At 55.5% G+C, this 54830-nt stretch carries 68 protein-coding genes and 2 pseudogenes (1 of these 70 only partly in view); 46 read left to right on the forward strand and 24 right to left on the reverse strand.

From position 1 onward, the window contains the following. The 9 genes in view from AC3CHX_RS16335 to AC3CHX_RS16375 are tightly spaced (at most 15 nt apart) and all read left to right on the forward strand, a layout consistent with a single transcriptional unit that may run on beyond the window. On the forward strand, positions 1-476 hold the 3' portion of the coding sequence (locus AC3CHX_RS16335) for a head completion/stabilization protein (RefSeq protein WP_488629092.1). 16 nt of this gene lie to the left of the window's left edge; 476 of the gene's 492 nt are visible here — the last part of the coding sequence; its start codon lies beyond the left edge, outside the window; its stop codon occupies positions 474-476. Next, a complete protein-coding gene (locus tag AC3CHX_RS16340) occupies positions 476-685 on the forward strand; it encodes a tail protein X (protein ID WP_488629093.1) in 210 nt (69 codons plus the stop codon). Before AC3CHX_RS16335 ends, AC3CHX_RS16340 begins: the two co-directional genes overlap by 1 nt. Positions 686-700: 15 nt before the next feature. Continuing rightward, the gene (locus AC3CHX_RS16345) at positions 701-1057 is read left to right on the forward strand and encodes a putative holin (protein WP_488629094.1); all 357 of its coding nucleotides are present in this window, start codon (positions 701-703) and stop codon (positions 1055-1057) included. Further along, positions 1050-1331 carry a phage holin family protein gene (locus AC3CHX_RS16350; protein WP_488629095.1) on the forward strand — a complete coding sequence of 94 codons (282 nt, stop codon included), beginning with the start codon at positions 1050-1052 and terminating at the stop codon, positions 1329-1331. Before AC3CHX_RS16345 ends, AC3CHX_RS16350 begins: the two co-directional genes overlap by 8 nt. Then, positions 1328-1783, forward strand: a complete 456-nt coding sequence (locus tag AC3CHX_RS16355; protein WP_488629096.1) for a D-Ala-D-Ala carboxypeptidase family metallohydrolase — start codon at positions 1328-1330, stop codon at positions 1781-1783. The genes AC3CHX_RS16350 and AC3CHX_RS16355 overlap by 4 nt, the downstream gene beginning before the upstream one ends. Then, positions 1774-2190, forward strand: a complete 417-nt coding sequence (gene lysB / locus AC3CHX_RS16360) for an Rz-like lysis system protein LysB (protein ID WP_488629097.1) — start codon at positions 1774-1776, stop codon at positions 2188-2190. Before AC3CHX_RS16355 ends, lysB begins: the two co-directional genes overlap by 10 nt. Then, the gene (lysC, locus tag AC3CHX_RS16365) at positions 2084-2311 is read left to right on the forward strand and encodes an Rz1-like lysis system protein LysC (RefSeq protein ID WP_488629098.1); all 228 of its coding nucleotides are present in this window, start codon (positions 2084-2086) and stop codon (positions 2309-2311) included. The genes lysB and lysC overlap by 107 nt, the downstream gene beginning before the upstream one ends. After that, on the forward strand, positions 2289-2777 hold the full coding sequence (locus tag AC3CHX_RS16370; RefSeq protein WP_488629099.1) for a phage tail protein: 489 nt from the start codon (positions 2289-2291) through the stop codon (positions 2775-2777). Before lysC ends, AC3CHX_RS16370 begins: the two co-directional genes overlap by 23 nt. Beyond that, complete coding sequence (locus AC3CHX_RS16375) at positions 2774-3241, forward strand: phage virion morphogenesis protein (protein ID WP_488629100.1); 468 nt, start codon at positions 2774-2776, stop codon at positions 3239-3241. The genes AC3CHX_RS16370 and AC3CHX_RS16375 overlap by 4 nt, the downstream gene beginning before the upstream one ends. Before the next feature lie 22 nt (positions 3242-3263). Here AC3CHX_RS16375 and AC3CHX_RS16380 read toward each other — a convergent pair whose 3' ends face one another. From AC3CHX_RS16380 to AC3CHX_RS16390, 3 genes are all read right to left on the reverse strand, one after another. Then, positions 3264-3797, reverse strand: coding sequence for a hypothetical protein (locus tag AC3CHX_RS16380; RefSeq protein WP_488629101.1), 534 nt, complete (start codon positions 3795-3797; stop codon positions 3264-3266). Positions 3798-4072: 275 nt separating this feature from the next. Continuing rightward, complete coding sequence (locus tag AC3CHX_RS16385) at positions 4073-4867, reverse strand: DNA adenine methylase (RefSeq protein ID WP_488629102.1); 795 nt, start codon at positions 4865-4867, stop codon at positions 4073-4075. Then, complete coding sequence (locus tag AC3CHX_RS16390) at positions 4815-5039, reverse strand: Com family DNA-binding transcriptional regulator (protein WP_488629103.1); 225 nt, start codon at positions 5037-5039, stop codon at positions 4815-4817. The genes AC3CHX_RS16385 and AC3CHX_RS16390 overlap by 53 nt, the downstream gene beginning before the upstream one ends. Positions 5040-5288: 249 nt before the next feature. Between AC3CHX_RS16390 and AC3CHX_RS16395 the strand changes: the two genes are divergently transcribed. Genes AC3CHX_RS16395 through AC3CHX_RS16460 form a run of 14 tightly spaced genes read left to right on the forward strand, consistent with a single transcriptional unit; the run spans position 5289 to position 16098 of the window. Further along, positions 5289-5936, forward strand: coding sequence for a phage baseplate assembly protein V (locus AC3CHX_RS16395; protein WP_488629104.1), 648 nt, complete (start codon positions 5289-5291; stop codon positions 5934-5936). Continuing rightward, entirely contained in the window at positions 5933-6259 is a 327-nt protein-coding gene (locus tag AC3CHX_RS16400; protein WP_488629105.1) for a GPW/gp25 family protein, read from the forward strand. Before AC3CHX_RS16395 ends, AC3CHX_RS16400 begins: the two co-directional genes overlap by 4 nt. Next, positions 6256-7167, forward strand: a complete 912-nt coding sequence (locus tag AC3CHX_RS16405; protein ID WP_488629106.1) for a baseplate J/gp47 family protein — start codon at positions 6256-6258, stop codon at positions 7165-7167. Before AC3CHX_RS16400 ends, AC3CHX_RS16405 begins: the two co-directional genes overlap by 4 nt. Beyond that, the gene (locus AC3CHX_RS16410; RefSeq protein ID WP_488629107.1) at positions 7160-7780 is read left to right on the forward strand and encodes a phage tail protein I; all 621 of its coding nucleotides are present in this window, start codon (positions 7160-7162) and stop codon (positions 7778-7780) included. Before AC3CHX_RS16405 ends, AC3CHX_RS16410 begins: the two co-directional genes overlap by 8 nt. Next, entirely contained in the window at positions 7777-8955 is a 1179-nt protein-coding gene (locus AC3CHX_RS16415; RefSeq protein WP_488629108.1) for a phage tail protein, read from the forward strand. Before AC3CHX_RS16410 ends, AC3CHX_RS16415 begins: the two co-directional genes overlap by 4 nt. Before the next feature lie 11 nt (positions 8956-8966). Then, positions 8967-9209, forward strand: coding sequence for a hypothetical protein (locus AC3CHX_RS16420; RefSeq protein WP_488629109.1), 243 nt, complete (start codon positions 8967-8969; stop codon positions 9207-9209). Further along, positions 9199-9507 (forward strand): hypothetical protein, encoded by a 309-nt coding sequence (locus AC3CHX_RS16425; protein ID WP_488629110.1) that lies wholly within the window; start codon positions 9199-9201, stop codon positions 9505-9507. The genes AC3CHX_RS16420 and AC3CHX_RS16425 overlap by 11 nt, the downstream gene beginning before the upstream one ends. A 46-nt stretch (positions 9508-9553) precedes the next feature. After that, a complete protein-coding gene (locus AC3CHX_RS16430; protein WP_488629111.1) occupies positions 9554-10726 on the forward strand; it encodes a phage tail sheath protein in 1173 nt (390 codons plus the stop codon). Between the two features lie 27 nt (positions 10727-10753). Continuing rightward, positions 10754-11263 carry a phage major tail tube protein gene (locus AC3CHX_RS16435; RefSeq protein ID WP_488629112.1) on the forward strand — a complete coding sequence of 170 codons (510 nt, stop codon included), beginning with the start codon at positions 10754-10756 and terminating at the stop codon, positions 11261-11263. Between the two features lie 24 nt (positions 11264-11287). Then, positions 11288-11617 carry a phage tail assembly protein gene (locus AC3CHX_RS16440; RefSeq protein ID WP_488629113.1) on the forward strand — a complete coding sequence of 110 codons (330 nt, stop codon included), beginning with the start codon at positions 11288-11290 and terminating at the stop codon, positions 11615-11617. Positions 11618-11625: 8 nt separating this feature from the next. Beyond that, a complete protein-coding gene (locus AC3CHX_RS16445) occupies positions 11626-11742 on the forward strand; it encodes a GpE family phage tail protein (protein ID WP_488629114.1) in 117 nt (38 codons plus the stop codon). A 2-nt stretch (positions 11743-11744) separates the two neighbouring features. After that, positions 11745-14357 (forward strand): phage tail tape measure protein, encoded by a 2613-nt coding sequence (locus AC3CHX_RS16450; RefSeq protein WP_488629115.1) that lies wholly within the window; start codon positions 11745-11747, stop codon positions 14355-14357. Between the two features lie 11 nt (positions 14358-14368). Beyond that, positions 14369-14863, forward strand: coding sequence for a phage tail protein (locus AC3CHX_RS16455; RefSeq protein ID WP_488629116.1), 495 nt, complete (start codon positions 14369-14371; stop codon positions 14861-14863). After that, entirely contained in the window at positions 14863-16098 is a 1236-nt protein-coding gene (locus AC3CHX_RS16460; RefSeq protein WP_488629117.1) for a phage late control D family protein, read from the forward strand. The genes AC3CHX_RS16455 and AC3CHX_RS16460 overlap by 1 nt, the downstream gene beginning before the upstream one ends. Before the next feature lie 143 nt (positions 16099-16241). Here the strand turns inward: AC3CHX_RS16460 and AC3CHX_RS16465 are convergent, their stop codons facing one another. From AC3CHX_RS16465 to AC3CHX_RS16480, 4 genes are all read right to left on the reverse strand, one after another. Next, the gene (locus AC3CHX_RS16465; RefSeq protein ID WP_488629118.1) at positions 16242-18248 is read right to left on the reverse strand and encodes an NACHT domain-containing protein; all 2007 of its coding nucleotides are present in this window, start codon (positions 18246-18248) and stop codon (positions 16242-16244) included. 87 nt (positions 18249-18335) lie between these two features. After that, positions 18336-19463 carry a RelA/SpoT domain-containing protein gene (locus AC3CHX_RS16470; protein ID WP_488629119.1) on the reverse strand — a complete coding sequence of 376 codons (1128 nt, stop codon included), beginning with the start codon at positions 19461-19463 and terminating at the stop codon, positions 18336-18338. 373 nt (positions 19464-19836) lie between these two features. After that, positions 19837-20310 (reverse strand): helix-turn-helix domain-containing protein, encoded by a 474-nt coding sequence (locus tag AC3CHX_RS16475; RefSeq protein ID WP_488629120.1) that lies wholly within the window; start codon positions 20308-20310, stop codon positions 19837-19839. A gap of 233 nt (positions 20311-20543) precedes the next feature. Next, positions 20544-20720: a hypothetical protein gene (locus AC3CHX_RS16480; protein WP_488629121.1), complete on the reverse strand. Its 177-nt coding sequence runs from the start codon at positions 20718-20720 to the stop codon at positions 20544-20546. Between the two features lie 2 nt (positions 20721-20722). Between AC3CHX_RS16480 and AC3CHX_RS16485 the strand changes: the two genes are divergently transcribed. The 14 genes from AC3CHX_RS16485 to AC3CHX_RS16550 all read left to right on the forward strand — a co-directional run bounded on the left by AC3CHX_RS16485 (position 20723) and on the right by AC3CHX_RS16550 (position 30624). Next, positions 20723-21004 carry a DNA-binding protein gene (locus AC3CHX_RS16485; RefSeq protein WP_488644843.1) on the forward strand — a complete coding sequence of 94 codons (282 nt, stop codon included), beginning with the start codon at positions 20723-20725 and terminating at the stop codon, positions 21002-21004. Between the two features lie 70 nt (positions 21005-21074). Then, positions 21075-21335, forward strand: coding sequence for an Ogr/Delta-like zinc finger protein (locus AC3CHX_RS16490; protein WP_488629122.1), 261 nt, complete (start codon positions 21075-21077; stop codon positions 21333-21335). Positions 21336-21468: 133 nt separating this feature from the next. Then, positions 21469-21663 carry a hypothetical protein gene (locus AC3CHX_RS16495; RefSeq protein WP_488629123.1) on the forward strand — a complete coding sequence of 65 codons (195 nt, stop codon included), beginning with the start codon at positions 21469-21471 and terminating at the stop codon, positions 21661-21663. Positions 21664-21667: 4 nt separating this feature from the next. Then, positions 21668-21859: a hypothetical protein gene (locus AC3CHX_RS16500; RefSeq protein ID WP_488629124.1), complete on the forward strand. Its 192-nt coding sequence runs from the start codon at positions 21668-21670 to the stop codon at positions 21857-21859. Next, positions 21859-22026 carry a hypothetical protein gene (locus AC3CHX_RS16505; RefSeq protein WP_488629125.1) on the forward strand — a complete coding sequence of 56 codons (168 nt, stop codon included), beginning with the start codon at positions 21859-21861 and terminating at the stop codon, positions 22024-22026. Before AC3CHX_RS16500 ends, AC3CHX_RS16505 begins: the two co-directional genes overlap by 1 nt. Beyond that, positions 22023-22211, forward strand: coding sequence for a hypothetical protein (locus AC3CHX_RS16510; protein WP_488629126.1), 189 nt, complete (start codon positions 22023-22025; stop codon positions 22209-22211). The genes AC3CHX_RS16505 and AC3CHX_RS16510 overlap by 4 nt, the downstream gene beginning before the upstream one ends. Positions 22212-22235: 24 nt before the next feature. Beyond that, complete coding sequence (locus tag AC3CHX_RS16515; RefSeq protein WP_488629127.1) at positions 22236-22787, forward strand: BRO-N domain-containing protein; 552 nt, start codon at positions 22236-22238, stop codon at positions 22785-22787. Positions 22788-22862: 75 nt separating this feature from the next. After that, positions 22863-25535, forward strand: a complete 2673-nt coding sequence (locus AC3CHX_RS16520) for a toprim domain-containing protein (protein WP_488629128.1) — start codon at positions 22863-22865, stop codon at positions 25533-25535. After that, positions 25499-25864: a hypothetical protein gene (locus AC3CHX_RS16525; RefSeq protein WP_488629129.1), complete on the forward strand. Its 366-nt coding sequence runs from the start codon at positions 25499-25501 to the stop codon at positions 25862-25864. The genes AC3CHX_RS16520 and AC3CHX_RS16525 overlap by 37 nt, the downstream gene beginning before the upstream one ends. A 12-nt stretch (positions 25865-25876) precedes the next feature. Further along, on the forward strand, positions 25877-26965 hold the full coding sequence (locus AC3CHX_RS16530) for a site-specific integrase (protein ID WP_488629130.1): 1089 nt from the start codon (positions 25877-25879) through the stop codon (positions 26963-26965). A gap of 323 nt (positions 26966-27288) precedes the next feature. Beyond that, positions 27289-28314, forward strand: coding sequence for a tyrosine-type recombinase/integrase (locus AC3CHX_RS16535; RefSeq protein ID WP_488629131.1), 1026 nt, complete (start codon positions 27289-27291; stop codon positions 28312-28314). A 152-nt stretch (positions 28315-28466) separates the two neighbouring features. Then, the gene (locus AC3CHX_RS16540; RefSeq protein WP_488629132.1) at positions 28467-28607 is read left to right on the forward strand and encodes a hypothetical protein; all 141 of its coding nucleotides are present in this window, start codon (positions 28467-28469) and stop codon (positions 28605-28607) included. 203 nt (positions 28608-28810) lie between these two features. After that, positions 28811-29242, forward strand: a complete 432-nt coding sequence (locus AC3CHX_RS16545) for a DUF29 domain-containing protein (protein WP_488629133.1) — start codon at positions 28811-28813, stop codon at positions 29240-29242. Positions 29243-29373: 131 nt separating this feature from the next. Then, a complete protein-coding gene (locus AC3CHX_RS16550) occupies positions 29374-30624 on the forward strand; it encodes an IS256 family transposase (protein WP_488629134.1) in 1251 nt (416 codons plus the stop codon). Between the two features lie 274 nt (positions 30625-30898). On the opposite strand, the gene AC3CHX_RS16555 is transcribed toward AC3CHX_RS16550, so the two are convergent. Then, positions 30899-31459: a hypothetical protein gene (locus tag AC3CHX_RS16555; protein ID WP_488629135.1), complete on the reverse strand. Its 561-nt coding sequence runs from the start codon at positions 31457-31459 to the stop codon at positions 30899-30901. 340 nt (positions 31460-31799) lie between these two features. Between AC3CHX_RS16555 and AC3CHX_RS16560 the strand changes: the two genes are divergently transcribed. Next, positions 31800-32126, forward strand: a complete 327-nt coding sequence (locus tag AC3CHX_RS16560) for a helix-turn-helix domain-containing protein (protein ID WP_488629136.1) — start codon at positions 31800-31802, stop codon at positions 32124-32126. Positions 32127-32590: 464 nt separating this feature from the next. Then, entirely contained in the window at positions 32591-33787 is a 1197-nt protein-coding gene (locus AC3CHX_RS16565; RefSeq protein WP_488629137.1) for a lysozyme inhibitor LprI family protein, read from the forward strand. 60 nt (positions 33788-33847) lie between these two features. On the opposite strand, the pseudogene AC3CHX_RS16570 reads toward AC3CHX_RS16565, so the two are convergent. From AC3CHX_RS16570 to AC3CHX_RS16590, 5 genes and pseudogenes are all read right to left on the reverse strand, one after another. Further along, positions 33848-34684 (reverse strand): annotated as a pseudogene (locus AC3CHX_RS16570) (IS256 family transposase); the annotation flags it as partial. Between the two features lie 44 nt (positions 34685-34728). Next, on the reverse strand, positions 34729-36264 hold the full coding sequence (gene tnpC / locus AC3CHX_RS16575) for an IS66 family transposase (protein ID WP_488629138.1): 1536 nt from the start codon (positions 36262-36264) through the stop codon (positions 34729-34731). A 68-nt stretch (positions 36265-36332) separates the two neighbouring features. Further along, the gene (gene tnpB, locus AC3CHX_RS16580) at positions 36333-36668 is read right to left on the reverse strand and encodes an IS66 family insertion sequence element accessory protein TnpB (RefSeq protein WP_488629139.1); all 336 of its coding nucleotides are present in this window, start codon (positions 36666-36668) and stop codon (positions 36333-36335) included. Beyond that, positions 36665-37075, reverse strand: a complete 411-nt coding sequence (gene tnpA, locus AC3CHX_RS16585; RefSeq protein ID WP_488629140.1) for an IS66-like element accessory protein TnpA — start codon at positions 37073-37075, stop codon at positions 36665-36667. Before tnpA ends, tnpB begins: the two co-directional genes overlap by 4 nt. 54 nt (positions 37076-37129) lie before the next feature. Then, a pseudogene (locus AC3CHX_RS16590) lies at positions 37130-37549 on the reverse strand (transposase); the annotation flags it as partial. A 147-nt stretch (positions 37550-37696) separates the two neighbouring features. On the opposite strand from AC3CHX_RS16590, the gene AC3CHX_RS16595 reads away from it, so the two are divergent. Both AC3CHX_RS16595 and AC3CHX_RS16600 read left to right on the forward strand, forming a co-directional pair. Beyond that, complete coding sequence (locus tag AC3CHX_RS16595; protein ID WP_488644844.1) at positions 37697-37873, forward strand: DUF3761 domain-containing protein; 177 nt, start codon at positions 37697-37699, stop codon at positions 37871-37873. A gap of 214 nt (positions 37874-38087) precedes the next feature. Beyond that, on the forward strand, positions 38088-38453 hold the full coding sequence (locus AC3CHX_RS16600; RefSeq protein WP_488629141.1) for a hypothetical protein: 366 nt from the start codon (positions 38088-38090) through the stop codon (positions 38451-38453). 144 nt (positions 38454-38597) lie between these two features. On the opposite strand, the gene AC3CHX_RS16605 is transcribed toward AC3CHX_RS16600, so the two are convergent. Then, positions 38598-38948, reverse strand: a complete 351-nt coding sequence (locus AC3CHX_RS16605; protein ID WP_488629142.1) for a hypothetical protein — start codon at positions 38946-38948, stop codon at positions 38598-38600. Positions 38949-39520: 572 nt separating this feature from the next. On the opposite strand from AC3CHX_RS16605, the gene AC3CHX_RS16610 reads away from it, so the two are divergent. From AC3CHX_RS16610 to AC3CHX_RS16625, 4 genes are all read left to right on the forward strand, one after another. Next, positions 39521-40507 (forward strand): sensor histidine kinase, encoded by a 987-nt coding sequence (locus tag AC3CHX_RS16610; RefSeq protein WP_488629143.1) that lies wholly within the window; start codon positions 39521-39523, stop codon positions 40505-40507. Beyond that, positions 40500-41141: a response regulator gene (locus tag AC3CHX_RS16615; RefSeq protein WP_488629144.1), complete on the forward strand. Its 642-nt coding sequence runs from the start codon at positions 40500-40502 to the stop codon at positions 41139-41141. The genes AC3CHX_RS16610 and AC3CHX_RS16615 overlap by 8 nt, the downstream gene beginning before the upstream one ends. A gap of 154 nt (positions 41142-41295) precedes the next feature. Then, on the forward strand, positions 41296-41580 hold the full coding sequence (locus AC3CHX_RS16620; protein ID WP_488629145.1) for a hypothetical protein: 285 nt from the start codon (positions 41296-41298) through the stop codon (positions 41578-41580). Between the two features lie 531 nt (positions 41581-42111). Further along, complete coding sequence (locus AC3CHX_RS16625) at positions 42112-42327, forward strand: hypothetical protein (RefSeq protein WP_488629146.1); 216 nt, start codon at positions 42112-42114, stop codon at positions 42325-42327. Between the two features lie 459 nt (positions 42328-42786). Here the strand turns inward: AC3CHX_RS16625 and AC3CHX_RS16630 are convergent, their stop codons facing one another. Both AC3CHX_RS16630 and AC3CHX_RS16635 read right to left on the reverse strand, forming a co-directional pair. Then, positions 42787-44100, reverse strand: a complete 1314-nt coding sequence (locus AC3CHX_RS16630; RefSeq protein ID WP_488629147.1) for a hypothetical protein — start codon at positions 44098-44100, stop codon at positions 42787-42789. 433 nt (positions 44101-44533) lie between these two features. Continuing rightward, positions 44534-44686: a hypothetical protein gene (locus AC3CHX_RS16635; protein WP_488629148.1), complete on the reverse strand. Its 153-nt coding sequence runs from the start codon at positions 44684-44686 to the stop codon at positions 44534-44536. A 590-nt stretch (positions 44687-45276) separates the two neighbouring features. Here AC3CHX_RS16635 and AC3CHX_RS16640 point away from each other — a divergent pair. Then, positions 45277-46527, forward strand: coding sequence for an IS256 family transposase (locus tag AC3CHX_RS16640; RefSeq protein ID WP_488629149.1), 1251 nt, complete (start codon positions 45277-45279; stop codon positions 46525-46527). On the opposite strand, the gene AC3CHX_RS16645 is transcribed toward AC3CHX_RS16640, so the two are convergent. From AC3CHX_RS16645 to AC3CHX_RS16680, 8 genes are all read right to left on the reverse strand, one after another. After that, positions 46490-46957: a hypothetical protein gene (locus AC3CHX_RS16645; RefSeq protein WP_488629150.1), complete on the reverse strand. Its 468-nt coding sequence runs from the start codon at positions 46955-46957 to the stop codon at positions 46490-46492. The two genes, AC3CHX_RS16640 and AC3CHX_RS16645, sit on opposite strands and share 38 nt — an antisense overlap. Positions 46958-47006: 49 nt before the next feature. Further along, the gene (locus AC3CHX_RS16650; protein WP_488629151.1) at positions 47007-48410 is read right to left on the reverse strand and encodes a hypothetical protein; all 1404 of its coding nucleotides are present in this window, start codon (positions 48408-48410) and stop codon (positions 47007-47009) included. A gap of 739 nt (positions 48411-49149) precedes the next feature. Further along, positions 49150-50484, reverse strand: a complete 1335-nt coding sequence (locus AC3CHX_RS16655) for an MBL fold metallo-hydrolase (RefSeq protein ID WP_488629152.1) — start codon at positions 50482-50484, stop codon at positions 49150-49152. Beyond that, on the reverse strand, positions 50391-51347 hold the full coding sequence (locus AC3CHX_RS16660) for a hypothetical protein (RefSeq protein WP_488629153.1): 957 nt from the start codon (positions 51345-51347) through the stop codon (positions 50391-50393). Before AC3CHX_RS16660 ends, AC3CHX_RS16655 begins: the two co-directional genes overlap by 94 nt. A 218-nt stretch (positions 51348-51565) precedes the next feature. Further along, on the reverse strand, positions 51566-52435 hold the full coding sequence (locus AC3CHX_RS16665; RefSeq protein WP_488629154.1) for an ImmA/IrrE family metallo-endopeptidase: 870 nt from the start codon (positions 52433-52435) through the stop codon (positions 51566-51568). Positions 52436-52666: 231 nt separating this feature from the next. Then, positions 52667-52939: a hypothetical protein gene (locus AC3CHX_RS16670; protein ID WP_488629155.1), complete on the reverse strand. Its 273-nt coding sequence runs from the start codon at positions 52937-52939 to the stop codon at positions 52667-52669. A gap of 118 nt (positions 52940-53057) precedes the next feature. Then, entirely contained in the window at positions 53058-53255 is a 198-nt protein-coding gene (locus AC3CHX_RS16675; protein WP_488629156.1) for a hypothetical protein, read from the reverse strand. A 289-nt stretch (positions 53256-53544) separates the two neighbouring features. Further along, the gene (locus tag AC3CHX_RS16680) at positions 53545-54159 is read right to left on the reverse strand and encodes a hypothetical protein (RefSeq protein WP_488629157.1); all 615 of its coding nucleotides are present in this window, start codon (positions 54157-54159) and stop codon (positions 53545-53547) included. Positions 54160-54830: the final 671 nt, after the last annotated feature.

Here is a 54830-nt window from a genome sequence, read left to right on the forward strand (position 1 = left end):
TAGAACCCGCGACACCCCATAGCACGCCACCCTCCCACGCAACGCTTGTTGAAAACGACGGCTGGTACACCGACATCCATTTGCCGCAGATGCGCGATGCGATGCGCCTGGACGGCACGGTCACCGATCCGCGCCTGCGGCAAGCGGTGGTCGCCGCCATCCTGCACGTCAATCAAGAACTGGCCGCCTGGAAGCAAGAAAAAATCGCTGCCGGCTATCTGACGCTGGCCGCCGTCCCTGCAGACCATATCGACCGCGAAAGCGTGCTGATCGCCCATTATCGACGTGCCGTCTATAGCACCGCCAAGGCCGACCTGATCGAGCGTTACCGCGATTACGACAGCACCGCGTCATCACTCGGCGACAAGAAAGCGATGGAATGGCTCGACAACGCCCCTAGCGATCAACGCCGGAATGCGCATTGGGCCATCGCCAACATCATCGGCCGCCCGCACCTGACCGTCGAGCTGATCTGATGCTGGTACGCGCCCGACAACACGACACGCTGGATTTGCTCTGCTGGCGGCATCTGGGCGCGACCGCCAATGTGGTCGAAGCGGCACTCGAACTCAACCCCGGCTTGGCCGATTGCGGACCGATCCTGCCACACGGCCGGCTGGTCAGCTTGCCCGAACCCACAGCAACTCCCACTAAAACCGCCCAGATCGTCCAGCTCTGGGACTAACCGCGAGAACCTACCATGGCAGAACCCAGCACCACCACGTTAGTCGTCACCGCCGTTGCCGGCATCGGCTTGTCGTCCATCTTCCCCGGGATCGACGGCAATGCCCTGATCGGGTCCTTTGCCGGTGCCACTTTAGTGGCGATTTCCAGCAAGAAACTGCCACTCCTGCAGCGGCTGGCGTATATGGTCATTTCGCTGGCGGTCGGCTACCTGGCGGCACCCGAAGTCATCAACAACACCCCGCTCAAACAATCCGGCGTCGCCGCGTTCTTCGCTTCTGCTGCCGTCATCGCCTTGACGCTGCACGGCATCGATCTGATCAAGACCATCGCGCTGCCCGACTGGATGCGCAAAGGGGGCCGTAATGAGTAACGCAATCGATCACTGCATTACCGCCATCGCGCTGCTCTGTTATGCCGTCACCTGCGTGCAGCTGCTGTGCTATCGACGCGGGGTTGCCAATTACCGCTTCGACGTGTCGTGCATGGCCTGGCTGCTGATTGCGCTTACCGGCAGATGCGTACTGGAGATCCTGCTCGGTCACGGGCACATCTCACTCGGGCAGGCCGGAATCGCTTTTACCTTGTGCGTGCTGGTGTATCGCGCCCAGGGCAACGTCGCCAACATTGTCCGGGGGAACCTATGACTGCACTGACCGACCATTTCACCTTGGAAGAATTCCTGCGCAGCGACACCGCGCGCATCCGGGGGATCGCCAACACGCCGACGCCGGCCATCGTCTCCAACCTGCGCCGCCTGGCCCGCATTGACGAACTGGTGCGGCTGGAACTGGGCGGCGCGCCGATGCATATTTCCAGCGGCTATCGCTGCCCCGCCCTAAATCGGGCCGTGGGCGGTGCCAGGAACAGCGCCCACCTGGTCGGCCTGGCCAACGACTTTACCGCCCCGGCGTTTGGCACGCCGTTGGCGATCTGCCACAAGCTCGATCAGTCAACCCTGCGATTCGACCAACTGATTTATGAGCGCGCCGGAGCGGCGGTCTGGGTCCATCTGGGGATTGCCGCCGAAGGCGTCAAGCCGCGCCGCCAGGTGTTGACGATCGACGCCAAAGGCACGCGGGCCGGCCTATGGACTTGATCGTCAAAGCGCTGATCAGCGCGTTGTTCGTCGGTGCGCTGGGCACGGTGATCTATGTCCAGCGCGCCAGTCTGATCACAGCAAAGGCGCGTGCAGCACGGGCCGAGAAAACCATCTCCGAGCGCGATGCCAGCATCAACACGCTGAAAGCAGCCGACGCCAACAACAGGAAGGCGCTGATCAAGCTGCAAGCCGCTCGGCAAAGCATTGCCGCCACCCTGTCCGAACGTGAAACCATGATCGAGAGCCTCCAACATGAAAACGCCGCTATTCGTAGCTGGGCTGATACTGCCTTGCCTGATGCTATTGCCCGGATGCGCGAACGTTCCGCCGTCACCGGTGCCCACACTTACCGCCTGTCCGGCGGTCACGCGCTGCAGCCTGCCGGCGTCAGCACCCAAGACTAACGGCGCACTCAATCTCGCACTGGAACGCGCCGAAGCCGCCTGGGCGTCCTGTGCCGCCCAGGTCGACATGATTTACAACTGCCAACAAGAACCTGACCATGTACAAACCAAACAGCCTTAGAGCGCACCTGGGTGCGGCGAATCCCGGGCTGAAGCGGGATCCCAATAATTTTCTGGTGTTTGCGGATGAAGGGCAGGCTGTAGCCGTAGGTACTGGCTCACTGTCCTTTGAGTATCGTTACAAACTCAATGTCATCATCATCGACTATCCCGGCGAATCAGATGCCATCATGGTGCCGCTGCTGGCATGGGTAGCGGTCCACCAGAATGACTTGCTTAGCAATCCGGACCTGCGCAAGACCGGTATTGGCTTTGAAGTCGATTACAACAACCATGAAACGATCGACCTGTCGATCAAGCTCGACCTGACCGAGCGCGTCGTCGTCAAACGCGTCGACACAGGCAGACTGGAGGTGCGCCATCTGGCCGAACCGCAAGCCACTCCCGCCTACACCGACGACTTCTGGAAGCTATATGCAGGAGACACATTAATCGCCGAATGGCATACGCCAGGCGATCCCCCATGACGGACGATCTGCGCGCCCTTGAGTTATGGGCCGGTGCGTTGCTGGCCAAGCTGCAACCGGCACAACGTCGCCTCGTCAATCGCCAGGTCGCCCAGGATCTGCGGCGCAGCCAGACGCAACGGATTGCCAGCCAGCATGCGCCGGATGGCGCGAACTACACAGCACGCAAAAGGCGCAAGGAATTGCGCGGTAAAAAAGGGCGCATCAAACGCCAAAAGGCGGCGATGTTTGACAAGCTCCGGACGCAAAAGAACCTCAAAATCCGTCAGGATGAAAATCAACTCTCAGTGGGATTTTTTGGGAGGGTGGCGCGGATCGCCCGTGTGCATCAGGACGGCTTGAAAGATCGGGTATCCAAGAAAGGGCCGGAATATCACTATCCGGCGCGCCCCTTGCTCGGCTTTAGCGCGACGGACCAGGCATTGATTCGTGATTCGTTGTTACGCCATCTTGGCGGCTTTTGAGAGGGTAGGAACTCTACAAATTCTAATGACCAGATATCTCCACATTGCTTTTCTGCTTCTTGTCTACGCACTCTTCAAGCGATGTGAATTCAGGCCTCACGCATTCGCGCCACATGCAATTATTTCTAGAGAAGTAATTACTCTCATTACTGCAGATTTTTGATGGTGTGTCGTTCGATGTTCCATTCAACTCCGATGCTGAGTTTGACTTATCCACGATTGGGTCTTCGGAATGGGTTTCTGAACTGCCTACGCGGTTTGTTTTGATTAACTCATTTGAACTGGCAAATTGTGTTGCTTCTTTTTGTTCGATCACAGCTGGCGTCTCTAAATTCTCGTTGCTTGTAGTAGGCTCAATAGCTGTTGGTGTTACTGCTTGCTGCTCGATAATCGCCGGCGCCTCTACATTCGCATCGGTGGTCGTAGACTCTGTGGCTGTTTTTTTGTTGCTGCCGCCAAATATAAAAAACGCTATCACTACCAGTAGCGCTATACCTATGCCACCTCCGACAACGGAAACGTTGCCGCTGCCGCAGCTCGGACATTTGAGAGACACACTCTTCCCTCGTGGATACCATGTGTACCCGCAGGCCTTGCATTTATTTTGTGGCCGTTTCGTAGCTTGCATTGAGGATCAATTTAATAATTATTCTTAGATTATTCAATGGCCATTGGTTGCTATTAGATGGCGCACCATAACCTAGACTTCTTCGTATCGAGCAAGAGCCGGGTGAGTCAGCGGAGATCAGAATAAAAATTCTGATCTAAATTAGCATATTTCCCAAAAGTAAGCATTATCTTCTGCCATCACTATTTCCTGCTAAGTTATCGCTAGAAAAGCTGTCCACAACTCTTTGCATCCCAGTTGATAATGACCAGTTCCTTGCTCGTACCCGACTGGCCATGCGCGCTGCCCAGGCTGTATTTGATGTCCAGCCCCATCATCGTGAAGCCCTCAAACGCCGCCCGAATATCCGGGCGATCGTTAATGCTGACCATCACCTTGCCCTTGCAGGTGCGCATGAATTCCGCCATCTGCTCGTATTGCTCGAATCCAAAATCCACGCCATACCCCTCGGTCTGCCAATACGGCGGATCCAAATAAAAGAACGAATGCGACCGGTCATAGCGCTGCATGCATTCCAGCCACGGCAGATGCTCGATGTAGGTACCGGCCAGCCGCAAATGGGCCGCGCTCAGATTTTCTTCAATCCGGCACAGGTTAATCGCGGGAGCCGTGGTAGCGGTACCGAAATTCTGCCCCACCACCTTGCCGCTAAACGCGTGCTGTTGCAGATAGTAGAAACGCGCAGCGCGCTGAATATCGGTCAAGGTCTCCGGGCGCACCGCCTGCTGCCATTTAAAAATCTGGCGGCTGCTGATCGCCCACTTGAACTGCCGCACGAATTCCTCCATGTGGTGCTGCACCACCCGGTACAAATTGACCAGCTCGCCGTTGATGTCGTTGATGACTTCGGTATGCGCCGGCACCGGCCGCAAAAAATACAGCGCGGCCCCGCCGCAGAACACCTCGACATAGCATTCATGCGGCGGAAACAGCGGGATGAGTTTGTCAGCCAGGCGGCGCTTGCCACCCAGCCACGGGATGATCGGACTGGCATCCATGGTGTGTTCCTGGTTCGGATGCGCAACGGCATGCTGGTGTGGGGCGCATGGCCCTCAGATGAGTGGTTCTGAATTGATTCAGTGTGCCGCAACGCGGGCATTTGATGGCGAGGGCGATGTATTCGCCCTCGCCGAGTTTTCGGGAACAATTCCCGCAGCGGATGTCCTGCATTTGGGTATACCTGCGTAAATATGCTAGCCTTCGAGTCGCCTGATCAGGTGGCGCGGCCCTGGGCCTTGCTTGCAGGTAGGTCTGCCGGTACGGTGGCGTGGTCAGTGTTAGCGCACTGTCCGCGTCGCCGCGTCTGAGGCTGCACTTTCTCACGCGCACGCATGGTGTGGCACATCGACGGAGTTGATAAGCGGCTTATCAACCCTGTGCTTGCTGCGCTGCCAGCGGCAACGCGGCAACATGCACTGCATGACTGCCGAACTCTCCGAACTGCTGCGCCTTATCCTGAACCTGATCCGTATCGGCACGATTGCCGACATCGATCACGACGCCCAACGCGTGCGGGTGAAGGTCGGCAATAACACCACCGCGTGGCGGCCCTGGGCGACCGCACGCGCTGGCGATGCGCAGACCTGGTGGCCGCCATCCATAGGTGAGCAAGTCATTCTGCTGTCGCCGGAAGGCAATTTCGATAACGCAGTGTTGCTGCCAGCGGTGTATTCAGACAAGTTCCAGCCACCATCGACCAATCCGGCGCATCACACCACGCGCTATGCAGATGGTGCTGTGGTGCAGTACGACAGCGCAGCCCATGCCTTAACTGCCACGCTGCCAGACGGCACCAGCGTGACGGCACTTCCCGGCAAAGTCACCTCCAACGCCGAAGACACGCTCTGCACTGGCAATCTGACCGTGCAAAAGAATCTCACCGTCAATGGCTTGAGCTCGTTAAAGGCAGGCATGGCCGTGACCGCCGGTGCAGATGGCGGCCCGGCGGCGGTCATCGACGGCAAACTGGAAGCCACCGACGATGTGGTGGCCAACGGCATCAGCCTGGTGAAGCATCCGCATGGCGGCGTCAAGCAAGGTGAAGACCAGTCAGGGCCGCCGCAATGATGGGCATGCACCGCAGCACCGGTCGCGCCCTCACCGGCCTGGCGCACATCCGCCAGTCGCTGGCCGACATCATCACCACGCCGATCGGCACTCGCGTGATGCGCCGCCTCTACGGCTCCGAAGTGCCGGAGCTGATCGACCAGCCGCTGAACGGCGCCACCACCCTGCGCATTTACGCCGCCACAGCGCACGCCGTGCGCTTGTGGGAGCCACGCATCCACCTGACCGGCATTGCCCTGGAGCGCGACCAGGACGGCAAAGCCACCCTAATCCTGGACGGCGTCGCCGATGGCCAGCACATTTCCCTGGCGGTGCCGGTATGAGCGCACCAATAGACTTGTCGCGCCTCCCCGCGCCATCCGTGGTCGAGACGATTGACTACGAAACCATCCTGGCCGCGCGCAAATCGGCCGTACTGCACCTGCTGCCGGAAGCCGAACGCGCCCAGGTGGCGGCCATGCTGTCGCTGGCATCCGAACCCGCCACCAAACTACTCGAAGAGAACAGCTACCGCGAGATGATCCTGCGCAGCCGCATCAACGACGCCGCCCGCGCCGTGATGCTGGCCTATGCCGTCGATACCGATCTGGATCACCTCGGCGCAAACGTGAATGTGGCGCGCCTGGTCGTCACGCCAACGGATCCCGCTGCCGTGCCGCCGGTGGCCGAAGTGTTAGAGGACGACGACGCCTACCGCCTGCGCATCCAGGAAGCCCCGGACGGCCTGTCGGTGGCCGGGCCGCAAGCCGCTTACGAATTCCATGCCCGCAGCGCCGATGGCCGCGTCAGGGATGCCAGCGCCACCAGTCCGTGGCCGGCCGTGGTGATCGTCACTGTACTGTCGGCGCTGGGCGACGGCAAAGCCGACGGCGAATTGCTGGATATCGTCTACACGGCCTTGTCGGCCGAAGAGATCCGGCCCATCGGCGACTGTCTGCTCGTGCGAAGCGCACAGATCATCGATTATCAGATCGCCGCGACGCTGTATATCGGTGTCGGTCCGGAAGCGCCGATAGTGACGGCGGCCGCCCGGGAGCAGGCGGCGCGGGCGGCCACACCACGCCGTCCGTTGAAATACAGCATCTATCGCAGCGCCCTCAGCGCCGCGCTGCACGTCGAAGGCGTGCGCCATATCGACCTGCATTCCCCCGCCGTCGACCTGCTGATCGACGCCACCCAGGCGGCCCGTTGCACGGCGATCAACATCACCATTGAGGTGGTCTATGACTAATGTTGTGGCCACCCTGCCGCCGAATACCACGCCCCTGGAACGGGCGCTGGCTAGCGCCTGCGCCCGGATCGATACACTGGCGGTACCGGTGCGCTATGTGCGCAATCCGGATACCTGTCCGGTTGACCTGCTGCCATTCCTGGCCTGGGAATGCTCGGTCGACCGCTGGGACGAGACCTGGCCGGAAGCGCTGCAGCGCGCCGCGATCAAGGCCGCGTATTACATCCACAAGCACAAGGGCACGATTGCCGCCGTGCGCCGTGTGGTCGAAACGCTGGGCTACCTGATCACCATCACCGAATGGTGGCAAACGACGCCAATTGGCATACCCGGCACTTTCCAGCTCGAAGTCGGCGTGCTGGACGGCGGCATCACCGACGTGATGTACGCCGAAATGGAGCGCCTGATCGCCGACGCCAAACCGGTCAGCCGCCATCTGACCGGGTTGTCGATCCAGCTGGAAACGCACGGCACGACCTACCTAGCCGCAGCCACCTTCGACGGCGACGAAATGACCGTCCATCCGTGGCTCGATGAACTCATCGAAGTCCACGGCAACCTGCTGCATGGCGGCAGCTCCCACACCATTGACACCATGACGGTTTATCCATGAGCACCTATTTCGCCACGCTGACCGAACTCGGTGAAGCTAAAATCGCCAACGCCACCGCGCTGGGCACCACCATCCAACTCACGCACATGGGCGTCGGCGACGCTTTTGACCAGACACCGATCCCGGACCGCACACAGGAGGAGCTGCTCAACGAGCGCTACCGTGCGCCGCTGAACCGGCTCGTCGTCGATGCGGCCAATCCCAGCCAGATCATCGTCGAACAAGTACTGCCGGAAAGCGTCGGCGGCTGGTGGATCCGCGAAATCGGCGTCTACGACGAAGACGGCTATCTGTGCGCGGTGGCGAATTGCCCGCCCAGCTACAAGCCGCAACTCTCCGAAGGCAGCGGCCGCACCCAGGTCGTGCGCATGGTGTTGTTGGTGTCCAGCACCGAGGCGGTCGAACTCAAGATCGATCCTGCCGTGGTCCTGGCCACGCGTGCTTATGTGGAAGATTATGTCGAAGAGTATGCCGCGCCATTGATCCATCAACACGACGCTGCCGATATCGTCAGCGGGCAGTTATCGGCACAACGCATTCCCTCGCTGGCGATTAAAAAAACGACTGGTTTGCAAGCCGCCCTCGACGCCAAAGCGCCCCTCGACAGCCCGGAGTTCATCAACTCACCCACCGTCCCCACGCCCGATGATGACGATGATTCAGAGCGCGCGGCGAACACCGAATTTGTCCAGGCGGCGATAGCGGCAGCCGCATTTCCGTCCGGCACGCGCATGCCGTTTGCGCAGGCTGCGGCGCCAACCGGCTGGACCCAGGATACCTCCGATGATGCGGACAACCGCATGCTGCGCGTCGTCAAGACTGCCGGTGGCGGCGTTGCAGGATCCCACAGCCCGATCCTGAACAATGTCGTTCCCGCGCACACGCACGGCGTCACCACCGGTAACGCGAGTTCCGATCACACCCACGGCATCGGCGACCCTGGCCACAGCCACGTCGGTGGTGAATCGCATAATACAAACCTGGTCGGTGGCGACAGCGGTGCCTTTGTACGGTTGACGAATGCAGCGGGCGAAAACACCGCCGTGGCCTATACCGGCATCTGGGCCGGCGGCATATCAGCCGGCCACAGCCACAGCGGCGGCACCGACAACGGCTCGTCGCAAACCAACTGGACCCCGCGCTACATCGACCTGATCATTTGCGAAAAAAATTAAGGAGCCATCCCTTGGAAATTCTCATCACAGGCTATCAATACGGCGACGATATGTCCTACATCGGCACGTATACCTTCGACGGCAATCTCGACCAGTGGGCGCTGCATCTACCGCCGAAGACCACCCTGAAAGCACCACCCATGAACCTATCGGTCGACCAGGAAGCCGCCTGGGACGGCAATGACTGGATCGTGCGCAACCTGTCCATCCCCTGGCTACTTTCTCCACCGCCGGGAGTCCTCAATGGAGATTAAAACAGTGTTGTCCTGCCCACTCGGCCACACCTGCGAAGAAATCAAAGACGGCGCGATTCATCGTTGTGTCTGGTTTACCAAGCTGGCCGGCAAGAATCCATCTACCGGGGAGGCGGTGGACGAGCATGGCTGCGCCATCAGCTGGATGCCGATTCTGCTGATCGAGAACTCACAGCAGCAGCGCAGCACGGCCGCCGCCGTTGAGTCGTTTCGCAATGAAATGGTCGATGCCAATGCGGCCAGCCAGCGTGTTCTGGCTGCTGCTGCCGGGCTGCCAGCACGGCTGAAACCTGAATGAAGCAGTACCACCGATATTTCACACCCCATTATCCATAGGAGCCCACATGGCAACCGATTATCACCACGGCGTGCGCGTCATCGAAATCAACCAGGGCACGCGCCCGATCCGCACCATCAGCACCGCCGTCATCGGCCTGCTGGCCACCTCCGAGGATGCCGATCCGGACACCTTCCCGCTGGATACGCCGGTGCTGCTGACCAACGTGATTGCCGCCCTGGGCAAAGCCGGGTCCCAAGGCACGCTGCGCCGCTCCCTGGACGCCATCGGCGCGCAAACCAAACCGTTTACCATCGTCGTGCGCGTCGCCGAAGGTGCCGACGAAGCGGAAACCACCGGCAACGTGATCGGCAGCGTCACCGCTAGCGGCAAATACACCGGTAGTAAAGCCTTGCTGGCCGCCCAGAGCAAACTCGGCATCAAGCCGCGTATCCTCGGCGCACCCGGACTGGACACCAAACCGGTCACCAACGCGCTGGTCAGCATCGCCCAGCAACTACGCGGCTTTGTCTATGCGTCGGCCCACGGTTGCCAGACCAAGGAAGAAGCGGTCGCCTATCGCAAGGATTTCGGCCAACGCGAACTGATGCTGATCTGGCCCGATTTCGTCAACTGGGACAGCGCCATTGACGCCGAAGCCAGCATCCCTGCAGTCGCCTATGCACTCGGCCTGCGCGCCAAAATCGACGAAGAAATCGGCTGGCACAAGACGCTGTCGAACATGCCCGTCAACGGCCCCACCGGGATTTCCAGCGACGTATTCTGGGACCTGCAGGACCCCGCCACCGACGCCGGCTATCTGAACATGAACGAAGTCACCACCCTGATCAACAACGGCGGCTTCCGCTTCTGGGGTTCGCGCACTTGTGAAGTGCCGGAATTCTTCTTCTTTGAGAACTACACCCGCACCGCGCAAGTGCTGGCCGACACCATCGCCGAGGCGCATTTCACCTTTGTCGACAAGCCGTTGCACCCGTCATTAGTAAAAGATCTGCTGGAAAGCATCAACGCCAAATTCCGCGACCTCAAAGCCCAGGGCTACATCATCGACGGCAGCGCCTGGTATGACGAACAGTTCAACAGCAAGGACACGCTGAAGGCCGGCAAGCTGGCGATCGACTACGACTACACCCCGGTCCCGCCATTGGAAAACCTGGTGTTCCAGCAACGCATCACCGACCGCTACCTGGCCGACTTCGCCAGCCGGATCACCGCTTAATCGTTCCTTCACCAATCGGAAACTATCATGGGCCTACCCCGCAAACTCAAAGATTTCAACCTATTCAACGACGGCGCGTCCTACATGGGAATGGTACCGGAAATCACGCTGCCAAAACTCAGCCGCAAGATGGAGGAATACCGCGCCGGCGGCATGACCGGCCCGGTCATGGTCGATTTCGGCAACGAAGCCATCACGCTGGAATGGACTGCCGGCGGCTTGATTGTCGACGCCTTGAAGCAATACGCCGCCAGGCGCCACAACGCCGTCCAGCTGCGCTTCGCCGGTGCCTACGAAAACGACGATCTCGGCGAGGTCTCGGCGGTAGAAGTGGTAGTCCGCGGCCGCCACAAGGAAATCGACATGGGATCCAGCAAGGTCGGCGACGACACCGCCCACAAATTCTCCACCGCCTGCAGCTACTACAAGCTGACCATCGACAACCAAGTCATCTACGAATTCGATTTCATGAACAGCGTCGAGATCGTTGACGGCGTCAGCACCAACGACAAAATCCGCAAGGCCATCGGCCTGTAACCCTCCACCACCAAAGGACGCACCATGACAGCCGCAAAAGAAGCAAGCACAGCCAACACCGGCACCCACGTCACCATCACCCTGGACGAACCGCTCAAGCGCGGCGACACCACCATCACCGAGATCCAGCTACGCAAGCCCAAAGCCGGAGAGTTGCGCGGCGTCTCGCTGCTCGACGTCGCCCACCTTGATGTCATGGCGCTGCAAAAGGTGTTGCCACGCATCACTCAGCCAACCCTGACCACGCAGGAAGTCAACAACCTCGACCTGGCCGACCTGATGTCGCTCGGTGCCGAGGTCGCCTATTTTTTGGCGACGAAAGCGGATCGGAACATGGTGTCCCCGACCGCGTAGAAAACGCGATGGCCGACATTGCCGCGGTGTTCCATTGGTCACCATCTGCCATGTCGGATTTTTCCTTGAGTGAATTAATGGACTGGCGCGAACGCGCCAGACTACGCAGCGGCGCGGAGCAATAAACATGGCGGACCTGAGACTACAAGTAATCATGACAGCGCTGGACAAGATCACCGGTCCTCTCAAAAAAATCCGGGGCGCTACCACGCCGACGGCGAAAGCACTGAAGGCGACGACCGACCGCCTGAAAGAACTCAACAAGCAGCAAGGTGCCGCCGGCAAATTCCGCGAACTGCACGCCGGACTGAGCGCCACCTCCAACAAATTAAAAACCGCACAAGAAAAAGTAAACGCCTTAGCCAGAGAAATGAAGGCCGCCGACAATCCAACCAGGGAAATGACAAAAAGCTTCGAGAGTGCACAAAATGCCGCCAAAAAACTCAAAGAGCAATTCAGTCAGGACCGCATCAAACTGCAAGGCCTGCGCGACGAGATGGCCAAAGCCGGCATCCAGACCGGCGCGCTACGCGGCGCAATCGCCAACGCCGGTAAAGGCACTGCCAATTTCGGCCAGCATCAGCGCCAGTTGCGCAGCGATATCGCCGCCACCACCGCCACAATCGAAGCCCAGAAAAAGCAACTGACCGCAATCGCGCGCCAACAGGAACGCATGGGCATGGCACGTCAGCGTCTGCAAAAAACCCGCGCCGTGGCAGGCAATGTCGCCATGGCCGGTGCCAGCATGGCTGCCGCCGGCGTCGCCACCGGCATGCCGGTATTAAAAACCGTCACCGCATTCATGCAATACGAAGACAGCATGCTAGGCATCGCCAAACAGGTAGACGGCGCCCGCGACGCCAACGGCAAGCTGACCAACACCTACTACGACATGGGCCGCGAAATGCGCGCGCTGGCCACCCGCATCCCGATGACCACCACCGAACTGATCGACCTCACCGTGGCTGGCGCGCGCATGGGAATTCAGGGCAAGGAGAACCTGATTGCCTTCGCCACCAACAACGCCAAGATGGCGACCGCCTTTGACATGCCGGCTGCCGAGATCGGCGACCAGATGGGCAAGATCGCCGGGATTTTCAAAATCCCGATTCAAAGCCTCGACAAGCTCGGCGACGCCATCAACTATCTCGACGACAACGCCATCTCCAAAGGTGCCGACATCATCAGCGTCCTACAAGGCGACTTGGCCGGCGCCGCCTCCACCATCGGCCTGTCCGCCCAAAACGCCGCCGCACTGGCATCGACCCTGCTCACCCTGGGCGAATCCCCGGAACGCGCCGATACCGCCTCCTCCGGCATGATGCGTCAGCTGCAAATTGCCAGGATGAACCCGGAACGCTTCCAGGTTGGTGCAAAGATGATCGGCATGAGCGGCAAAGACCTGCAAATGGGCATGATCAAGGACGCCCAGGGCACGATCCTGACGGTCCTCGATAAAATCAACGCGCTGCCGACCGAATCCAAGATGGAAGCCGTCACCCGCCTGTTCGGCAAAGACTGGGGCGGCGCCATCGCCAAACTGGCCGTCGGCGTCGGCGAATATCGCCGGCAACTGGAACTCGCCAACGGCGCGGCCGCACAAGGCAGCATGGACCGCGAGTTTCAGGCCCGGCTCGACACCCTGTCGGCCAGATGGCAGATTCTGCAGAACAAGGTGTTCGGGTTTTCCTCCGCCACTGGCGGCACCCTGAAACCGGCCCTGACCGACATCATGGAGACGCTCGGCGGCGTGATGGAGCGGATCTCGAAATGGATCGAGGACAACCCTAAACTGGCTGGCACGTTATTGAAGATCACCGCCATCGTTGCCGTCCTGTTGGTTAGCCTTGGCGGTTTGGCGCTGGGCGTGGCAGCGCTGCTCGGCCCGTTCGCAATCATGCGCTATGCGCTGACCGGTATCGGTATTTCAGGCGGGGTATTGATGCCGATTTTGCGCAGCCTCGGCACTGTCGTCATGTGGTTAGGGCACGTGTTCCTGATGAATCCCATCGGTTTGGCGGTGACGGCCATCGCGGTGTCGGCGCTCTTGATTTATCAATTCTGGGACCCTATCAAGGGATTCTTTCGCGGCATGTGGAGCGAAATAAAACAAGCCTTCAACGGCGGTTTTATGGGCGTCAACGCGCTGATCCTGAACTGGTCGCCGCTTGGCTTGTTCTATAAGGCCTTTGCCGGTGTCATACGCTGGTTTGGCGTGGACATGCCAGCCAAGTTTACCGACTTCGGCATGAACATCATGCGCGGCATGGTCAACGGTATCACCGGTGCGCTCGGCTGGGTCAAGAAAACCATCACCGGCGCGGGAGAAAGCGTCATCGGCTGGTTCAAGGACAAGCTCGGCATCCATAGCCCCAGCCGCGTCTTTGCCGAACTCGGCGACTTCACGATGCAAGGTCTGGCCGTGGGGCTGCAGCGCGGCGAGGATGGGCCGATTGCGAAGGTCAGCGGCCTCGCAAAACGCTTAACCCAGCTAAGTGCCGGCATCGCCATCGGCGCAGCCGCCATGCCTGCGATGGCCTTCGACACCCGCCCACCACTCGCGCCGCGTGCTGCCGGCAGCGGCACGGTGATCCACGGCGACACCATCCAGATCATCATCCAGCCAAGCCCCGGCATGGACGAACACGCCATCGCCCGCGCCGTCGCCCAGGCACTGGAGCAGCGCGACCGCCAAAAGGCCGCACGGCTACGCTCCAGCCTTTCCGACCACTACGCATAAGGAGAACGACCATGATGATGGCCCTCGGCATGTTCGTCTTCAGCCTGCCCACGCTGGCCTACCAGGAGCTGCAGCGCCAGACCGAGTGGAAGCATCCCAGCACCGCACGGGTCGGTACCCGCGACGCCCGCCAATACACCGGCAAGGGCGACGACACCATTACCCTGAGCGGCTGGATCGCGCCCGAACTGACCGGCAGCCTGTATTCGCTTGACGCGCTGCGTCTGATGGCCGACACGGGCAAGTCGTGGATCCTGATCCAGGGCACCGGCCGCATCTATGGTTCGTTCGTGATCGCCAGCATGGCCGAAGGCCGCACCATCCTGGCGCGGAACGGCGACGCCGCACGCGTCGAATTCTCGCTGACCTTGAAACGCACCGACGAATCCGTGCCGGGCCTGCTGAGCAGCCTGGGCGACCTCGGCAGCATCAAGAACATGCTCAGCCTGGAAGGCCTCGGCAAGACCGTCAACGATGCCGTGGCCAGCGCCAAAGGCATGTTCTGATGCCCTACCCGACACCCGCCTTCCGAGTCACCCTGGACGACCAGGACATCACCGCCAAGATCGCCCCGCGCCTGGTCAGCCTGACGCTGACCGAATGTCGCGGCGAAGACAGCGACCAGCTCGACCTGACCCTGAGCGACGCCGACGGCCAGCTGGCGATCCCGCCACGCGGGGCCAGGATCAATCTGCAAATCGGCTGGGCCGACACCGGCCTGGTCGACAAGGGAATATTCACCGTCGATGAAGTCGAACACATCGGTACGCCCGACACCATCACGCTACGCGCCCGCACCGCCAATCTGATCGACACCTTCCGCCAGCTGCATGAGCACAGCTTCCACGACACCACGCTCGGCGCCATTATCGAGGTCATCGCGTTCCGCCAGGAACTGAAAACCGGCATCGCCGACGCCCTGCGCCATATAGCGGTCAAACACATCGACCAGACCCGCGAAAGCGACGCCGCCTTCCTGCGCCGCCTCGGCAAAAAATACGACGCCGCCGCCACCGTAAAAAACGACACCCTGATCTTCACCCCCGCCAGCCGCAGCCAGACTGTCTCCGGCAAGGATCTGCCCACCATCCGCATCACCCGCCAGCTCGGCGACAGCCACCGCTACCACAGCGCCGAACGCGACAGCTACTCCGGGGTGCGCGTGTTCTGGCATGACGACAGACACGGCCTGCGCCGCAGCGTGGTGGCAGGTGCTCCCGGCAACGCCAAACGCTTACGCACCACCTACGCCAGCGAAGCCGACGCCCGCACCGCCGCCGTCGCCGAATGGCAGCGGATCCAGCGTGGTCTGGCAACATTCGAACTATCGCTGGCACTCGGCAATCCGGCGCTGATGCCGCAGTCGCCGGTCGCAGTCATGGGCTTCAAGGCCGCCATCGATAGCGTCGACTGGCTGACATCGAAAGTCACGCACAGCATCAGCGATGCCGGATTTACCACTCGCATCGAGCTGGAGACAAAAACCGAGGAAGCCGAAGTCGAGCGTGAGGAGCAGACCGATCCGGACGACGGGATTACCGGCGTCACCGCGTTATGGCGCAACAAAGTCAGCAAGAAGAACGGCGAACAACTGGCCGGGTCACGTTCCAACGCCAAGGCACTTAAGCACGTCTATGCCAGCAAGCAGACAGCCGCACGGGCGGTCAAACTGGAATGGGAAAAGATACGGGAGCGGCGGGAGATCATCAAAGAAAATAGCGATATCGATCAGTCACACTGAATTTTCATGGTTCACAAAAAACCGACACTTAGCAAAGCTACCGCTAAGTGTCGGTTTTTCCTACTTTTGACGATTCAGTCACGATGCAGGAATGCCCATATGGGTAAACTTGGTCGTTAGATTTCGTAGCTGTTAATCGTCCTCTAATGCTTAGGGGCAGCTGCGTTTGAGAGTAATTTTTTTGTGAAATGTTCTTTTTGTTGCTCATCGGTAAAATGTTCACAAAATTTCTGGCATGCAACCCCGTCCAAAGCTATTGGATTCGGCATCTGTAAGAGCGCTAAAGTTGTAGCATGAAAATTTTTCTTCGAGTTAATTATATTATCAAATGCGTCGGTCACGGCATGAGGGAACTTATTTTTTAACCCCGTAATGGTAAAGTTAATAGTACGCTCCGACTCAATTTGAATGTTGCTCACTACAAGAGTGTCTTTTTTTGATTGTAATATTTCAGCAATTGTTGAATACGAATTTCTAAACATTATTATTAATATACGGGAATTTGATTTTGGGGCATTAAACGCTCCCATACCAAATCCTACATCGAATACATCCGAAACATTACCAACATCCAAAAGGGCCATTGTTTCTCTGAATCCTTTATTTACAGGGAATCCATTTCTCAGTAAAACGTAGTTACTAACAAACGTTATTTGCTTTCTAAGTTCTATTTTATCGACGGATATCAGAGGATTAATTTTTTTGTAGCTTGAATTCCTATAGTCCGTAAAGGCCTGTGCCAAGGGGAGTGAAAAATATTTCCGAAATGCTGGCGGATCTAAGTCGTAAATCTGATCCAGCATGTTTTGAAATCGGTCTAAACTGCCAGTTTCTTTTAAATATGTAAAGACTTCATCTTGCTTATCTTTTCCCTCAGTACATATATATTGAGCTGCAAAATATTCCGCAAGAGACTTGTGTGACCATTTATAAAAAAGACCATCTCTTGAAAAAACAGGAACAGCTCGGGTCAAGTCCTCAAGGAAGTCACTTTCGGAAAATGACATACCCACGCATACACTCTTCGCTTCTCGGATCCATCCAAGAACTTTATCTTTATCTCCCTCGATTTCTCCATTAATTGTAGACATAAACCCAATAACCCGCAACACTCGGTGGAAGCTATCAAGATCGAGCTTCGATTTCTTTTCGCGTGTATTATAACCATCTTTACTTGAATCATGCCAATCAAATAACGCATCAAATACTTGGCGATAAAAAATGTGCTTCTTTGTAGGAACGTTTTGTTTATACTCAAAGCATCTGTACAATAAGCTAGTTAAGAGCGGGTTCTTTAAGAATTCATGAACAGCACTAAGCTCTCGTCCCTTTAGGCGATCAATTAGTTGCGTTGATCGAATACCATTCCGATCATATTTCTTTATCAAAGAAAAAGACTCCTCTTTCTCTAAAGGTCGGATCCTAAACTGAACGAATGAAGGAAAAGACGAAAGACCGCTCTCTGGCCGAGAGGTTATTGCAAAGTAATTTTCCGGATATGTCTCGATAAAATTTTTAATATCTTTGGTAACTGGCTCTCGATCCTTGAAGGCTATCTCGTCATAACCGTCAAAGAAAAATACTAACTTCCCCTTTCCTAGAAGTTTTGAAATTTTCTGCGGAGTGAAACGAGGTGCGGCTTCTAAGCTATCTCGATTAAGCTCCTGCTCAATTAATTTCAAAATTGTCTGAGTTTGAGATAGATGCCGCAGTTCTATAAACACCGGTATAGCAAAGTTCGACCTGATGCATTGTATGAGTAGAAACTTCATTAACGTGGACTTTCCCATACCGGCCGTATCAGTAACCAGGATGCGCCTATGCTCCTCGAAAAGGTCTTTACTGAACGCATCAATCTTTAAACTAAAGTTATTATCATATTTTTCTTCGTCACCAACGTGCTGAACAGTTAAAGGTACATATAGTTCTTCTAACAAAATTTGATTTTGAAAAACTAAGGTACTTAAATAAGAATGTTTTTCTAACTGTCTTTCAACATAATAGACGAACTGATTCGTAAATGAGTCAACTGCAACCTCTGAAACGGCCGCTACTCCTTTGAAGGCTGCTCCGATTGCAGGTTTAATCAGGAGAGTTAGGGCTTCCTTGATTGCTATCGTTATCACCGTTGATGCAACTGCGTCAGCCATTTAAGTGTCCTTGTATGATATGCCGCCTATTTGGCGATGGTTTTTCCCCTGCTCAGGTAGCATGGGATATGGTCATAAGCCCACTAACTACTCATCTTTATTTTCTTTTTTTTTGCCCCCCACAAACGTAGACAATGAGTCAGAACTTTTTTTAGCCTTAGACCTTGGGTCAGACAGTTTTTCAACATCACTAGTTTGCATAGTTTTGAGCCACTCAGAAAGAGATACTGAGCCAGACTTCGCAACGAGACGCTCAAACTCTAAGACGCGGATTAACTTATTTGTGACGAGAGGAGTTCGTTCCGCCGCACCTCTAAGTGCTGAAACTTCCGTTTGAAGTAGTTTAATTGTTTCTTTAGTTTTTGCATCTTGCTTTTGGCTGCTATTCAATTTATCCAAGAGACTTTCCATTTTAGTAAAAGTATCTCTCTTCTCACTCTTCTCGCTTTGCAATTGCCTGGACAAATATTTTAGCTTGACATCAAGATTTTTAACGAAACTTCCCATTTCGTCTGCGCTACCAGCTAACCTATTGAATATGTCCAAGAAAGCTACGATCTCAGGATCGTCTGAGAAATTTGGGTATTTAAGTTGATGATCAATTTCACTCCATCCTTCCTCAAAAATTGTTCTTACTTGCACTTCCGTAATTATTTTTCTTTTAACTGGCTGGCTTTGAAAAACGTAATGTACCGAGCGATAACCAGCGGGATGTTTTTTGACTTCAAAACCTTGTTTTTCGTAGGCAAGGTTCAACTGTTCTTGATCCCCTGTCCTCACATAAGCGATTGGAGGTTCTTCCTCCAGGGTCCACATAGCTCTCAGCGCTTGGTCAATCTCAATATAATCAGTTTTGAATAGATGAAGAGCGCGGACACCGACAAGGTCCGTGACCAAAGCAAAGTAGTTTTCAGAGGTGACGGTTTTATACTTATCACTTTTTTCGATTCTTTTTCTAATGATTTTAGTTAGGAGATGATTGGTATCCTTTATTCGCCAGCGTACCGAATGTACAGCACTCACTTGTTGAATAATTTTCGCAAAAAATTCTGCGGACTGTTCCAATGACTGCCGCTGGTTTTCATGGTCTACTGCGATGCTACAAAGAACATCCCATGATATGTCGGCTTTTACCCAATCCTCAGAAGTAATACGATTCAAGGAGAGAAATTGATCCAAATCGGGCATTGCGAAATTCATGGGTTGATAGTTCATGTATTGCCTCTTGGATTTAATAGCACAATTTTTGCAGTTCAATTAATGCGTGACAATCTGATATCGTGCCAATGTGGTGGTAAGTTTCCGCCTAGACCCATACACTCGCGGATCTCACCTGACGTCATCCTCATAGCACTACCCACAGAATAAATTGTATGGTCCACATAGCAATGCAGGTGCGCCTGCTTCATCGTTGACGCACTGACGTCAGGCGACATCTGGTATAGCAACCAGCCACAGAAGCTGAGCGCAGCAACGAGGGCGGCAGAGAGTTGTTTGTTAAGGTTGCGCGCTACATGGACATCGCCCAGCACGATTTGCCCGACATCCCCTTCAAAAGCGGTGTCCGTTGTTTTCCACCATCTGATTGTTAGTTTTCCGGACTTTTTTTCTTTTTTTTGCCGCCGACGATGGTGTTCAAGTCACCGGCTATGTGCTGACCGCCATGCTTGATGTCACCAACCTTGCCGTGAAATTGGACGCTGCCAATGTTATGTCTGACGACAGTCGTTGGCTTCTCTTTTGGCGCCGTGCCGACTACATCAAGCATGCCAAGCATGTTTGCCTTGCCGCGAATATCAAGTCCGCGATAACCAGATAGCAGCTCTTTTTCATCTGCGGACAAAATCGTTGTTGAACGCTCACCAGACAGGATGTACTGAACGTCACCACCAATTGCCAAGAGCGCGGCAAGCACATCGCCACCTGGCACGGCTTGCCCACGTTCGTACTTACTCCACATATTCTGGCTAATCCCGATATGAACTGTCATTTCTTGTTGGGTAAAACCTAGGCGGTCCCGTTCTTCGCGTAAGCGAGCGCCAAATTTATTCTCAAAGTTCATAAAAACCATTCACAAGTAACACTTTAGTGTTATACAATTGCGCCATCCCTAGCGATCACGAATCATACCATTATGAAAAGACTAGCCTTAGCACGGCGTGCTCCCAAAAACATCCTTGCGCAGTCCATCGGCATCCGCTTAACGCCAGAGGAACAGGCCTCCATAGAGCAATGCGCCTCCGACGAATTCCTGTCCCGCGCCTCCTTCCTTCGCCGCATGATCTTGCGCGGTTTTCAGCAGTACAAGCGCGAACGCGCCCGTAAAACCTCATCAACCAGGACGCCGCCATGACCCCAGATCCGCATTGCGTCAGGCTTCATCGCCAGCACTCTTCGCTCGATGCCTGTCAGCACCAGAAACAGCTTACGCAGTCGTCCGCCCATCAGCACGCAGCATTGATTGCGGGGCAATGATGAAACGCCCGATGCAAATTGAACATGCCTTGCGCAGTGCCCTGACCGGCCCCGGCCGCCAGGACGTGCAAAAAAAGGTGGGCTGGGACGATTCCCAGGTGAGCCGTTTTCTCAACGGTGGCCAGGGTGTCGTCATCGACAAACTCGATTCACTGGTGGCCGCCGTTGGCTTCGTCATGGTCACTGGCAAGTATCTCGACGCGATGTCCACATTGGGCGAGGTCGGCATGCATTGCGAGTGTGCGCGGCAAGGCCAGGGCGAATGCTCGCGCCGGGTGTAACTGTTGTTGGAAGTTGTTTTAAAACCGGCGTCAGGGGCCGATTGAGGTATCAGGTAAAAAGATTGCCGACATGAGAAATATTGGACTGTGCTGTCCCCATTGTTCGACCACACCACGCGCCGTTAAAAGCCGTGTGCTGTCAGCGTTGATGAAAGAGATCACCTACATGTGCCAGAACCCGGAATGCGGTTACGCCTTTGTCGCCAGGCTGGAAATAGCGCGGACCTTGTCGGTCTCGTCGATCGCCAGGCCCGAGGTCAAGGTGCCGCTTTCGCAGCACATCAACTGGACGGCGATTCATCAGCTGTCCCTGAATCTGACTATCGCCTGAGGTGCGCCGATGACATTCCCACGCATCCTGGCCCCGCCGTAAGCACGGCCTAAGTAGTCCTCTCCCATGTTGTCTTTGGTCATGCCTGTTTTCAGGCGTGCAGGTTTCGCACATCCTCAAATAAGGAGTTCCCATGCAGCCCTATGTCGCTAAACAGATGGTTCACCCGTTCCCTCGCATCGCCTATCAGCGCAAGACCCGGATGCAGCAGCTGCGGCGACTGGCCGCTCGCAAAAAGGTGTGCAAGATCATTGGATCAGGTCTGCTATGTGGATTTGTGATGTTCGCGCCGTCGCTGCTGGTCGCGCTTGGCTGGGTAAAGGGGTGATGCAATGTCCTCGCAGATCGATTTTTCCGCTCCGCCCGCACTACTCGCTCGCCAGATCATGGCCGATGGTTTTTTGAATCAGCTTCGTGAGTACCGTATTTGCGAACAAATGTATCTTTGTCGTGCCCTTTACGCGCTGAGGCCTGTTCTTGCTGAACGTTTGGATTATCTCGGCGGCATGGCGGGAGAGTGGTGATGAAACAAGCCGCCGACAAATTCACCCTGGACGCAATCACCAAGCCCGGCCCCGGTCGATTACGGAAGCCGCATGCCAAGTCGACCGCGCAACGCATGCGCGAGTACCGGCAACGTAAGAAATTCAATTTCTTAAATTCCGTAACGCGTTACGAAAAACAGCCATGAGCGCGCCCATCGTCAGCCAGGCGGACCTGCAGCGTGTGCATGCGGCGTTGCACCTCACCGTGCCACTCGATCAGGCATCGCCGTTGTTGCTGACCACCCTGGCGGCGGTGGCACGTGCATGGAAGAAGAAGCCGCCACGGCAAGCCACTGATTTAAAACGCCGTGCAGCCGGCGACAACGATTGATTTTTTACCCAAGGAGAAAACACCATGCATCATCATGAAGCATCCATTCTTGTTTTTGGAAATACCGAATTCGACATCGTCGATTTACACAATATTCCGTGGCTAAGGGGCTTGCAGGTTGCAAGTGCCTTGGGGTATCAAAACCCGACTGCGGACATCACCAATCTCTACACCCGCAACGCTGACGAATTCACCGAAGAGATGACGCAGATCATCGAACTCGACACCGCCGGCGGTCGTCAGCCCGTCCGCATTTTTAGCCCACGCGGCTGCTACCTGATCGGCATGCTGGCCCGCACAGAAAAAGCCAAGGCTTTTCGTCAATGGGTGCTGGATGTATTGGAAGGTCGCCAGTTGCCACGCGCATCCGGTCGCATGACCGTGCCACAGCAACTATCCGCCTTGCGCTATCGCGGCTTCCTGATCAAGGAGCTGGCCAACACCAGCAAGCAAGGTGTCGCGGTTGAACTGTACGCCAACTTTCGTCACGTATCGCGCATGTTAGCGATGCCTGTTTCTGATCTGGATGCCCTGGCGCCCGGATTGCGGCAGACAGCGCTGCCGGCGATTGCGTAAATGCTCCCTGCCGGATGCGCAAGCACACGCCATTGCCCTGAAACGCCGCGCCTCCGGTGACATTGACTGACCACTATGAATCCATCGTTACACGCCGACATCCTTTCCCGCCTGGCCGAATTCAATTTCAAGCAAGAACAAAAGGGCTATCTGCGCGGCGGCACCTGCCCGCAATGCCAGAAAAAAGAGCTGTACATCAACGCCGACCATCCGTGGGTATTGCGTTGCGGCCGCCTGAACAACTGCGGCTGGGGAGGCCACGTCAAGGAACTGTATCCGGATCTGTTTGACGACTGGAGCAAACGCTATCAGACGCCCGAGGCGACCAGTCCGCATGCTGCCGCCGACGCCTACATGCAACATGGGCGCGGTTTCGAACTGGCACGCGTGCAGGGCTTGTACAAGCAGGAAAGCTACTACGACCAGGATCTGCATATCGGCAGCGCCACCGTGCGCTTTGCGGTCGCTGATGGTTATTGGGAACGCCTGATCGACAAGCCGCAGCGCTTCGGCAAGAAGAAGGCGCGCTTTAGCTATGGGTCGCATTACCACGGCAGGTTCTGGTCTCACGCTGGGCACAGCCTGCAGTCGGTGAACGAACTCTGGATCGTCGAAGGCATCTTCGATGCTATCGCCCTGGAGCATCACGGCATCGCGGCGGTGTCGATCATGAGTTGCAACAACTACCCGCAGCAGTCACTGCAGGATCTGCGCGATGCGCGTGGCAATCAGGACTGCCGCCTGGTCTGGGCGCTCGATGGCGACGCCGCCGGCCGCAGCTTCACGACTAAGCATGTAGAAACTGCGCGGAAGGTTGGCTGGGACTGTACCGCCGCGCAGATCCCGCAAAGTGGCCGCGCCAAGCTGGACTGGAACGATCTGCATCAGCGCGACAAGCTGAGCGATCACGATATCGAGAATTACCGCTATCACGGCGCGTTATTAATTGCCGGCAGCGCCACCGAAAAGGCGCTGCTGATCTACGGCAAGGACAACAAGCTGGAATTCGACTTCGAGTTCCGCAATCGTCTGTTCTGGTTCGAGCTGAACCTGTCCGAGTACAACAAGGAAATGGACCAGCTCGAGCGTGATGACGATGCCAATGCGTTGTCGGAAGCCGGCAAGCGAGAAAAGGCCCTCTACGCCTCGCACAGCATTCGCCCGATCGCTAATTGCAATCCGACCGCGTTGTATTACCAGAAGAATGAAATTACCGACGAAGCCTGGTATTACTTCCGCGTCGATTTCCCGCATGACGGCGCATCGATCAAGAACACGTTTACCAGCGCGCAGATCTCCAGTTCGGCGGAATTCAAGAAACGCCTGTTGGGGATCGCCCCTGGTGCAATGTTCAGCGGCAGCAGCGCGATGCTGGACCGCATCATGGAGCGCGACCTGTTCCACATCAAACGGGTCGAGACCATTGATTACATCGGCTACAGCAAGGAATACGGCTGTTATGTGCTGGATGATGTCGCGGTAAAAGACGGCACCCTGCATGAGGTCAATGGCGAGGATTTTTACGATCTGGGGCGCATTTCCGTCAAATCGCTGAACCGCTCGGTGACGCTGAAGATCAACCGCGATCCGGACGGCTACACGACCGAGTGGGTCAACCTGCTGTGGCAAGCTTTTGGCGCAAAAGGCATGGTCGCCCTGACCTTCTGGTTTGGTGCGCTGTTCGCCGAACAGATCCGGGCCACGCAAAGCTCCTATCCGTTCCTGGAGGTGGTCGGCAAGGCTGGCGCCGGCAAGTCGACGTTGATCGAGTTTCTGTGGAAGCTGTTCGGCCGCAATGGCTATGAGGGCTTCGATCCAAGCAAATCCAGCCTGGCCGCCCGCGCCCGTAACTTCTCCCAGGTGTCCGGCTTGCCGGTGGTGCTGATCGAGTCCGACCGCGAGCGCATGGACGGCGAGAAAAGCCATGTCAAATCATTCGATTGGGATGAGCTGAAAACCGCCTACAACGGGCGTTCGACTCGGGCGCGGGGCATGAACACCGGCGGCAATGAAACCTACGAGCCGCCGTTCCGGGGCGCGATTGTAATTTCGCAGAACAATCCGGTCAACGCGTCCGAGGCAATTCTGTCGCGCATCGTCCATCTGTATTTCGACCTGACCACCCAGACGCCGGCATCAGGCGAAGCCGCCGACGCCTTGAAGTTCATGCCAGGCGAGAACGTCTCCGGCTTCATCCTGGCCGCAACCAAACGCGAAAAGAAAATCATGGAAACCGTTGCCGAGCGCACGGCGGTCTATCTTAAAGAGCTACGCCTGCGCCCAGAGATCAAGATGCCGCGCCTGGTCGAAACCCACGCGCAGATGCTGGCCCTGACCGATGCCCTCGCCCTGGTGATCAAACTGACACCCGAACAGCAAACAACGATGCGCGAGCAAATCATCACCATGGCCGGCGAACGCCAACAGGTCATCAATGACGATCACTGCCTGGTGCAGGAGTTCTGGGAGGCGTTCGACTATCTCGACAGCAACGACTTGCACCGCCTCAACCATTCCCGCGACCCGCAACTGATCGCCGTCAACCTGAATCACTTCGTGCAGGTCGCCGCCGAGCGCCGCCAGCAGATCCCGCCCATCGGCGACCTCAAAAAAGTGCTGCGCACCAGCCGCCGCCGCAAGTTCATCGACGTGCGCGTGGTCAACAGCCAGATCCGTGCCCGCGACAACGCCATGGGCAGCACCGCCATCAAGTGCTGGGTATTCCAGAACGACAAACCGACTATTTAACCGAAGGAGAAATCAATCATGTACCTGATGAAATTACAGATGAGGAAATGATGACGCCATTTCTAACTGACGAAGAAATTTTGCTTATGGTGCGGCCTCTTGTTCAGTCGGCGGCGATCATGCGCTGGTTCCGCAAAAATGGCTTCACGGACATCAAGCTTCGTCCGAATGGGCTGCCGCTTATTTCCCGGTCATATTTCGATGCGGTCACAACATCGACTGTTGCAAACCAGGCCAGCGAGAAGCGCGCCGAAGCGCCCGTGCAGCCAAACGTTGAAGCGTTCCGCGAGAAGTATGGCAAGAACACTAAAATTCGACCTAACCGCTGAAGGGTGTAAATTATGGCCACTATGGGCCGCAGAAGAAAAGACAATACGCTCGGGCTTGATCCGAAGAAGCACGCCAGGCTGACGTTCAAGCATGGCGCGTTTTACTACATACACAAGGACGAGCGAGGCTGGGAACGTCTTGGCACAGATGTCAGGGAGGCGAAAGCCAAGGCCGAGCACTATAACGATGCAGGTGGCAGATTCGGCACGATGGCATATTGGCTTGACGAGTTCGTTCTGTACTGTCAAAAGCGAGTCGGCTTGTCGAAGGCGCAGCGCGGTCTAGCAAAGCGCACCTACGAGGATTACCAGAAAAATATCGAACCACTGAAACTGTTCTTTGGTCACATGCTGCCTTCGCAGGTAGAACCTCATCACGTTGGGTCGTACCTTGACCTTGGTGCGGAACAAGGCAGGCCGGTACGGGCGAATCGGGAGAAGTCATGCTTGTCGGCCGCATTTAGCTGGATGCTGCGGCAATCAGATGCCGGTATCAAACTGAACCCATGCATAGGGATCAAGAGGAATCCAGAGTCGAAGCGAGAAAGATACGTGGAGGACGCCGAATTTCAAGCCGTGTATACACGCGCCACGCAGCCAGTGCGTGTGCTGATGGACTTGATCTATCGCACACTACAACGCCCTGAAGACATTATCACCTGGACGCCGAAGAACCTCATTACGAAAATTGAAAATGGGATTGCTAAGCGGGTTATCCGTACCAGGCAAGGTAAAACGGGCGCGGATCTTGACATCGAAATCACCTCAGAAATCGATGCAATTCTGAAAGAAATTTGGGGGCCGTTGGGTGTCCCGTTCGTTGGAATGCCGCTAATACACACTAGAAAAGGCAAGCCTTACGTCTACAGCGGACTGACATCAATGCTGCAACGGTATCGAGCAAAGGCAAAATTAGCTGCGTCATTCGGTTTCTATGACCTCAAGGGTAAGGGTGCTACCGATATGTGGCTTTCGGGAGTGCCCCTGGAGAAAATCCAGGTGCTTTGCGGCCATGAATCTGTGACCACGACAGAGATTTATGTGAAGTGCCGGTGGCGTGGAACAGTCATGCCAAATCAGGTGCAAATGGCGTCTAATTAGAGAGCAGATGCAACGTATTCATGCGGGTTTCAGGCGCATCGAATTTTGCGAGATATTAGACAATTCTCTTGCCGGTATTCAATACCAGCGCGGCATTGCGGACAGAACAGAGACGGGGCTCTTAATCCGTAGGTCGTGTGTTCGAGTCACACACGCCCCACCAACAGATTTAGGTAAGAAAATCAAGCACTTGCGAATCATCGCGGTGCTTTTTTTTCGTCCATAGATCGGGGTGCCTCGCGGCAAAAACTGGCCTTTGCCGGAAATCTGCCGGAATAGGAAAATTCAGACCAAGCGTTTAATCAACAATTGGAGAATCTGGAATGGCCTATATCAAACAACGTGGTGCCTACTGGCGAGCAGAAGTCCGCCGCAAGGGGCGCAAGCCCGTATATCGCACGTTCGACACCCAGAAATTAGCGCAGCAATGGGCGCGTCGGATTGAGTCTGAAATGGACTCAGGACTATACATCGACAAAACCGAAGCCGAGCGGACCACGCTGAAAGATGCCCTGGAGCGCTATCGACGCGAAATTGTCCCGACAAAAGGATACCCCTACCAGGAAAATCGTCGTATTGATCGGTGGCTTCAAAACGATCTCGCGTACCGCACGCTGGCCAATCTCCGAGGAGCCGACTTCGCTAGCTATCGAGATGCCAGGCGCGGCGACGGTCGCGCTGAAAACACGATCCGCCTTGAACTTCAACTACTCAATCACCTATACGAAATTGCTCGCAAAGAATGGGGCATGGAAGGCCTAGCCAACCCACTGAACAATATACGTAAACCAGGTGGTAGCCGCGCCCGTGATCGGCGCTTGCAATTGGGTGAGTACGAGCTGATCCATACCAACCTGAAGGCCAGCAGCAATACTTATGCCGCTCCCGCTTTCGAACTTGCTATAGAAACAAGTCTGCGACAAGGTGCGCTCTTTTCGCTTCGTTGGGAGTGGATAGATTTTTCGGCTCGCATGATCCGCGTCCCAGCAGATGCACGAGGTGCAGAAAACAAGAGCGTGCCTCCCATCCTACCAATGTCCAGCCGGGCAGTAGCCACATTGCAGACGATTCGTCCGAAAGATGAGCATGGAAACGCTGTCCCACACCCGTCTGGGTTGGTTTTAAATACCACGACAAACGCCGTTGTCTGCGTATGGAAGCGAACAATGGCGAAACTTGGCATCACGAATCTCCGATGGCACGATCTGCGACATGAGGCAACGTCACGTCTTTTTGAGAAGGGCCTCCATCCGATGGAAGTAGCCACTATCACTGGCCATAAGAGCATGCAAATGCTCAAGCGTTACACACATTTGAAGCCAGAAAGCTTACTGGATAGACTGGGGTAATAAAAATACCGCTGAAAACCTTTATCATGGTGATGCTATTCCATTGATATTGACTGCCTGCTCCTAGTTGGCACACTGTGGTTCATGGTGATAAACGACATACCCTACATGTGGAGTTGTTTTCAAAAAATACAACCGTTTTTGAGGAGACCATGACGACCGTTCTGGAATTGATCGCCGCGCTACGACAGTTAACGCAGGATGCAATTGTGTTGATGCATGTTGTCGAGTCGGGCACATTAAAAAACGTGCTGGGCGTCGGCAGCGCCGGCGGCCGAGTCTATACGATATGAGCGAAACGCCGTGGGTGCGTCCATCGTCGGCGCTGAATGAAAACCGAGACAGGATTGTCGCCCCACTCGCGCGCTTCGGTCTGACAAATTTCGGGCAGCCGTGCTATCAGAGGCGATGCCACTATGACAGCTCCGATGCTTGGTGATGGATCTGGAGCTCTATAGGGGTCGCAAAGGCAGACTGAATTTTGAAAGGCGGGCCCATGAATACAAGCTATGACAAAGATGTTGTTGCATGGGCGCAGGAGCAGGCTCAATTATTGCGATCAGGCCAGTTCGCTGATTTGGACATCGAGCATATTGCAGATGAGATTGAGAGCGTAGGTAAAAGCGAACAGCGTGAATTGGCGAGTCGGATGACAGTTCTACTCGCCCATTTGCTCAAGTGGGAGCACCAGCCGGATCGGCGTTGTTCGAGCTGGGAGCGTGCCATCAAAGTGCAACGGGATAGTATCGAGCGCCGTATTCGCAGGGCACCCAGTTTGAAAGCGTCGCTGTCCGATGCGGATTGGTGGGCAGATGCTTGGGGCGACGCCGTTGAGGCGGCATCGAAGGAAGGTATGGCCTACACGGATTTCCCGGAGGTTTGTCCGTGGAATCAAGAGCAAGTCATGGTGGTAGGGCCACGCTCATGAATATGGCGACAACACCTAACATGTGAAGGGTCGCTTGGCGACGCCGGTTGCGCCTGCCGCCCGCCCGTGAGGGTGTATTTAGTTTTGTGTAAACGGTCATTTGGCAGGACACTGCCACCATAGAGGAAAAAATGACCTACGTAAAACGCAGCAAACGGGCCAAGCCCGATCCTGAACTGGTCAAGCTGGCGGACAGCCTGCTTGCCAACTACAAAAAACCTGAAGACCTGATTGGCGAAAATGGCTTGCTCAAGCAATTGACCAAGATGTTGGTCGAGCGTGCGCTGGAGGTCGAGATGACGGACCATCTCGGTCACGGCAAAAGCGACGCGGTGATCAACGACACGGCCAACACTCGCAACGGCCACAGCAGTAAGACGCTCAAAGGCGATTTCGGCGCACTCCCGCTCGATATTCCCCGCGATCGTCAAGGCGCGTTTGAACCGCAAATCGTCAGCAAGCATCAGACCCGCTGGACCGGCTTCGACGACAAGATCATCTCCCTGTATGCCCGTGGCCTGACGGTCAGGGAGATCCAGAGCCACCTTGAAGAGATTTATGGTGCCGAAGTATCGCCAAGCCTAATATCGTCCGTCACAGACGCTGTGAGCGAGGATGTGAAGGTCTGGCAGGCCCGGCCGCTCGATGCCTTGTATCCGATTCTGTATCTCGACTGCATCCACGTCAAAGTGCGCGACACAGGGGCTGTCCGAAACAAGGCCGTCTACCTGGCCATCGGCGTGAACATGGAGGGCCACAAGGAAGTGCTGGGCCTGTGGATCGCTCAGACCGAGGGTGCCAAATTCTGGTTGCAAGTGGTGACCGAGTTGAAGAACCGTGGCGTGCAAGACATCTTCATTGCCTGCGTCGATGGGTTGAAAGGCTTCCCTGACGCCATCGAGGCGGTCTATCCGAAAGCAGCTGTTCAGCTATGCATCGTTCACATGGTGCGTAACAGCCTGAACTTCGTTCCCTGGAAAGTGCAGAAGGAAGTGGCTACCGATCTGAAGCGAATCTACAGTGCGGCGACCGTCGATGAAGCCGAACTCATGCTCACCGAATTTGAGTCAAAGTGGGACAAGGACTACCAGTCGATCAGCCTGTCCTGGCGGCGAAATTGGGCTCGGATCACGCCGTTCTTCGACTACCCGCCGGAAATCCGCAAGGTCATTTACACCACCAACGCCATTGAATCCATTAATATGAGCCTGCGGAAAGTCATCAAAACCCGCAGTTCATTCCCAACTGATGAGGCTGTCAGCAAGCTGTTTTATCTGGCACTCAACAACATCAGCAAGAAGTGGACGATGCCCTTGCGGGACTGGAAAGGAGCACTCAACCGCTTCACAATTCAGTTTGAAGAACGGATGACGCCGAATTAAACGAAATTCCGTTTACACAAAATCCCGCACACCCTCGCTCGCTGGCCAGCAACTCCCCATCGCTGCTCACATCCTCGGACAGTCATAGCCTTCCATGTTGGCCGATATGTTGAGATCGGCGTCAATGGCGAGTGCTGGAGCGGCGACCACCACGATCTGCTTTGCCGGCTTCGGCCACGCAACAGTTTTGGCTGTATTGCAAGCATTGGCTACTGTCCGTTCATGTTCTCACATGAGTTTAAAATCCATCATCGCCGCTCGCGCAGTGTTCTGCTTATTCCTCGTTTGGGTCCGGCTGAGCCGCTAATTTTCCAGGACGTGTCAGTGCGCGAAATCGCTGGACTGTCTCGAAATCATCTTCGTTGTATGGAACACCGCGCGGGTCTTTGCCAGAGGCTGCAATGCGTGCAAGACGACGCTCCAGGTACTCGATGATCAGGTCAGCCCGATCTGCCTTATTACCAAACAACCATGGACGGATTGCGCGTAAGAAAACAATGGCTTCGGTAGGCTTGGCAATTTTGATGGCCAACATAGGATCGACAGATTTGTATTCGCCACCACCGGGCCTGAGCATGGGCTTTTGCACCCGCTCCTCAAGCCACGGTTCGATGCCGATCTGACGAATGATTTCTACGCACTTTTTGATGAGACGCGCATCCGTGTTGTAGATGCGAATTTCCGTGCAGATTTTCGGGATGCGGTTGCCCGCTTCATGTTCGCTACGTGCTTGGGCACTCATAAGCAATGTACCCTCGCCCTCCAGAAATCCTGCAAGCCATGCGAGTTCATGGTCGCTGGCGTTGCGCTTTGTGGTTGCATGCCGATTATCCATTTTTTACATCCTCCCGATTCTCGCTAAGTAGCACGGTTGGCGTTAGGAACTTCCAGCAATTCGCAGAATTTAACGGCAGCTATTGAGATTAGCTGTTCGACGGCCTCCAATTGGCAAGGTGGCGCAGCTCTACGATCAGGATGCTTCCTTGAACAGTGCGCGCAATCATGTGGATGTTCTTGCCGATGGGTACTACGCCGATGACTAAGGCACAATCAATTAGCATCGTTACCAAAATGCACCATTTTCAAGTCCATCTACAAGCATAGCGAGCAGTTGCATAAGAATATTCTACGTTTATCGTAAGTAAAAATAAAGGGCAATCTACGATTATCGAAGGATGTCCAGCAAGTCCCTGCCGAAGTCCACCGTATTGAGTCGCCGCCTGCGTCAAGCCAGGCAACGCCTTGACTTGTCCCAAGACCGGCTCGGTATCCTTGCAGGACTGGAGGAGTCAACAAGCAGCACGCGGATGAGTCGTTACGAAAGCGGCATTCATGAGCCGCCGCTTCAATTCGTCGAGGCCGTCGCAAAGGTGCTGGGTATTTCAGCCGCTTATTTTTACTGTAGCGACAACCGGCTTGCCGAAATCATCCGCATCTATTCCGACCTGTCCGAAGCAAAACGCAAAGCGCTGCATTCGGCAGCGACCACGCTGATTGAATAATGCAACACCCGCGAAGCAGCCGGCCAGTTCGCCGGCGTTGGCAGCGAGGCCCGGCTTCGTGTCGTCAAGGGGCCGTTGCTGTGCGAACCAGGTCATCAATCCACTTTCATACCGGTGCCGTACTGCTGGCGTGACCGTCGCTTTGTGCTGACCTGTACGCTGTGAAGATACCTCATCACCTCCCCCTTCATCCGCAAACCAGTATTCGGCTTGGTACCCGGCGCGCTCAATACTGAAATTCTGTTGTCCGATAGAAACAGGTAGTGTATTTTATGAAAATATTAAGTATTGCATGATGCAAACTGTCACTGCGGCGGCCAGCTAGACGTGGTAGTGGCGTATGGCAGTATGGCAACGCTGATCGCGGGTGAGCTACGAAGAACAAGGCGCAACGGCACGCCAGGATGCTTGCCAAACTAGGTCGCAATGATCGAATAACCAATCACTAGGGAGTGAGAATAAAAATGAAACTAACGTCGTTGATTGCGATAATGATCCCGTTTGCCTTGGCGGCGTGCAACAACAAAAAGGTAGATGTAGGCTGCTCCGATGTCTCAGGCACATCTGCGGTGATTGAAATAATCAAATCTTCTGCCGCTGACAATGTAGCCAAGCTAATTCCTAGCGTGTCACAAGAAAGAATTAAGCAAATCGTTTCAAGCTTTGCCGTGGATTTGGTTGACCCTCGCACAAACAGCAAAGAAACAGGAGGAACAAAAAGTTATTGCTCGGCAAAAGCTGGCGTGACAATTCCGGAAAATATTGCTGATGCTGTAAATCAATTGTTGAAAGAAAATGGCAAATCGATTTCGGATTTAACCAGTGATATGGGCGTCGAAATGGCTGGGGGCGCTCGCAAAGGGCTTTCTGATCTGGATTACACGGTGCAGCCTACGGATGACTCAGAAAAAGTATATGGCGCAACAAACTCCCGAAACCATGCCAGTACTTTTATCGCAACATTGACTTCTATCTATTTGCAAAAGGAAGCCAAAGAAGCATCAGATAAAGCAAACAAATTAATCGAAGAGCAGGCCGCAAAGGACAATGCTGCAAAGGAAGAAGTAGAGAAAACCAATTCCATGCTGCAAGATAAAAAAACTTTTGATGATGCAAAATTAAATATTGATAACGCCAATAAGTTGATAAATGTTGTCTGGAATGGAACATCAAAAGAAATCCGAAATACTTTGCTTCCAGAGCAAAAGGAATGGCTATCCAAGCGGGCTGTTGATTGTTTGGATTCTGCTATCAAGGCGCAAAAAGAGAATCAAGTGTTGCAAGATGTCGCAAAATTCCAATGCGAAGCTCAAATGACTAATGACCGAGTGACAGAATTGCGAACAAAAATTGCTGAACTTTCAAAAAGTGTAAGCCCAATGCCTTCACTTACGCCCAGCACATTTCACCAGCCTAGCTTTGATTGCAGTAAAGCAAAATCAATAAATGAGCATCTTATTTGTAGTGATGATGCCCTTGCTGCAATTGATAATGAGCTTGCCGGCCTACTCGCACAGGCAAAACAAAGGGCAACGGATAAGCAGAAATTGCTTGATGAGACGCGCGCAGCATGGAACTGGCGTGAGAAAAATTGCCAAGACAAGGCGTGTTTGTTGAGTTGGTATGCTGATCGGAAAAATGCTTATTTGGCAGTGCAGTAACCGGACCATGAAACCCCTAATCGCGAGGGTGTGCGGGATTTTGTGTAAACGGAATTTCGTTTAATTCGGCGTCATCCGTTCTTCAAACTGAATTGTGAAGCGGTTGAGTGCTCCTTTCCAGTCCCGCAAGGGCATCGTCCACTTCTTGCTGATGTTGTTGAGTGCCAGATAAAACAGCTTGCTGACAGCCTCATCAGTTGGGAATGAACTGCGGGTTTTGATGACTTTCCGCAGGCTCATATTAATGGATTCAATGGCGTTGGTGGTGTAAATGACCTTGCGGATTTCCGGCGGGTAGTCGAAGAACGGCGTGATCCGAGCCCAATTTCGCCGCCAGGACAGGCTGATCGACTGGTAGTCCTTGTCCCACTTTGACTCAAATTCGGTGAGCATGAGTTCGGCTTCATCGACGGTCGCCGCACTGTAGATTCGCTTCAGATCGGTAGCCACTTCCTTCTGCACTTTCCAGGGAACGAAGTTCAGGCTGTTACGCACCATGTGAACGATGCATAGCTGAACAGCTGCTTTCGGATAGACCGCCTCGATGGCGTCAGGGAAGCCTTTCAACCCATCGACGCAGGCAATGAAGATGTCTTGCACGCCACGGTTCTTCAACTCGGTCACCACTTGCAACCAGAATTTGGCACCCTCGGTCTGAGCGATCCACAGGCCCAGCACTTCCTTGTGGCCCTCCATGTTCACGCCGATGGCCAGGTAGACGGCCTTGTTTCGGACAGCCCCTGTGTCGCGCACTTTGACGTGGATGCAGTCGAGATACAGAATCGGATACAAGGCATCGAGCGGCCGGGCCTGCCAGACCTTCACATCCTCGCTCACAGCGTCTGTGACGGACGATATTAGGCTTGGCGATACTTCGGCACCATAAATCTCTTCAAGGGTAAGCCCCCGGCGATCCCATCTTGACGACAAAGCCGTTAAGGCTAGATCGGGACCGCCGGCTTCCAACGGTGCGGCAGCAATTCGCCGATGTCGCTCGCTCGTTGCGTCGGCAGCCGCGTGATGACATCCTTGAGATAGGCATACGGATCGTGACCGTTGAGCTGCGCTGACCGGATCAGACTCATGATGGCCGCCGCGCGCTGGCCCGCCCGCAATGAGCCCGCGAACAACCAGTTCGAACGACCAATGGCCCACGGCCGGATTTGATTCTCGACCCAATTATTGTCAATGGGAACAGATCCGTCATCCAGGTAACGCGTGAGCGCCGCCCATCGCTTAAGGCTGTAATCGAGTGCCTTCATGATGGCAGAACCTTCCGGCACCCGTTCGCGCTGGCCAATCATCCATCTGTGCAACGCGTCGGCCACCGGTTTGGCGCGTTCCTGGCGAACCGCGCGCCGGTCGTACGGGTTGATGTCGGCAATGTCACGCTCGATGTCGTACAGCGTGCCGAAGAACTTCAAGGCTTGCTCGGCAATCTGGCTCTTGTTGGTGGCGTGCAGGTCGAAGAACTTCCGGCGCGCGTGGGCGGCGCAACCGATTTCGGTAATACCCTGCTGGAATCCGGCTTTATAGCCACCGTAATCGTCGCAAACCAGCTTGCCCTGCCACTCACCGAGGAAGTTGCGGGCATGCTCGCCGGCGCGACTTTCTGCAAAGTCATACACAACGGCACGTAAATCGGTGAATTGCGTTGCGGTATAGGCCCACAGGTAGGCACGATGGGTCTTGCCCTTGCCCGGACTGAGCATTTGCACCGGCGTCTCGTCGGCATGCAAGACCGCTTGCTGCAAGAGTTCTTCACGCAGCGTTTCGACGATGGGCTGCAAGCGCACGCCGCATACGCCAACCCATGCGCCAAGTGTCGATTGGGGAATGGCGAATCCGGCCCTGGCAAAGATCCGCTCGAGCCGGTACAGAGGCAAGTGGTCGGCGTACTTTGACACCAGAATCCATGCAAGCAGCGCTGCGGTGGGAATGCCCTTGTCGATCACATGCGCGGGAACGGGTGCCTGAATCAGTGTTTCACAGGGCTTGCAGACCCACTTGCCACGAATATGGCGTTCGACCGTGAACACGCCTGGCGTGTAGTCGAGCTTCTCGCTGATGTCTTCGCCGATGCGAACCCGTTGGCAGCCGCACGCGCAGGTGAGGTCATCGGGTTCATGGTGAATGTCGGTGCGGGGCAGGTGCGCCGGCAAGGGTGCGCGTTTCGGCTGCTCGCGTGGCTTGCGCTCGGATGCCGGCGATTGCAGCGCGTCGAGTTCGATTTCCAGCGCGGTCAGATCCGCGTCGACGCTTTCCTCGAGCAGGCTGGCCTGTCCGACACTGAGTTGCTCACTACGCTTGCCATAGCGAAAGCGCTTGAGCATGGCAAGTTCCTGCGTGAGCAAGTCGATGCGCGTTTGACGGTAAAGCAATTCAGAATCGCGCCGGCCGACCGTGACGATCAGCTCGGCAGCCAGTAGGCGAAGCTGTTCCGGGCTGAGGGTGTCGAGGTCTGCGATGGAGGTCATGCACCCAAGTTTGCCAGAACCGGGCGCACCAGGGAATCGAAACAGTTTACGTCTTTGTGCAGAAAGTGCTACACCACCGCAATTTCATGGTCGTCAGCCAGCGTCTTCCACGGCAGCCCGATGACGAGCGCATGAAGCTGCTCGGCGTTGAGCGGCACGGCGATGGCCGTCTGCCCATTGGTCCAGACGAACCGCCCCTTGTTCAATCGACGCGCGGCGAGCCAGATGCCGAAGCCGTCATAGACGAGTACCTTCATGCGCGTCGAACTGCGGTTGGCAAACAAATAGGCATGGTGCGGCCGGGCCGCACCGAACACCTTGACCACCCGCGCCAGCACCGTATCGGTGCCGGCCCGCATGTCCAGCGGCTCGGTTGCCAGCCAGATGGTGTCGATGCGGATCACCGCAACCAGCCTTGTAGCCAGGTTGCGCAGTCGGCAGCCGCCGAAGTCGGCCAGCGGACCGTGACCGTCGCAGCGCCACGCCGGACTTCGATCACGATCTCCTGCATGGCTGCGGCGGACGGCGCCGGGGGCAGTTGCAGTGGTACGAATTCGGGAACCGCAGCCGTCATCGCTTGTCGCGCCTGGGCGATACCATCTCGTTGCGCCTGCGCAGCGACCCAACGTCGCAAGAGATTGGCATTCAATCGATAGCGCAGTGCGACTGCTGCGACTGAAATACCTGGTTGACTGCAGGCTTTGACGACCTCCGCCTTGAACTCTGGGCTATGTTGCCGGCGCCTGGCCGGTGAAACATCGATATGCTCTTCCATGGCGTACACGTGTCCACTTAAATTGTTGGTGGACACGATCCTCGCAGAAGCTAGCACGTCACTTCAAGATGGGATCGCCGGGGGCTTACCTTCAAGGTGGCTCTGGATCTCCCTGACCGTCAGGCCACGGGCATACAGGGAGATGATCTTGTCGTCGAAGCCGGTCCAGCGGGTCTGATGCTTGCTGACGATTTGCGGTTCAAACGCGCCTTGACGATCGCGGGGAATATCGAGCGGGAGTGCGCCGAAATCGCCTTTGAGCGTCTTACTGCTGTGGCCGTTGCGAGTGTTGGCCGTGTCGTTGATCACCGCGTCGCTTTTGCCGTGACCGAGATGGTCCGTCATCTCGACCTCCAGCGCACGCTCGACCAACATCTTGGTCAATTGCTTGAGCAAGCCATTTTCGCCAATCAGGTCTTCAGGTTTTTTGTAGTTGGCAAGCAGGCTGTCCGCCAGCTTGACCAGTTCAGGATCGGGCTTGGCCCGTTTGCTGCGTTTTACGTAGGTCATTTTTTCCTCTATGGTGGCAGTGTCCTGCCAAATGACCGTTTACACAAAACTAAATACACCCTCCTAATCGCCGCCCTACTATTTGTCACCTCAGCATTCGCCCTTCCCGTCCATGCGTACAGCAATGGCGAGCCGAACGAATCCGATCTGACCTCGCATAGCCATTACACCAACCACAGCGGCCAGGTCGTCCATTCACCGTCGAAAAGCAAAACCGGCAAAGCGCCGGCCAGCGCAAGCGCCCATTGCAGGGACGGCAGCTACAGTAAGCACCATAGCGGGACATGCTCGGAACACCATGGCGTTGCTATGTGGATGCAATAACACTAGGTGAACTTTCGAGCGATGCCGGGTTTTGTCTTGCAACTTCGGCACCATCAAGGTGCACTCTACCAGCGGCTTTTAGGGTCTCAGCGTCCAACTAAGCCTGCGACTCGATAACATGCTCCTTGCCGATGTTCGCCGTTTGCATCGTGTACTTGATGTCGTGCGTATGGCCTTGTGAGGACCAGTACCCCCGCCAATGTTGGCGGAGCATATGCCTCTCCTCACAGCATCCGTCCGATGGGCCAAGCGGCCGGTCGAACTGATCGGCAAGCGCGACGCGAATGACGGCGATAATGCTGCACTATTTTCGCGGGCGCAAGTCGATCACGCGTCCATCGGAAAAAACCCACACGTCACCATCAGTACAGATGAACTTGATCGCACCCTCGAATGGATACCCGCCGCTTTCTGTGCCGGGTTCAGCCGCACGAAGCCGTTCAGGGTCGAGAAAGTTTGGGCATTCGCTAAACTGCCACATGCCGTTCCCCTTGGTTCGACGCTTCAGGGCTTCCATGTGTTTCCGTCGAACGTAACTTATGACGGCGCGGCACATTTCACCAAGATGGCTTTTCATTGACTTGCCCTGGGCTTGACGGTGGCCAGAACGGTAACCCTAGAGACGCTATAGCGCCGCGCCAAGCTGCTGATGTCAACGTGCAAGGTGGGGCCGTGCAGTGAGTGGACGACTGCCGCTTGTGGAGCGTCTCTCTCGACCGCAATGTCAGGTTTCGTCGTCGACATTTCCCTCCTCCTCAACGTCATCGTCGGAGCAGGCCACCTTCTCGAAATGCTCCTTTAGTTCATGCCAAGACACCGCTCCGTCAAAGACTTCCAGCGCACGCTCACATGCATTGACGTAATCCCACGGAGTGTCGTAGTCAGACCAAACACCAAGGGACGGATAGCTGCCGAGTTCATGGTCCTGCCACATGACATCGAGTTGACTTCCCTCCGGCGGTTCTCCACACACAAATTTGATATATCTCTTCGCGAGGCCAAGACTCAAGAGAATCCAATCCTGCTCATGAGACATCGCACCTGTGCTTGTACTACCGATACTTTCCCAGGCCATATCGATACCTAAACGAAGAGAGGTTACCCGCCGCTCCAGTTCAGTATGCCAAAAGCAAAAGCACCGCACGATTAGTGGCGCAAAACCGCTGTTGGACTGAACCACCACATCGGGCGGTGGTTATGAGGATTGTAAGCCGGAAGAAGGTTGTTTTGGCAAACCGCCGATCTCGGCATGTCCGCGCAGTCCGCATTTGCAGCGCCTGAAAATCGCCGGTGCCAAAGTCCATCCCGGCAAGCTGGTGCAATCGGCGGCGATGGCGATGGTCGAGCCGCTGGCTGGACGAATGCCTCATCGCGGTTCTTTGGGACGAAATTCGACCATGCGGGGAAAACCCACACATCACCCTCATTCGCGATGCACATGATCCCGCTATCGAACGGATATCCCCTCGTAACAGGCGGCGTGTTCGAGACGACTGTGTTCAGTTTGATCGATATAGAGTGAGCGGAGACAGTTGTTCGTGCCTCTTTTGGCCGCAAGACCCAAAATCTGGAGTTCTAGGTTTACGAAATCATTGAACCATTCTGTCTAGGTGTTGCCATAGCGTAACATTTTGTGCGGAGCAAACGATGAGCGAGGCCATGGAAATCAAACTGAGCGATGAACAACGTGATGAACTGGACTGCCGTATGAAGGCACAGACGATTGCCGCGCGGGTAGCAAGGCGCGCGCGAATTGTTCCGCTTGCTGCTGATCGTGTGGACAATCATGAAATCGCGCGACGGCTTGAAATCGGTCGAGGTCAGGTAATTCCGTGGCGCAATCGGTTTCCCCAAGGCGGGATTACGGCGATTGGTGGTGACTTGTCGAACAGCGGACGCAGGTCGCAGATTGATGCGGCCGAGATTGTGCGCTTGACCACGCAAACGATCCCGGAAGACGCAGCCCACTGGATTACGCGCAAGCTGGCCGCGCACGAAGAGCGCGTCAAGGAAGAGGAACGCAAGCGCATTGCGCGCGAAATCCATGACGAGCTGGGTGGACTGCTCACCGGCATCAAGGCGTACCTCTCTGTCGCCATCGACCAGGCGGAGCGCGCCGGCGTCGCAGCAGATTTGGGCCTGATCGAGGCATCCAATCTAGCCAACAGCGCGATTGAAACAGTACGCCGAGTAATCACCGACCTGCGTCCCAGCGTATTGGATCAACTTGGCGTGTGGTCGGCACTGGAATGGTATGCCGGCCAAATTCAGGAACGCACCAGGCTGCGCTGCGAATGGTCGATTGATGCGGCTACGACGGCCACCACCATCGACCCGGAGCGCAGCATAGCGCTGTTTCGCATCGTTCAGGAGGCGCTTACCAACGTCGTGCGTCATGCCAACGCGTCGCGGGTGTTGGTTCGGGCCACACGTCGCGGCGGTGCGGTGATGATCGAAGTCGAAGACAACGGCAACGGAATAGAAGCCGAGCGCCTGCTCAATCGCGAATCCTGTGGCATTGTTGGCATGCATGAGCGCGCGCGCAACTTCGGCGGCGAACTGAACGTCACCGGCAGCTCCGGCCACGGTACTGTCGTAGCCCTGCGTGTACCAATGAAAGAGATAGATGACTAAGCGCAAGATCAAAGTTTTGGTGGTGGATGACCATAGCATCGCCCGAAATGGCGTGCGCTTGATGCTGGGGAGCGTAAGCGATATCGACCTTGCGGGTGAGGCGGAGACGGCGAAGGACGCCATGCAGCTTATCCGAACGAGTGATTTCGACGTGGCGCTGCTGGATATCGCGCTGCCGGGAACGAATGGTCTGGAACTCCTCAAGGCGTTGCGGGCAGAGAAGCCCGAACTCGCCGTGCTGATGTTAAGCATGTATTCGGAGGATATCTATGCCTTGCGTGCAATCAGGCACGGTGCCTCCGGCTATCTCACCAAGAATATTTCGGCAGCGATATTGATTGCGGCGGTGCGGAAGGCGGCTGCGGGTGGCAAGCATATTAGCCCCGAGCTGGCGGAAATATGTATCGGCGTGATCGGCGGAGATGACATGGCGCGGCACGCAGCGCTATCGGACCGCGAACTTGAGGTATTAAAACTGCTCGCCACAGGCGAAAGACTTGTCGATATTGGCAAGATGCTGCATTTGAGTCCGAGTACCGTCACGACTTATCGGGTTCGCATTATGGAAAAAACAGGCATGGCCAGCAACGCCAAACTCGCCCGTTACGCACTTGAAAATGGCTTGCTTGCTTAGTCCGTTTCGATTGTTGTCGAGGTCGCTACCGGCAACGTGCTTGCCGTCGAATCCCTACACGCTATTGACTGGCACCTGACCTTGTCGCTGCCGATACGTGCACAGCAACGCTTTGAAAAGAAACACGGATCGCCACAAAACATCATGAATAATTTTGACGAAAAAAAATCAAAAAATGGATGAAGCACTGAAACATTCAAGCGCTTGCCGGGAGTTGCTTGATGGAGACCACCTTGCTGGAGCTATCAAATATTGTGTAAAGCAAAGAATTGAACCACCGGAATGCTCCCTCACTTCAGAATCACCGAATGCTAATCGGTTGAGGGCACTGGCGAAAAACAAGCTATCGGACTACGGTTGGTGGGCAAAGCGGCTGAAAATTCGAGCAGCGCGTGAAGATGCAATGATGCGGATGCGTCAGGAGCGCATCCCAAATTAATCGCTGTCTGATATGGTTGCTGTTGGGGCCGGAAGAAGGCGATGGCGTTAGTGCATAGGCATGGTAGGCGGCCCAGGTACGCGCAATAACGTGACAGCCAGGCCATGCTTTGTGTCGTCACAGAGCCGTTGCTGCGCAAACCAGCCGTGATCTACTCATCGGTCCACCGGCATAGCCGTGCCACGCTGCTGGCGTCACCGTCGTCCTGGCCGTGGTCGATGGCGTGGCTGTGGCCTTCCGCTGACCCGTACCTTCCGAAGATATCTGCTTAGGGTCTGCCTTCCCTGCAAGAATTTGCATCAAGGGTACCGCCAGATTGCTCGGTACTGTGCAAAACATGACGCGGGCCAGTTTCGCTTGACGCAGGTACTGAAAAAAATGCCGACATTGGCACCAATGTACGCGTAGTCCAGGTCGCGCTCCGTTACAATAATGTGGGCGTTGCGCGCTTGGCTTGGCCGTTCTTTGAGTCCCGCGCAGCATCAGCCCAAGCAATCCGAGCAATCCAATCCACGTTACTTTAGGAATGCCATGGCACTATATGATGAACAAGAACTGGTTAATCGTGCACGAATCGCCTACGCGAAGTCGGGCGCAACGGATCAACCGGGCAATGGGAGTGATGTGACGGAAATCGACGGAGTGCCACATGTAGTTCTCCGCAACATCAACGGGGTGCAGGCCGTTTATAAACTGGATGGCGATGCGCTGAGGTCAGTGTCGAGCTGGCCAGCGTCAATCGAATAGCGTCATAACAAGCCCCGAAACTGGGGCTTTTCTCATTGGGTTGCCGCAGATGAGTGCACGCTCGACTCCAAATGTTTCGTCGATCTCGTATAGGTAGGGTATAGGGTGGCCTCTGAAAGGGGCGATAACGTTGCTGCCTTGGTCAAGACAGTCGGCTCCAATGCCTGGGTGCTGACCGGTTTTGAGAAAAGGCCGTCAGGTGAACAAGGGGAGTTCTTGATCCCGTCTTGCCTACGCAAACCACTCCTATGGGTACGCGTCGTGGCCTGGGTGCTGGCGGCACGTCCAGTATAGACCCTTAGACGGCGGCACCGTGCATGATGCAGTGGCGCACCGCTGGCGCACGACATTGCGTAGCACCGGCACATAGCCCACACCTGAGAACCGGAAAACCGACCGCGAGATTGTCGATACCGCATGGTATCCGTCTATTTCAAAATAGCGGCTTATAAAAACCGATTACGGTTTGGGGGTAAATTGCCCAGTCTGGCTATTAACGAACCCTGCGCCAACGTCTTGCGAAAACGTCCCAGTGGTGCTGTTCACGATGCCACCCGCAACACCCTGGTAATGCTGCCCGCTCGTGCCAAAGTAAGATGGACTCACGCCTGTTGGGAGCGAGTTTCCGTCCACGCCGGACTGTGTTTGGTATTGCATTTGCGCCCGCTCTTGCGCATGGGCTTGTGGCAAGGCCTGTATTCTCTGCGCTTGATCTGCCAATGCCCATGCCCTTTGATTTTCAGCCTCTGCTCTCTGTCCCGCGACGGCTGCCGCATCCGGCGCGGCCTGGTTCGGGTTGCTGCCGTAAATGATGCCCTGATTGACTTGGGCGTTATAGTTTTGCACGGCAGTGGATGGATTACCCGCAGCAACCCCGGCGTCATAGATGGTTTGCGGCACCTCGTTATAGCCGTTGCCTTCCGCGCTCGGGATCGCCATCGTTCCCTGCATGCCTCTGATGACCTGCACCGCCCCATCGATGCCAGCCGTTGTAGCGAGCGCGACATTGTTGCGGTCGTCGGGAGTCGTGTCGGGCGTCACATTTTTGGAGATCGGGTTGATTGCTTGCTGCTCGTTGTCGTCTTTTGCCATATTCCCCAACACTTTTTGTGCAGCACCGGGGCCATAAAGACTGTCAAACTGCGGCGCGAGATACGGGCTTTTCTTCAACTCGGCGATTGCGATTGCGTTTGGGCTGTTAATATCGCCGACCGAATTGGTTGGCGGTACTCCCGATGCGACGGCACCATTGCGCAGCGCTTTGAGTTGCGCCTGGCGGGCGTTGAATTGCGCGACATTGTCAGGAATCGGCTCGCCGGCTTGCAGCGTGCGTGCCGTGCCGTCCTTGAAGAACACCTGGAGATTCTGGTCGCTTCCCATCGTGGTGAAGGCAATCGGGCTGGCGTCCTGCTGTGCTTGCAGCGCGTTGTATTGGGCCGCCCGTGCCGGGGTGGGGGCGGCTGGCAGCTCTGTGGTGTCGAACTTGCCGTAGGGGTTGGACTTCGCCGCAGCGGCCAGGTCTGTTTCGTTTTTATTCTGCGACGTTACTGCTGCACCTTGGATATACGCCACAAGCAAGAAAAAAATGAAGTAGCCGATGCTGGCAGTAAAACCGGTAAGCAACGCTTTACCCCAAGGATTCCTGGCATAGTTCAGGCCGAATTTTTCTTTTACGAATTTTCCTTGAGAGCGTCCTGTTGAAAAATACCAAACGAGCAAATACAGAAAACCCAGTCCGCGAACTGCGCCATCTGCGGCCTTGGAGTCGGACATGAATACACCTATCAATACATAGATGACTAGAATTGATAGGCTGGCATAGAACCAATTTTTAGAGGACGCGGCCTTATCAGGTTCTCCGAGTGCTTTCCAGTTGAGCATTTGCAAATATGAGCCAAACGCGGGTGTAAAAATAAGGCTCCAGTTGGCTGCTGCATTTGGATTCCATATCGCATGACCTTGAATGGAAGCTGCGGCCGATCTTGGGCTGTTTTTGTGTGTGCCGACGCTCGATAGTGACGCGCCGCAATTATGGCAGTAGCCGGCTTCAGCATGATTTTCTGCACCGCATCTAGAGCAGAACATATTTTCTCCCTAAAACGTATTGCTTTTATCTGTCGCCACTCGGGAACTGCCAAGGTGGTGTTCAAGCGCTGGCACATGCTCAATACTATAGGTTATGAATATCAATTTAACAATTTTTAATTCACGCCACTGCTTGACTTGGTTGTTTGGCTGACAGCCACTGCGCGCGCTCCGCGGCTTTGGCGGCGTCGAGCCGGTCACGCGTTGTCAGATGGGCGTCCACCTGCGCAATGGTTTCCGTTTTGATGAATGCGACTGCCAGGTCATCGCGCATGTCGGCAATGTCTTGGTTGGAGAAGTGGTCGTGCGCGCAGAGGGGCGAACCAGCTCATCGATCCACTTGCATTTTCGTGCCGTGCTGCTGGCGTGACCTTCACGCTGTATCGTCGCCTTGGCCTTGGTCAATGACGTGGGCAACTCAGGGCCGCTTGGCAGGCGGTCGCGAAGGAACTATGCGATTACACCAACAAACGACGTGGTCTCCGTCGCAGATAAAGGCGGGAACCCTCTTAGTGCCGACCGCATCATCCGCCGGATTCAGGTCATCAGTCGGGTCCGGGCCGCGTTCCCTGTAGGCAATGCGAATGCCGCGAACAGCAGCAAAGCGGAAACTGAAGGCAGGTTGGTTTTGTTTTTCATGGTCATCCTTATAGGTGTTTTGTCGCCACATGACCCCATGCTCCAGGCGTCTATAAACAGGATAGGCGAATTAGAGAAAATTACAGGGCCTAGACGTGGCCCGGATCAGAGGCGTGCTCTTCATCACCTCGGCTCTCGCGGATGCGCCGCGCCGGGTCATCAGAGGGTGTATTTAGTTTTGTGTAAACGGTCATTTGGCAGGACACTGCCACCATAGAGGAAAAAATGACCTACGTAAAACGCACCAAGCGGGCCAAGCCCGATCCTGAACTGGTCAAGCTGGCTGACAGCCTGCTTGCCAACTACAAAAAACCTGAAGACCTGATTGGCGAAAATGGCTTGCTCAAGCAACTGACCAAGATGCTGGTCGAGCGCGCGCTGGAAGTGGAGATGACGGACCATCTCGGTCACGGCAAGAGCGACGCGGTCATCAACGACACGGCCAACACCCGCAACGGCCACAGCAGCAAGACGCTCAAAGGCGATTTCGGCGCACTCCCGCTCGATATTCCCCGCGATCGTCAAGGCGCGTTTGAACCGCAAATCGTTAGCAAGCATCAGACCCGTTGGACCGGCTTCGACGACAAGATCATCTCGCTGTATGCCCGTGGCCTGACGGTCAGGGAGATCCAGAGCCACTTGGAAGAGATCTATGGTGCCGAGGTGTCACCAAGCCTGATATCGTCCGTCACAGATGCTGTGAGCGAAGATGTGAAGATCTGGCAGGCCAGACCGCTCGATGCCCTTTACCCGATTCTGTATCTCGACTGCATCCACGTCAAAGTGCGCGACACAGGCGCCGTCCGAAACAAGGCTGTCTACCTGGCCATCGGCGTGAACATGGAGGGCCACAAGGAAGTGCTGGGCCTGTGGATCGCTCAGACCGAGGGCGCCAAGTTCTGGCTGCAAGTGGTGACCGAGTTGAAGAATCGTGGCGTGCAGGACATCTTCATTGCCTGCGTCGACGGCTTGAAAGGCTTCCCTGATGCCATCGAGGCGGTCTATCCGAAAGCCGCCGTTCAACTATGCATCGTTCACATGGTGCGAAATAGCCTGAACTTCGTTCCCTGGAAAGTACAGAAGGAAGTGGCTACCGATCTGAAGCGAATCTACAGTGCGGCGACCGTCGATGAAGCCGAACTCATGCTCACCGAATTTGAGTCAAAGTGGGACAAGGACTACCAGTCGATCAGCCTGTCCTGGCGGCGAAATTGGGCTCGGATCACGCCGTTCTTCGACTACCCGCCGGAAATTCGCAAGGTCATTTACACCACCAACGCCATTGAATCCATTAATATGAGCCTGCGGAAAGTCATCAAAACCCGCAGTTCATTCCCAACTGATGAGGCCGTCAGCAAGCTGTTTTATCTGGCATTAAACAATATCAGCAAGAAGTGGACGATGCCCTTGCGGGACTGGAAAGGAGCACTCAACCGCTTCACAATCCAGTTTGAAGAACGGATGACGCCGAATTAAACGAAATTCCGTTTACACAAAATTCCGCACACCCTCGGTCATCACCTTCTGCACCGTCTGTGTTGATGGCGAACACCTCCATACAAAGATCCTCGAGCCTATACCTCTTTGCAACACTATCTGCGAAACGAAAGTGTGACCTCTTCCAGAAATGTTGGCCTTGGCTGCTCGGCCGCAAGTCGATCCGGACATGTCTCCATTCAATATCGAGTACGGCGTCTGCCCGCACAACATTCCCAAGAAGGCGGACCTCGCCCAGCCGATCTGCCGGGCTATAGCGCGCGCCAAGCACGTAGTCGTTCGGGCGCAGCTTCATTGCGAGCTCCGGATCAAGGTCGGCCAACCCTCGGCTTTGAACGAGGTTGGTGATGTCAAAGTTAGATGGGTAATTCAAACGAAAATAATTTTTGTTCATAGCTTCTTTCCACATTAGGTGCTCCTGGATTGAGCGAACCACACCCGTGGTCTCCTGTAGTTAATTATTTATTTGTTAAACTTGTTCGCTTAAACGCCTTTTCGAGTTTCAACGCCACGCCGCGCTCTTCCGCAAGCCACTTCAAGTGCGGGTTATGCGATAACCACCAAGCTGTCCGCCGAAATGCGCGCTCCACGTCGCACATGTCGTCGGTGCCAGTCTCGCTCAGCACGCGCCTTAGCCGATCAACCACAGACATGCTCTCGGTCGGCGAAACCCATTTGGCATGCCGAAGCATCGCCAAAGCCTCCATGTCAAGCGGCAGAAGATACGCTCCGCCCTCCTCGCCAGGCGAATACAGCGTCGGCACAAGCCGTTTGCCGTTCGGATGCGGATAGATCAAAAGCCAAAAATAATATTGCAAATCCGAGTTCGTTGGTTCGGTTTGTCCACTTGGCCGCTGCGTGATATCGTCAAACGCGTCGGTAGGCATGACCTGCACGGGTTTGCCCTCTTTTTCGGCCTGCATCTGCTTAACCTCCCGCGCAACGGCGATGTCATAACGCGACTCATCAACGGAGCGGTCGGGCAGATCCCAGATTGCAAGGTATCCGAGCGGCGCATGCGGCACATAGAAAAAGTCATCGTTCTGCAGTACCTCCGTGTCAAACCCAAATAGCTGCCACTCGTCCTGCCGGTGCCGTCCAAGAAGCTCGTTCTCTAGCCAGAATGCCTGCCCAAGATCGGCGGCCCTGGCCCTCTTTAGCTCCTCGCGGTATTGATCCAGCTCTTCAGGATCCTCAGATATGGGTACATTGACTCCATACATGGGCCAGCACTCACGCCGGCCTTTCTTAAAACCTTCAGCTTTCGCTTTAGCTGTCTCCTGATAGAGCTGAAACAAGCCACAGTCCTTGTCGACTTTATCTACTATCGCCTGCAGCGTGACTTGTACCTGTTCTATTTCTTCAAAGCCCTTCCCCCACGCGCTTTGCGGATGAAGCTTTGTTCCCCAAAGGATACGATCAGCGAGCGGGCCAACGCTTTCGTTAGTGGCTTTAGCTATTGCTTTTATTAGTGTTCGGTACTTAAAGGCATTGCGGCGGACATCTCGTTGCTTCGGGTCTACATCTGGTGGCAAAGTGAGCCGATACAGCTCTTTTGAGTCCTGATAGCCCGTTCCAAACGCCTCTTGGCACAGGGATGATTTGGTCCATCCCTTTGCTTTCAGTACCGGCCGATACTCCTGCAGTATTTCGTGGAGATGTCGCGCGATGAGCACTGCATCCGCCTCGTCGAGCAGCTTGCCGGAATGAGCGCTTGTGCCCGATTCTGCGCGCTCGAGCTCACTCCACGCATCGCGCCCATCGGATAGTCGGTCTCGCGGCGACAATTGGATGCGTCGTAGCGCCTGCTCCATAGCCTTCTTTGCCTCAGAAGTCTTCCCTGCCTTCGTCTTCTGTTCCATGGTGTGCTCTGCCTTTCCTTTAATGTTGTATCCGCTTGTAACGCCAACCTATGGTTACGAGCACGCCTGCCTCATTCATCACCGCATACGCGTCCAAGAGAGACCCCAACCGATCGACGACCTTGTCGCCTACAGCCTTAGCCAGGTGCCGCCTACTCTGCTTGTCGAACCACACCAATTCACATCCCCTACCATCTGGCATATGCGCACCATATCTATCAAGCCATTCGACAATCACCGGTGGAACGCCACGCTGCACGAGGCGTTGCTGAGCATGTTTCGATACTTGTAATTTCGACGCCATTCTTACATCCCGTTGCATCAGTAGGGCTATTGTCGGACGGGCGCACCCATTGTTCCATCCCTATATTTTGAATTACCTGCTACCGTTTTCGGGAAAGCAATCGTTTTTTTCGGGAAATTGGAAGCTAGTTTTTCCCTGAAACTAGGTAATTGGCTTTGTACAAAAAGCGCAGTGCGGCGGCGAGGCTGATACTTTTAGGAGTAAGTTTCCGGACTCCGGCAGGCGGACTTTCCACGCGCGAATCTCTTCCGGGCCGAGCTTGTCCGGCGATCGACCGACGTGGTTCGCAAATGCACTGACCTGCTGCAGATAGGAAGACTGGCAGCACCCGACACAACGGCGTTACCGCGTTTCCGGGGCGCAGTGACTAGGATACGGCCAGGCAATTTTTTTGTTTTTGCAATTGATATTTTGCTAGAACGTATCTCTCGCGCCTCAGATAACCAGCGGCTCGCCGTCATGAAGCCGCACGATGTTGAAAAAGCCGTCGCTGTTGCTGTCCCAAGCTACGCCATGAATCGGGATCAGCATCTTCGGCTTCATGGCCACTGAAAACGCCTTGAGGTCGGCTACTGAGGCATGGCCGGAGGTATGGATGTGGGCCGCTCTGGCCCCGCCCTCATCGAACCATTTCTTTAATGCGACCCCATCAGGCTGTTCGAGATAGCCGCGCCATTGGGAATAGCTCCAGGCGTCGTCCGGGTTCGGCACGACTCCCTTGGGCATCATGTCCCGCATCAGGGACGGACGGATCATGATGACCCACTTGTCCGAATTCTTGACCAAACGGGCGGCTGAGACACCGTGGGCCGCCATCCGTTTGACAAAATCCTCGCGCCCCTTGGACTTGTAGAGGCGGGAAAAGGCGCGGGTGATGACGACCTTGAGATTATTCCAACCCACTCTCGGCAGGCGGCCCGCGTCGGCGAGCAGTTCGAGAACCTCGGCTGTGTAGAGATCGACGGCCAAGGTGCGCCCGGACTTTAGACAAGCCCGATAGAGCGTTACCGTCCGGTCGATGTTTTGCGCTGACCAGCAAACGAACACACGCCCACGCGTTTCCCGGAAAAGCTCGACGAAATCGTCCTCTAAGTCCGTCTCGCTCTTGGTCGGCTTGTCGCTGCCTAGATTGGTCCCCTCCATGAGGAGAACGTCGATGTCGGGAGGCTGCGATTGCATAAGCCGTTGAACCAAGGCGGCCTTGCGCCCATGCGCACGGAAATCACCGGAATAGAGGATGCGCTTCCCCGCAGCCTCGATCAGCAACATATAGGCGTCGAACGCGGAATGATCGGTCAAGTAGGGCGTAACCAGAAAGGGCCCGATCTCAATCGGCCTCCCGCCTTCCCAGTGGCGGTAGTCGCGTACAGGGGCCGTGCCGAAGATACTGGCTGTGAGGTGCATCAGGCCCCCGGCGGCTCTGCCCGAATAGACGGGCCAATGAGCAGGCGTTTCGTTGAGGAGGCCGTAGTGGTCCTGATGAGGATGCGAAATCAGGACGCCTGCGACTGGCCGGTCCAGGTCTAGGGATTTCGGAAGAAAGTCCGTCGCGGCCTTGGGTGCGTCAAGCGGTCGCCCAACATCAAGGATGATTCGCTCGCCACTAGCAGACGATATCTCAATACAGTTGCCGCCGATCTGGTCTGTAGCGCGGTGAACGGTAAGAAGAAGGCTTCTCACGCTGGTGACATCAAGACAAATGAACCACCTTCCTCGATGACGGTCGTTTTGACGCCGGGCTGTCGAAGCTTGTCGGCATGAATTGCCCATGCCGTCTGGCTTGAGCCATTCTTGTTCAGGACGACAAGGCGGGGTTCGCAATCGACGCTTAGCTCAGACGATGACGCAGCAGCCACAATCTCGGCTCCAAGAGGATGCACCTCCCCGAGGCCGTCCGCCATTGCGCGAAGCTTGACGATCAGCTTTGCCGCATTCAGGTAAGCCTTGGCGACCAATTCGACGTGCCCTTCCGCGTTTAAAAACTTTCGATAGTCGGCCAACTGCTTCAAGACCTCTGGCTTCTCGTCCGCCACCACATCGTCACTGCATCGAAGCCGGCCATCTGTGACGAGTTTGGCCTCCCAGAAAACAACCTTTCGGCCCTCAGTCGATGATTCAATCGCGACGAGGTCGATTCGGGGAGCTGTCTTTTTCTCGCCCCAAGCTGGAAGCCCCATCTCCAAATCGATGACGTTCGGATTTGCAGTAACCAACTGGTCAACGAGATTCTTCTCCGTTCCGACATATTCCTCGTCAACCGCCTTAATCCATTTCTCAAGGGTCTTGCTTCCTCGGTATGAGTCCCATTGTTTCCCCCCACGCAGAATCCAAGTGTCGCGGAGTTTCACGTACTCTCGGCCGAACGGCGCGTCAATGCTCTTACCAACATATTTGATATGCATCGTCGCTGTGGGGGTGCCCTTTCGGTCGAACTCGATACGGGCGATGGACTGCCCACGCCTATAGAAATTCAGGTAGCCATTGCGGATTGCGAGGCGGAGACCGAAGTCGCCAGCTTCGACTCCACTTGGTCGCCACAAAGAAAGCAGGTCTTTCCACCAATGTGCTCCTGGCTTGGTGGAAAGCTCACCAAGCGCGTCAATGCCATCTAGCTGCCGTGCGAACTGGCTCATCGTTGGACCTCGATTAAACTACATCTTGTTGTGTATGATTCTGAGCAGCGAACCCATTGATTCGATTATATGTTAATTGACCAGTCGTCCTGCCACCAGAGGATGCATTACTCTGGATTCTTCTTCGAGTATTGGTTGAAAAGATACCCCCGACGACGCCAAGGCCGGATTGGTTGCGCGTGGTGTTATGCAAGCTGCCACTGCGTCGCCACGAGACGTTATTTTTCAATCGGCGGTGTACGCGATTCCACCCGATTGGCGGCCTCAAGCATTGCATACATGCTGATTGGGGAGAGGTCGATACCTTCCATCAGACTGCTCAGATACTCACGCGATTTTGTCAGCACGCCGTTGCGTTTGCACACCAGCCATGCAACAGCCTCGGCTTCCACTTCTCTTTGTGCATGGTTTAGATGCAATCTTGCGGGCCAACGCCCCTTCCTGTCTGCGCCAACATGGCCGCAATAGACATGCCCCAATTCATGCGCCAGCGTGGCATACCGGGTCGGCAAGTTGTGCGTAGCGTTGACCTTGATTCGGAAGGCTGTCGTCCTACTATCGTCATCCGCGCATATTAACGTACACGTCTCAGGCATGATGTTAATCCCTGAAGCAGTTCCTGCCAGCAAGGCACCGTAGCAGCGCGTTTCCTCTACCTGAACATCGTACTTCGCGGCGGCTTTGCATGTTTGTTCATAAATTGTCGGGGATAGCTCTCCCGCCGCGAACAATGGGTTTTCATCTTCTCCGGGTAATGAATCGCCTTCCGTATCCCCTTGCTCAAACAGGAACGACACTGGTCCGAAAGCTCGGAGAACCACAATGGGTATGGCATCGGACTTGACGTGTCGCCCTATACTTCTCCATTTTCTCCGCGAAGCCACAGCCCCTGATCCTGGCCGCTGAACACGCACAAGCATGGCGTTGTAGATCGATAAGTTGTTGAAGCGCGTAACAAACTCTAGGAATTCATGGAATCCATCCACACCGTTCGTGGCAAGCGATTCCACAAACAATTGATCAATCGCTGATTGGCAGTCCTCGAAATGCAGGAGCTGATTCCCCGCCGCCGTATTGACACTTTCCATTGCGATCTCCCTCAAATCTCAGGACACCCTGATAGCACAAGAACGGCGGGGAAAGCCGCAGACGTACCTACGCACGGCACTGCTTCGCGCACCCGCAGGCCTCAGGCGCGGGGTTCGATTCCATTATAGACAATCCAGACCGTGATGCTCATTGTGCAGGCCAAGGCTGTATGCGTGTGCGCCGAATAAGTTGCCCTCCAGCATGGCGCCTAGGTGCCCGTAGCGAACGAGCTATTTACGCGGACGCAGGTCAATCACGCGGCCATCGGGAAAGACATACACGTCACATTCCGTCGTGATGAATTTGATCGCACCATCGAACGGATACCTGCCGCTGCCACAAGCACCGGGTTCGGTCGAACGACGACGGTCCGGTTTAAGAAAGGCCGGACATTCCGCGATCAACCGGCGGCGCTCCAGGAGTCGGCGTATCGTCAGCAGGCGGGCGATTCGCCGAAAGCAACGTTCTTTGATGGCAAGATTTATGTGGTGGAGGATACGCATAGGTTTCAGCCGCTGATCTGGAAGCAACGATTTTCCACGAATTCTACGGCCATGCATCTACCCGCAGTTTGTTCGCCGGGGCATGGCTCGCAAGAGCGACTACAACGACGATGGTGTGCTATTTTCGAGCGCGTAAGTCGATTCCAGCATCGGCACTGGTCTTGTCGACTACGCCCTCACTGCTCGTTTGGCTACGTTGCTCATAGTGATATTTTTCCTTCAGGTTGCTGTCTGTATGTGACAGGATGAACGCGAGGAATCCGTAGAACAGCAACTTGAGGATCTCCCACCAAACTCCCGGTCTGCGTCGTCTCATGTCGGCTCCATAAAAATATCCGGCTCCGCATTTGTCACGTAGTGATAATTTCCAGATATCAGCGCCCCATTTGCCGAGGGGGACTAATCGAACTACGGTCCTGGCAGTGCCATGTCGCAATTGCACTGGGAATACTCAACGCTGATAAGTGGAAAAAATTGGAAGCGTATTGACAACCTAGATACATCCCTTTGTAAACTGTTGCCAGCACCGGGTTTGCAAGGGTTTTTCATGGGGCAGTTTAGTTTCGGCATCTGGAAAAAAAATGGATCGGCGCCTACAGGATTCCTCAACGAGCGCTTGGGTGGAACTGCGCCACGTAGCCGCCCTGAAGCGCTTTGATAGTGCAAGCGGGAGTCAGGACGATAAACGGCCCACTAACTGTCGACATCTGCTTTGCTGGACTATAACCGTCAAATGACCATCGATACAGGTTGGCACCACGGATGAGGTAGCAGGCGCCTAGCTCCGCCTGCTTAACAATAGTGCCGTCGGGACATCCAATTATCGAGGATGTCTCCACGCGCGCACTGAGGGCGCGATCCTGCTTCATTTTCTTATCCACGTCGCTGGCCAGCACCTTTGCGCTATTCTGGTTGCCCACGCTCCAAGCAGCAAGGAAGGCGTCGTAACGGTCACGCCGACACGTGGCGCAGGGGCGGTGGCCAGCGGCCAGAGCTGTCGCCTCGTCGAGGAAAAACAACTCGGTATAGTTACCAGAATCCATGATCGTTCGACGGCGATTCTGAAATTCAAGCAAACACGTGACCCAGGCATCCCGTTTGGAGCGGGCAACTATTTTCCTGGCCTCGTTATGGAGGCAGCCTCGGTTGCCCATCAACCCTCCACGTGCCGAGGAACAACAAATTTCACCCTCCGGATTGACTCGGTTCTGCAGTGACATCTCAGTCTCCTTCGTTGCCTACAAAATGTTGGGCCGTGGAACAGGAACTCCGAGGGCATAGTCAACAGTTTCGCCGGCGTGGTTGCTCCGGTCAACATATATATATTTAGGCGGCTTTCTTGCACAAATCAGGCCCAGAAACGGTTGAGTACATCGTCAGGTAAGGTATGGGATGACCAGTCCCGCTCCCGCCAAGTATCTAACAATTGGTGGAGTGATCCAGTTTTGAACGACAATCGCGGCAGAACAATGTGCCGGCGGGAATTGATATTGAACGTCACTGATACTGATGGCGGCGCGCACGTGGACACTGAGCTTGAAGAGGCATGCATGGCTATCTCTCGAGAAAATTCACTCGGGTGCCCCCTCGAAGCGTAAGCGTGTTTCCACAGCGCGGGCTTCACCTCCGCCAGCCTCGCCACCAATCCGCATCTACGGACGCATATAAATGGCGGCAACATGCGCATGAAACCGGGCGGCGCGTTGTCACCCCGGACGCTTCCGGCCAACGGGATTCACGACTGTAGCGAGGAAGTGCTGGAAACCTTCCTGCAGTTCAATGCCCCAGGGGCACAAGCGCCGGTCACAGGCAACGAACCATCGGCATCGACCAGCAATTCTTACGGCACCTTCAAGCACGCCGCTACAATGAGATCGGTGGCACAAACTTC

This window comes from Glaciimonas sp. OK215 (assembly GCF_057787885.1).

Coding starts and splice junctions, on each gene's coding strand:
- AC3CHX_RS16440 (WP_488629113.1), top strand. CDS start 11,288: ATGACAGCCGCAAAAGAAGCAAGCACAGCCAACACCGGCACCCACGTC.
- AC3CHX_RS16400 (WP_488629105.1), top strand. CDS start 5,933: ATGATGGGCATGCACCGCAGCACCGGTCGCGCCCTCACCGGCCTGGCG.
- AC3CHX_RS16530 (WP_488629130.1), top strand. CDS start 25,877: ATGGCCACTATGGGCCGCAGAAGAAAAGACAATACGCTCGGGCTTGAT.
- AC3CHX_RS16645 (WP_488629150.1), bottom strand. CDS start 46,957: ATGTGGAAAGAAGCTATGAACAAAAATTATTTTCGTTTGAATTACCCA.
- AC3CHX_RS16430 (WP_488629111.1), top strand. CDS start 9,554: ATGGCAACCGATTATCACCACGGCGTGCGCGTCATCGAAATCAACCAG.
- AC3CHX_RS16450 (WP_488629115.1), top strand. CDS start 11,745: ATGGCGGACCTGAGACTACAAGTAATCATGACAGCGCTGGACAAGATC.
- AC3CHX_RS16460 (WP_488629117.1), top strand. CDS start 14,863: ATGCCCTACCCGACACCCGCCTTCCGAGTCACCCTGGACGACCAGGAC.
- AC3CHX_RS16485 (WP_488644843.1), top strand. CDS start 20,723: ATGAAACGCCCGATGCAAATTGAACATGCCTTGCGCAGTGCCCTGACC.
- AC3CHX_RS16455 (WP_488629116.1), top strand. CDS start 14,369: ATGATGATGGCCCTCGGCATGTTCGTCTTCAGCCTGCCCACGCTGGCC.
- AC3CHX_RS16375 (WP_488629100.1), top strand. CDS start 2,774: ATGACGGACGATCTGCGCGCCCTTGAGTTATGGGCCGGTGCGTTGCTG.
- AC3CHX_RS16385 (WP_488629102.1), bottom strand. CDS start 4,867: ATGGATGCCAGTCCGATCATCCCGTGGCTGGGTGGCAAGCGCCGCCTG.
- AC3CHX_RS16475 (WP_488629120.1), bottom strand. CDS start 20,310: ATGAACTTTGAGAATAAATTTGGCGCTCGCTTACGCGAAGAACGGGAC.
- AC3CHX_RS16675 (WP_488629156.1), bottom strand. CDS start 53,255: ATGAGACGACGCAGACCGGGAGTTTGGTGGGAGATCCTCAAGTTGCTG.
- AC3CHX_RS16655 (WP_488629152.1), bottom strand. CDS start 50,484: ATGGGCAATTCATGCCGACAAGCTTCGACAGCCCGGCGTCAAAACGAC.
- AC3CHX_RS16405 (WP_488629106.1), top strand. CDS start 6,256: ATGAGCGCACCAATAGACTTGTCGCGCCTCCCCGCGCCATCCGTGGTC.
- AC3CHX_RS16615 (WP_488629144.1), top strand. CDS start 40,500: ATGACTAAGCGCAAGATCAAAGTTTTGGTGGTGGATGACCATAGCATC.
- AC3CHX_RS16415 (WP_488629108.1), top strand. CDS start 7,777: ATGAGCACCTATTTCGCCACGCTGACCGAACTCGGTGAAGCTAAAATC.
- lysB (WP_488629097.1), top strand. CDS start 1,774: ATGGACTTGATCGTCAAAGCGCTGATCAGCGCGTTGTTCGTCGGTGCG.
- AC3CHX_RS16340 (WP_488629093.1), top strand. CDS start 476: ATGCTGGTACGCGCCCGACAACACGACACGCTGGATTTGCTCTGCTGG.
- AC3CHX_RS16680 (WP_488629157.1), bottom strand. CDS start 54,159: ATGTCACTGCAGAACCGAGTCAATCCGGAGGGTGAAATTTGTTGTTCC.
- AC3CHX_RS16635 (WP_488629148.1), bottom strand. CDS start 44,686: ATGCGCGATGACCTGGCAGTCGCATTCATCAAAACGGAAACCATTGCG.
- AC3CHX_RS16355 (WP_488629096.1), top strand. CDS start 1,328: ATGACTGCACTGACCGACCATTTCACCTTGGAAGAATTCCTGCGCAGC.
- AC3CHX_RS16670 (WP_488629155.1), bottom strand. CDS start 52,939: ATGCGTATCCTCCACCACATAAATCTTGCCATCAAAGAACGTTGCTTT.
- AC3CHX_RS16630 (WP_488629147.1), bottom strand. CDS start 44,100: ATGTCCGACTCCAAGGCCGCAGATGGCGCAGTTCGCGGACTGGGTTTT.
- AC3CHX_RS16395 (WP_488629104.1), top strand. CDS start 5,289: ATGACTGCCGAACTCTCCGAACTGCTGCGCCTTATCCTGAACCTGATC.
- AC3CHX_RS16495 (WP_488629123.1), top strand. CDS start 21,469: ATGCAGCCCTATGTCGCTAAACAGATGGTTCACCCGTTCCCTCGCATC.
- AC3CHX_RS16535 (WP_488629131.1), top strand. CDS start 27,289: ATGGCCTATATCAAACAACGTGGTGCCTACTGGCGAGCAGAAGTCCGC.
- AC3CHX_RS16465 (WP_488629118.1), bottom strand. CDS start 18,248: ATGGCTGACGCAGTTGCATCAACGGTGATAACGATAGCAATCAAGGAA.
- AC3CHX_RS16540 (WP_488629132.1), top strand. CDS start 28,467: ATGACGACCGTTCTGGAATTGATCGCCGCGCTACGACAGTTAACGCAG.
- AC3CHX_RS16500 (WP_488629124.1), top strand. CDS start 21,668: ATGTCCTCGCAGATCGATTTTTCCGCTCCGCCCGCACTACTCGCTCGC.
- AC3CHX_RS16565 (WP_488629137.1), top strand. CDS start 32,591: ATGAAACTAACGTCGTTGATTGCGATAATGATCCCGTTTGCCTTGGCG.
- AC3CHX_RS16610 (WP_488629143.1), top strand. CDS start 39,521: ATGAGCGAGGCCATGGAAATCAAACTGAGCGATGAACAACGTGATGAA.
- AC3CHX_RS16650 (WP_488629151.1), bottom strand. CDS start 48,410: ATGGAACAGAAGACGAAGGCAGGGAAGACTTCTGAGGCAAAGAAGGCT.
- AC3CHX_RS16605 (WP_488629142.1), bottom strand. CDS start 38,948: ATGGCCTGGGAAAGTATCGGTAGTACAAGCACAGGTGCGATGTCTCAT.
- AC3CHX_RS16560 (WP_488629136.1), top strand. CDS start 31,800: ATGTCCAGCAAGTCCCTGCCGAAGTCCACCGTATTGAGTCGCCGCCTG.
- AC3CHX_RS16390 (WP_488629103.1), bottom strand. CDS start 5,039: ATGCAGGACATCCGCTGCGGGAATTGTTCCCGAAAACTCGGCGAGGGC.
- AC3CHX_RS16425 (WP_488629110.1), top strand. CDS start 9,199: ATGGAGATTAAAACAGTGTTGTCCTGCCCACTCGGCCACACCTGCGAA.
- AC3CHX_RS16665 (WP_488629154.1), bottom strand. CDS start 52,435: ATGGAAAGTGTCAATACGGCGGCGGGGAATCAGCTCCTGCATTTCGAG.
- tnpC (WP_488629138.1), bottom strand. CDS start 36,264: ATGACCTCCATCGCAGACCTCGACACCCTCAGCCCGGAACAGCTTCGC.
- AC3CHX_RS16640 (WP_488629149.1), top strand. CDS start 45,277: ATGACCTACGTAAAACGCACCAAGCGGGCCAAGCCCGATCCTGAACTG.
- AC3CHX_RS16410 (WP_488629107.1), top strand. CDS start 7,160: ATGACTAATGTTGTGGCCACCCTGCCGCCGAATACCACGCCCCTGGAA.
- AC3CHX_RS16510 (WP_488629126.1), top strand. CDS start 22,023: ATGAGCGCGCCCATCGTCAGCCAGGCGGACCTGCAGCGTGTGCATGCG.
- AC3CHX_RS16545 (WP_488629133.1), top strand. CDS start 28,811: ATGAATACAAGCTATGACAAAGATGTTGTTGCATGGGCGCAGGAGCAG.
- AC3CHX_RS16625 (WP_488629146.1), top strand. CDS start 42,112: ATGGCACTATATGATGAACAAGAACTGGTTAATCGTGCACGAATCGCC.
- AC3CHX_RS16505 (WP_488629125.1), top strand. CDS start 21,859: ATGAAACAAGCCGCCGACAAATTCACCCTGGACGCAATCACCAAGCCC.
- AC3CHX_RS16350 (WP_488629095.1), top strand. CDS start 1,050: ATGAGTAACGCAATCGATCACTGCATTACCGCCATCGCGCTGCTCTGT.
- lysC (WP_488629098.1), top strand. CDS start 2,084: ATGCTATTGCCCGGATGCGCGAACGTTCCGCCGTCACCGGTGCCCACA.
- AC3CHX_RS16555 (WP_488629135.1), bottom strand. CDS start 31,459: ATGGATAATCGGCATGCAACCACAAAGCGCAACGCCAGCGACCATGAA.
- AC3CHX_RS16470 (WP_488629119.1), bottom strand. CDS start 19,463: ATGAACTATCAACCCATGAATTTCGCAATGCCCGATTTGGATCAATTT.
- AC3CHX_RS16345 (WP_488629094.1), top strand. CDS start 701: ATGGCAGAACCCAGCACCACCACGTTAGTCGTCACCGCCGTTGCCGGC.
- AC3CHX_RS16660 (WP_488629153.1), bottom strand. CDS start 51,347: ATGAGCCAGTTCGCACGGCAGCTAGATGGCATTGACGCGCTTGGTGAG.
- AC3CHX_RS16520 (WP_488629128.1), top strand. CDS start 22,863: ATGAATCCATCGTTACACGCCGACATCCTTTCCCGCCTGGCCGAATTC.
- AC3CHX_RS16435 (WP_488629112.1), top strand. CDS start 10,754: ATGGGCCTACCCCGCAAACTCAAAGATTTCAACCTATTCAACGACGGC.
- AC3CHX_RS16370 (WP_488629099.1), top strand. CDS start 2,289: ATGTACAAACCAAACAGCCTTAGAGCGCACCTGGGTGCGGCGAATCCC.
- AC3CHX_RS16600 (WP_488629141.1), top strand. CDS start 38,088: ATGCCTCTCCTCACAGCATCCGTCCGATGGGCCAAGCGGCCGGTCGAA.
- AC3CHX_RS16490 (WP_488629122.1), top strand. CDS start 21,075: ATGAGAAATATTGGACTGTGCTGTCCCCATTGTTCGACCACACCACGC.
- AC3CHX_RS16515 (WP_488629127.1), top strand. CDS start 22,236: ATGCATCATCATGAAGCATCCATTCTTGTTTTTGGAAATACCGAATTC.
- AC3CHX_RS16445 (WP_488629114.1), top strand. CDS start 11,626: ATGGCCGACATTGCCGCGGTGTTCCATTGGTCACCATCTGCCATGTCG.
- AC3CHX_RS16550 (WP_488629134.1), top strand. CDS start 29,374: ATGACCTACGTAAAACGCAGCAAACGGGCCAAGCCCGATCCTGAACTG.